Origin of the sequence: Marinobacter sp. (assembly GCF_041690615.1) — a bacterium.
GTDB lineage: Bacteria > Pseudomonadota > Gammaproteobacteria > Pseudomonadales > Oleiphilaceae > Marinobacter.
In genome coordinates, this window is the sequence record NZ_JAWLGY010000004.1 from 57672 (window position 1) to 115342 (window position 57671).

Below are 57671 nucleotides of genomic sequence, written 5' to 3' on the forward strand. Positions count from 1 at the left end.
TGGGAACCACCTTTTCCAGAAACAGGTCCCGGATCTGCGCGGCCGAGAAGGCCTCGGTTTCAGCGTGGTGCCCCTTGTCCAGCAGCCCCTGGCGGTAAAAGTCCTCGGTGGTTTCGGGATTGTGGTCATCCACAAACGTCTGGCCGTCAATGCGGGCCGTCAGTGGCAGAATAAACAGACCGTGCTCGCGGATAAATTCGTGGGGAAGATCGCAGGCGGAATCTACGATAAGGCCGACTTTCATGGTTGCCTCCAGTTACGGGCCCCGTGCGAGTTTTCTGCGCATCTTCAGGGCCCGCTTTTGTTGTTATTGAGGGTGACTCATGCGGGACCATAGCGCACTCTGGCAGAAAATCGAACGGTCGATTGAAAAACTGCAGCAGCATCCCCGGGATTTAACAATGTATTACGCGGATTCGTCATCCGTCCGCCCAGGCGCCCGACCAGCGGTACAGGACAAGTGACAGCACTGCCGTTATACTGCCGCCCCTGCACCAACCGAGGTCAACATGACAAAAAACTTCGATGTGGTCATTGTCGGCGCAGGTGCCGCTGGCCTGATGTGCGCTGCTACTGCGGGTTATCGAGGCCGACGGGTCCTGGTCATCGACCGTGCCGCCATACCGGCCCGCAAGATTCTTATGTCCGGGGGTGGCCGCTGTAACTTCACCAACCTGAACAGTACACCAGCTAACTTCCTGTCCGATAACCCGCATTTCTGCATTTCCGCGCTCAAGCGCTATACACCGCAGGATTTCCTGGAACTGGTGGAGCGCCACGGAATCGAGCATGAAGAGAAGGCGGCTGGTCAGCTGTTCTGCCGGGACAGTGCCAGGGATATCCTCGACATGTTGCTCACGGAATGTGAGTGGGCCGGCACCAAACTGTGGCTGAAAACCACCGTAGACAGGGTGACCCGGACCGGAACAACCTATCGTCTTGGCACCAGCGGGGGCGAGGTGGAGTGCGAATCACTGGTTATTGCCACCGGCGGCCTCTCGATTCCCACCATGGGTGCCACCGGTTTTGGTTACGACATCGCCCGCCAGTTCGGACTGGCGATCCGCCCGACCCGCGCCGGACTGGTTCCGTTTACCCTGACTCCCGAACTGAAGCAGCAGCTGTCCCCCCTGGCTGGCATCAGCTGTCCGGTCGATGTTACCTGTAACGGTGAGCACTTCCGGGAGCCCATGCTGGTAACCCATCGTGGACTGAGTGGTCCGGCCATGTTGCAGATTTCCAGCTTCTGGCATCCCGGTGACCCAATCACCATTGACCTGCTACCGGGCCAGGCCCCCCTGCAGGCCCTGAACCAGCTCAAGTCGGAACGCCCGACCCTGACACTGGACCACTACCTTGCCCGCTCCCTGCCAAAACGCTTTGCCCGGGCCTTTGCGGAGCTGCAGGGCTGGACCGGGCCATTGCAGGGTTATCGCAACAGCGACCTCGAAGCAGTAGCCAATACCCTGTCAGACTGGACCCTGTACCCAGCAGGTACCGAAGGGTACCGGACTGCGGAAGTGACCCTCGGCGGCGTGGACACCCGTCAGCTGTCCTCGAAAACCATGGCAGCAACGGATGTGCCGGGGTTATTCTTCATTGGCGAGGTGGTGGATGTCACCGGCCATCTGGGTGGCCATAATTTCCAGTGGGCCTGGGCCTCCGGTGTTGCAGCCGGGAACATTGCCTGACGATTACCTCTGCCCCTGAAGGCGACGACAGTCACGCATCAGCAACCCCACCATCACTAAATGACCAAAATATGCACATGCGGCTATGTTCGCCCGTGCCAGCTCCCTCCTAGTATCGACTGCAGGCTGAATTTTCAGGCAGCCCACGCCCTGTGCCCTGCCTGTTTCAGCCCCTGTAAAGCGAATAACATGACAACAAGCCCTCACGCTCGCCCAACCGGGGAACAACCATGAAACTCGCAACACGCAAACTGATATTACCGATTAAAGCAGCCACCGCCCTCAGCCTGCTCCTGATTTCGGGCGCCACCCTGGCGGTTGGCAGCGGCGGAGACACCGGCAGCGACCCGACCTCCGGTTACGCCGCCTCCGGCAGCCTGTCAACCACCTCCTCAACCGAAGGCAACTGCACCGTTTATCGCCCCGGCAGTGTAACGGAGGGAACACCGCTGATCCTCTGGGGCAATGGCACCGGTGGCAGTCCTTCCACCTATGCCGAAGGTCTTGAACACTGGGCCTCCTGGGGGTTCGTGGTTGCGGCTGCGAACACCGCCAACGCCGGTTCCGGCGAGGAGATGCTCGACTGTATCGATACGGTACGCCAGTCCAGCTTCGGCAATAAGGTCGATTTCGACTCCATTGGCGCAGCAGGCCACTCCCAGGGAGGCGGCGGCACCATCATGTCTGCCCGGGACCGAAGGATTACCGCGACGGCGCCTTTCCAGCCCTACATCCTCGGCCTCGGTCATGACAGCAGCTCCCAGGACGAGCAACACGCACCCATGCTGCTGTTGTCCGGCAGCTCCGACACCCTGGCGGGCCCTCAACGCAACCAGCAACCGGTATTCGACCGGGTCAATGTTCCGGTTTTCTGGGCCACCCGCGACGGGGCCGGGCACTTCGAACCGGTCGGCAATTTCGGCGACTACCGGGGCATGAGTACCGCTTGGTGGCTGTTTCAGCTCAAAGGGGACAGCGATGCCGGCGAGCTGTTTAGCGGGCCCTGCACGGCCTGTGACCTGAACGGCTGGGAAGTCCAGATCAAGGGACTGTAACACCATCTTTCGGCACCCCCGGGGCGCCAGTCCGTTAACGGGCCGGCGCCTTTGCTGTTTCCGGAACGCGAATGATTTTTTGTTAAGGGGTTCCTGTTACCCGGGTGCGAATAACGGCACACTATCAACAACGGTTACAACAGCAGTACAAAAAGGCCATTGACAATCGCCACCAACAATAAAAGGGGCTCTTCACCATGGACTTCAACGCCAGAGTGATCCCGCTTCACCTCCATCCGCTGGGTTTTATCGAAGTGTTCACCCGTCACGGCGCAAGTCTCAACGACCTGCTCAGGGGCACGGGGATTTCGCCAGCCATGTTCGATATGCAGGATATCCGCATCAGTTATCTGCAGCAGCAGGCACTGGTACGCAACGGGATCCAGCACTGCCGAAAACCCGGCCTGGGCCTTATTACCGGCATGGAACTGGACTGGAGTTTCTGGGGCACCCTGGGATACACCATTCACTCCAGCCCCAGCCTCAAGGAGGCCGGCGAGGCATTCCGGCGCTACCTGGTCATCGCCCAACCCTATTACGCGCTGATGGTCTCACGCCCCACCACCTACATTGACTGCAACCGGCGGGTGGTCGACCCCCTTGAATACTCCGCCGACGAAGCCTACGACGAGGACGTCCGCCAGTTCACCCTTGAATTCCGGGTGGCCATGACGGCGCGCGTCTGGACCCTGTGCGGAAACCCCGAAGCCAGGGATACGGACGTGCATGTCACGCTGGATTATCCGGAGCCAGCCCACGTGGACCTATACAGTGAACTGCCCTGCAAGTCAGTCACCTTTGGCGCCGACAAGACCGCGATATCAGCCGACTACAGCTATGTTATCAAGCCTTTCCGGCCATACCGGCGCCGGGCCTGGCGCAAGCTTATCCAACAGTGCGAGCAGGAGCTGAACCAGGCGCCGGTGGATATTACCTTTACGGACCGGGTGCGTTGGCATATCCGCGCGCACTTCAATCCGAACATCGACCTGGAACAGGTGGCGCAGGGTATGCAAATGCCGCCCCGCTCCCTGACCCGGCGCCTGGCGGCGGAGAAAACCTCGTTCCGCAAGCTGCTGCACTCGGTACGCATGGAAATTGCCACCCACCAGTTGCGGTCATCGGCACTGAGCGTGGATGAAGTGGCAGAAATCGTCGGGTTCTCCTGTGCCTCCAGCCTGCGCCGGGCCATGAAAAAGTGGTCAGGCAACACCATATCCCACATTCGCGAACGTCATGGCGTTGAGGGACTGATGCCGTGAGCACGAAGATCCGGAAGCCCCGCCAGCCCGCCCCCTCCCGGAAGAACAGCCGGGCGGCCATCGTCGGGGCCGGCGCCGGCATGCTGGGGGTTGTCGCGGTCGTGATCTGGGCGGGCGGCAAGGCCCTGATTCCGGACCCGGCCGAGGCGCCTTTGCCGGATGCGGAGCTATCGTATCAGCCCTCACCGCCAGAGCCGGACAGGACGCCCGCCGAGCCGGAAGACCGGATTTTCTCGGAGTCTGCGCTGAACATGGAGGAGCCGGACCAGCCCGCCGGGAAAGTCACCGACGCTGATGACGAGCCTGACCTGAACATACCTTTCCAGATTGAACAGGTCGCCCATGCCCTTAGCCGGGTTGAGGTGGATGATGATGGCAATGTGGTCATCAACGAAGCCGCCCAGACCGTTCTGGAACAGGCCTTCATGGATGCGCGGGTCACCATGGACGAGCAGCAGCTGGAAGAACTGAAAGCCATGATTCAGGCTGGCCTTGAAGGGCCTGCAGGGGCACAGGCTGTTGAGGTGGCCGAAAAGTTCTACCGGTACAGCAACGCCTTCCGGGAAATTTCCGACACCCTGGCCACCCGCTCTGATCCTGACTCACTGCGCGGAGACTACGAGCAGATACAACGGCTCCGGCGCACCCACCTGGGACCGGAGCTGGCAGAAGAACTCTATGGGCGCGAAGAGCAGCTGACCCGTTATACCCTGGAAGTGATGGAAATCCAGGCCGATCCGAACCTGACGCCGGAGCAGCGTCAAGAGAAACAGCGCGAAGTGGCATCGCGCTATCCGGAGGTTATGCCAGGCGGCGACAATGACGCTGACTCCGCCCGGGAGCAGGCCACCAACTGAACGACGGCTTCTCCCGTCAGACCGCCTCGCCAGTGTCAGGCTGCCCCTTACCCCTGCCTGGCGTCGACTTCGGCCCGATCACCAGGAGAACCGGCGTCAGCAGCAGGGTGAGGAACGTGGCGAACGCCAACCCACCGGCAATCGCACTGGACAGCTGAGTCCACCATTGGGTCGAGGGAGCGTTGATGCCCAGGGACGGAGTCAGTAGATCCACGTTCACCCCCAACACCATGGGCATCAGCCCGAGTATCGTGGTAATCGCCGTCAACAGTACCGGGCGCAGACGCAGGCACCCGGTTTCCAGTGCCGCCTCGACGGCCTCCAGTCCTTCAGAGCGGAGCTGATTGAACGTATCGATCAGGATGATGTTGTTGTTCACCACGATGCCCGCCAGGGCAATAATGCCCATGCCCACCATGACCACACCGAAGGACTGACCGTTCAGCAGCAACCCGAGCAGGACGCCGGCCGTCGACAATACGATAGCTGACAGTATCAGTAGCGTCTGGTACAAGGAATTGAACTGGGTGACGAGGATCAGAGTCATCAGCCCAATGGCCACCACGAAGGCCGACACCAGGAATGCCATCGCCCGGCGCTGCTCTTCGTCTTCACCCCCGAAGGTCACCGCCACCCGCTCCGGCGGTTCCGGCAACCGGTCCCGCAAGGCTTCGAGCTGGGCGTTGGCGTTGAACCCGGCCTGGACATCAGCTTTCACCGTGATGGCCCTCTCGCCATCCAGACGGGCTATGGTTCCGGTCTTCGGCGCTGGCTCCAGGGTTACAAACTGGGAGAGAGGCACCTGGCTCCTGGAGGTATTGAGGGTCTGCCGCTCGAACTGGTCCAGCTCCCGCCAGGAGCGGGGCACGCGTACTGCAATGTCCACTTCGTCCCGTACATCCGCCGGGCGATAGGTGGCCAGCACCAGGCCATTGGTGACCAGACGCACGGAGCTGCCAATGCTCGCCACATCGGTACCGAAGCGGGAGGCCGCCTCCCGGTCCACTTCCAGCCGCCACTCGATCCCCGGCAGGCTCCGGTTATCTTCCACATCCTCGAACCCCCCGACGTCGTCCATGGCCGAGCGCAGTCGGGTCACATAGCCGTCGAGCTTGTCGTAATCCTGGCTGGTCACCATAATTTCAACGGGCTTGCCGCCACCCGGGCCTTCCTCCTGCTGGCGGAACTCCAGCACAATACCGGGAATATCAGCGGTCAGCTCCCGGAAATCCGCAAGAATTTCTGACGCAGGCCGACGCTCGTTCCACTCTGTGAACCGGAACTGCAGGGTGCCGATCACATCCGGTGCCATCTGCTCTGCGGGACTGACCATCGACCTGGCATACAAAGACGACACCTCTGGTGACCCCGCCAGCCGACGTTCCACCTCCCGAACAATGGCATCGCGTTCATGAATGGACAGGTCTCCCCTGGCCCGCACATGGACCTGGGCGGATTCCGGCTCTACCTCCGGAAAAAACTCGACGCCATGGTTGAACGCGCTGTAGGCCCAGCCGATGGCACCCACGATCAGCAGCGCGCCAAACAGGGTAGTGCCGGGAAAGCGCAGCAAGGTAGCCAGTACCCGACGATAGCCCTGGACGAAGACACCCTCCCCGGAGGTATCCCGCTGACGACCGCCGCCGTTGACACCACCCATCACCGGCAGGAACACCAGGGCCATGGCCAGCGAGGCGGTCAGGCAGATAATGACGGTGATCGGGAGGTATTTCATGAACTCCCCCACCGTGTCAGGCCAGAACAGCAAGGGCACGAAAACCGCCAGGGTGGTCGCCGTTGAGGCGATGACCGGCCAGGCCATCCGGCTGGCCGCCTCTGCCCAGGCTTTGGGCGGAGGCATGCCCTCGGACAGGTTACGGTCCGCCAGTTCCGAGACCACGATGGCGCCGTCCACCAGCATGCCCGCCACCAGGATCAGGCTGAACAACACCACAATGTTCATGGTGTAACCCATGCCCCAGATCACCAGAATACCACTGAGAAACGCGCCGGGGATGGTAATGCCCACCAGGGCGGCCGAGCGGGGCCCCATGGCTGCAATGACTACGATCACAACCAGTACGATCGCGGTCAGTACGTTATTGAGCAGGTCTGAAAGAATCTCCCGGACGTCCTCGGACTGGTCCATGGTGTAGCGCACCTCCAGCCCCTCCGGCAGGCGGGGGGCCGCCGCATCCATCAGACCACGAACCCGGGCTACCGTCTCCAGAATATTGGCCCCGGCGCGCTTGGAAACCTCCAGCACGACAGCCGGCTCACCATTGATACGGGCAAATCCCGTGGGATCCTTGAAGGTACGCTGCAACAAGGCCACATCGCCAAAGGTCACTACCTGGTCGCCGCTGACCTTGACCGGCATGGCCATCACATCTTCCACGTTCTCGACCACACCCGGCACCTTGATGGCCATGCGCCCCTGGCCGTTATCCAGGCTCCCCGCGGCAACCAGCTGGTTGTTGCGTCGGACCAGGGTCGCCAGCTGGTCATAGTCCACCCCGTAACTCTCCAGTACCTGCGGGTTGACGACGATTTCCAGCAGGTCTTCCCGGTCACCGCCGATCTCCACCTCGAGCACTTCCGGGATCCCTTCGATGGCTTCCTGCAATTCCCGGGCAACGGTGATCAGCTCCCTCTCGGAAAGTGGCCCGGAAAGGCCTATGGAGAGAATAGGGAACAGGGAAACATTGATCTCATGGACCGACGGCTCATCCGCTTCGGTCGGCAACTCAGACTGGGCAGCGTCCACTTTCTCACGCACATCCTGCAGCGCCTGGTCCGGGTTGAAACCGGCATCAAACTCCAGTACAACGGCGGCATAGCCTTCGGCCGCGGTGCTGCGCATTTCCTTGATGCCCTCCAGCGAGCGCAGCTCCTGCTCCAGGGGCCGCACCAGGAGGCGTTCCGCATCCTCCGGACTGACGCCTTCAAGGGTCACCGAAACATACATGGTGGGGATAGTAATGTCCGGATTGGATTCCTTGGGAATCCCGTTGAATGCTGCGATGCCCCCCATGATCAGGAAACTCAGCAACAGCAGGGTGGTGCGGCTCCGGTCCATGGCCGCATGGATCAGTGTACGCATGGATCAGTCCTCCGACCCGGCGGTAACCGGCCGGACTTCCTGGCCCTGGGCGACAAAACCACCACCACGGGTGATCAGGTTTACCGGAAACTCGACCCCACTGACCCAGGCGCCCTCGGTACTCACGCTCAGCAGGTTGACCGGGCTGAAGGCGACCCGGTTATCGTCCGTCACGTGGAGAACACCGGGGCGCCCGTCCGGGGACAAACTGAGCAACGCCGGGGACAGGAACAGGGCCTGCGTGGCGGGCTGGCGGATCTCCAGGCTGGCGCTGCCGCCGGCGATGCGCAGCTGTCCGGGATTCTGCACCCGCGCCTCGATGCGGAAGCTTCGGGTCTCCTGGTCCGCTGCACTGGCCACGAAGGTCAGCTCCCCTTCCAGCTCGCGGCCGTCCAGCAGGGTTACGGTCACTGGTTGTCCGGGTGCCAGCTGTCCCGCCTGTTGCTGGGGCACGAAGCCCGACACTTTCAAGGGATCCACCTGGACAAGCTCGACCAGTGGCTCACCCGCCTGCACCAGGGTGCCAGTCTCGACGTACCGGGCATTCACGATGCCATCGAATGGCGCTTTGGGCTCCAGATAGGTCAGCGCCAGGCTGGCCTGGCGTAACTCCGCGCGAGCCGCTGCCAGTTCCGCCTCAAGTCTCAGCTTTTCGGACTCGGAAACCAGCCGGTCGGAGCGCAGGCGATCGGCGGCGGCCAGCTCTGCCTCCAGTTGGCGAACCCGGGCCCGGGCGCCGGCCACCGCGGCCGGCCGATCGTCCTCTGAAAGCACCAGCAGACGGTCGCCCTGTTTCACTGAATCACCGAGTTCCACACTCAGGTCCTCAACCTCTCCACCGAGGCGGGCATTGACCTGAAGCCGCCGCCACGCTTCCAGCTGTCCCTGAAGCCGGACCGCTGGAGCGAAAGTGGTCGCATGGCGGCGGTCCACCTCCACGGAAGGTAAATCCGCCGGGCTCTCCTGTCGGGATTCCGGTACCTCATCCTCGGCGGAACGAATGTCCCCTGTGGCCAGCCACACCACCAGTGCTACCAGCACCAGAACGGACAGACCGGCGGAACTCCATCTGATTTTCGACATACCCGCATCACTCCCTGAGATGGGAAGAGCCGCAAGAACGGCTTTTCTCCGAAAATTCAGGCATTTTTACAGAAACACAGGCGCCACTCAAACGAACGTTTGTTTACCACCACTGCTGCCGGGTTTCACAGCACTGGCCCGCAACTTGCTGCGCGCTTGCTAGATATGGGCGGGGCTGGTGTGTTCGCAGTCCCGCTGACCATGGCCAATATCCAGGGAGGTACAAGCAGACCATGGCACCTGCAATGCCCAATTCCGTCTCTCCTGCGCGGCCTCGTGCCGGGGATTACCTGATCGCCTCCAAACGCTGTGAGCTCCACAACCTGGAGCGCTTCCTGCAGATGGGAAAGCTGGTTCTGACCACCGGCAACCTGGTCCACAGACTTCAGCGGGAAAGAGGCGCCACCAACGTATTTCTTGGCTCGGGGGGAACACGGTTTTCCAGCGAACTGAGCTCCATGGTCCGTGACAGTGACCAGCAGCAAAGGGCTTTTGAGCAGGAACTGATGGAAATCCATGGCACACTGACCGGTCAGCCCACCAGTACCAGCCTGCTCAACTCCATTGCCGCCGCGCTTCACGGACTGGCATCCCTGCCAGATCTGCGGCGGGAGGTGCGCAGCCATTCCCTGCCTGCAGAAGCAGCGATTCATGCCTACGTCGAACGGATCGGGCACCTGCTCACCCTGGTGTTCGATGCGGCGGAGACGGTGGTGGATCCGGCAATCGCCAGCATGATGGTCGCCATGGTGAACCTGATGCAGGGCAAGGAAATGGCCGGGCAGGAACGTGCCTGGGGCTCGCTCGGATTCTCCCGGGGTCGGTTCAGTCACGCACTTTCCCGGCGCATGACGCACCTCATCGATGCACAGGAGCAGTCATTCACTGTGTTCACCCGGTTTGCCGACACCGACCTGTTGACGTTGTGGCGAAGCCACAACGGCGAACCTTGGTGGCAGGAAATCCGCCGGTTGCGGGGACTGGCCTGTTCGGTGAACCGGGACCGGTCACTGGATACCGGGCTGGCAGACAGCTGGTTTGCCCTCATGACCCGGCGGATCGACCAGCTCAAGGAACTTGAAGACCTGGTGGAAGATCACTTCCATCGCCGCTGTATCGAACGCTATACCGAGGCTCGCAATGCCCTCGCCCATGAGGAAAAACTCATGGAAAGCCTCGACGAGTCAGGCCGTGCACCGGACCCGGTACTGGTGGTCTGTACGGCGGGCGAAGCTGATAGCGAGAACGTTCTGCCGTCATCAGAAACCGGGCGCAGACTGGGCCGGTCCATCATGGACCTGGTGCAGCAGCAGGCCCGGCGCCTTGACCAGGTAAACCAGGAGCTGAACCAGGCCCGCGAGGCCCTCGAGGACCGCCGGGCCATTGAAAAGGCAGCCGCGATACTGATGCAGCACCAGCAGGTCTGCGAGAGCGAAGCCCACAAACAATTGCGCAGGCTGGCCATGGACCAGGGCCGCAAGCTGCCCGAGGTCGCCCGCTCCGTGCTGTCGATGACCGGGCTGTTGCGCTAGACCCTCTTTGGTAAATTCGCGGCCCGGCGCAGCCCTCACTAGGCAGCCGGCCCGGAGTTGAGTACCCCCTCAAGGTCAGACACGTCCACCAGGGGGTCATCCAGGTCCAGCAGCACTTCCGAGCGGGCCAGTGTCCAGGCACGGCCCGTGATATCGGTATTCACCGCCCTGTAATGGCTCACCGTGGTGTCTCCCAGCATCCTGCCAACGAAGGCGCTGCCCTTGGGCGACACCGTCTCCAGGGTTTCCCCGACGCGCAGCTGACCGTTCTCGTACATCAGCGCCATCCGCGCAGTGGTGCCGGTTCCGGTAGGGCTTCGGCAAATAACACCCGGATGGACATAGGTGGCAGAGCGGGAGCGATAGCCCCCGTCCACCGGTTCCAGCGGTCCCATGAAGTGGGCAAAGGGCAGCGGCCCCACATCACCCAGTTCCGGGTGCTGATCGGTGACCACCGGCCGGGCCGCCTCCACCAGCGCCAGTCCGAACTCGGCCATCCGCCCGGTTTCACCGGGCATCATGGCAAAGCCCAGGGATTCCGCGTCCACCAGAGCGAAATAGGCACCACTCCAGACCAGATCAAAACGGACCTCACCCCAGCCGGGAACATCCACTTTCATATTCTGCTCACAGACGAAGGCCGGTTCACTGCGGGTGGTCACCGACTGTACCCTGCCATCCCTGTTATGAGCAGTGACCCAGGCCAGGCCGGCGGGGGATTCCAGCACCAGTGTCTGCTCACCTTCTTCCAGGGGCACCACCCCGTTCTCGAGAATGGCGGCCGCCGTGCAGATGGTATTGGACCCCGAGTACAGCGGATAACCCATGGCTTCCATGATGATGTAGCCTGCCTGCGCCTGGGGATGGTCCGCAGGCACGATCAGGTCCACAGACATGTAGGGATCGCCATAGGGCTCATTCAGCAACCACCGGCGGAAGCCGTCGCCATGGCGTTGCAGGTAACGCATCTGTTCAAGCACCGAACCGCCGGGCAAGTGCCCGACGCCGCGGGTGATGATCCGCGACACATCCCCGCCCGACTGCATATCCACCAGTTCAATGGCACGGGTACGGTCATGGGGGGTGCGGCGGAAATCAGTCACCGGCATAGGCGGCTCCTTTTTCTTCCCAGAGACTGTCGGGCACCACGACCAACTTGCCAATATACTTCTTGGCCATGAACTCGGTCTGGGCCCGGTGAAAGTCGGAAAGCCGGAAAGTACGGTCCAGCAACGGCCGGACCTTCTTTTGTTCAATGTAGCCCAGCAGCCGCTGGAAATCTTTCCGGGTTCCCTGGGACGAGCCGTTGAGCTGTTGCTGTTTGAGATACATGGTGCGCAGGTCCAGCTGCACCACCGGGCCACCAATAGCGCCGGCCGTGGTGTAGCGTCCTTCCATTTTGAGGATGCGAAGCAGGTCATTGAACATGGGACCGGCCACCAGGTCGGCGACAACATCAACGGGCGCGCCACCGGTCACCGCCTCAGCCGCTTCTACCAGGTCGCCCTCGCCCCGGAAAATCACGTCCTCGGCACCGATATCTTTCAGCGCCCCGGCCTTTTCCGGCGTGGTAACGGCATAGGGAATGGCACCCCGGGCTCTGGCCAACTGGATGATGGCGGAGCCGACGCCGCCGGAAGCACCGGTCACCAGTACTCGTTCGCCAGCCTTGAGCGCCGCCCGCTCAAGCATATGCTCACCGGTCAGGTAGGCACAGCAGAAGGTTGCCAGCTCGGCATCGCTGAGGTCGGTGTCAATGGTATAGGCATTATCGGAAGGAACAGCCGTATATTCCGCATAACCACCATCCCGGCCGTGACCGATGTAGTCAATATCAGCGAGGCTGTCGTCGCCCGGGGGCCGGTTGTAGATGGAGAAGTCGACGATTACCCGCTGGCCAATCCGGTCGTCGGCAACGCCGGGGCCGACCGCGACGATCTCGCCAACGGTATCGGTGCCCTGAATCCGGGGAAAGCTGAGGGTCGACCTGCCCCGCCGCCAGGTAGAGACCGTCTCCGGGTCCGTGTCGGAGCCGTAGGCACCCTCCCGTACCCAGACGTCGGTGTTGTTCATGCCACAGGCACTGACGCGGATCAGAACCTCGCCCTCCGCGGGTTTCGGCACCGGGACCTCATCCCGGTAGACCAGTTTGTCCAGCCCGCCGTGCCCGGTGAGCTGTACCGCCTTCATGGTATCTGGAATGGTCATCCGCTCCTCCTCGTCATTGGATGAGTGACTAGGGAATCAGGATAGCCCGCCAGAGCCTGGCTGAAATTACCGGGCGATTACCCGGTAGACGGGCCGTAACGGAGGGATCTGCTTGAGCACCACCTGGATGACCGTCATCAACGGTACCGCCAGCAGCACACCGACCGGGCCCCATAACCAGCCCCAGAAAAAAATGGCTACGAAAATGATAACGGGATTGATCGCCATTCGAAAACCATGAATCCACGGTTCAATGAAGAAACCCACCAGTGACGTAAGTACGAGATAACCGAGGGGAGCCACGGTCATCAGCCACACCTCTTCCAGACTGGTTGCCGAGACCACAGCCAGGAGCGTGATGGTCAGGATGACGCCCAGGTAAGGAACGAACCGGGCAAGCCCGGCCACCAACCCCCACACGGCCGGGTCCGGCAGGCCAATCGCCCAGCACATCAGCCCGGTCGTTGTACCGATGACAAGATTACTGACACCGATAACGCCCAGGTACTGGGCAATCTGACTCTGGGAGTCCTGGACGATCACCAGTGCCCGCCGCCGCTGACCGGTGGGCAACTGCCGGATAAAGTTGTGGATAAGCCGGTCGCCACTGACCAGTAAAAAGTAGGTCAGGGCCAGGCTGAGGGCGAGTCCGACGATGCCCTTACGGGCCTTGGTCATCAACTGACTGCGCCAGGACTCGGTCTGCAGCACCACCGTAGTGGGCTGCTCCTGTGCCTCGTCCTCGGCCAGGTCCTCCACGGACTCCTCCACCTTGCGGGCGGACTCGGAGACCTTCTCCAGCTGGGTACGGAACGTACTCTGTCCTACGAGCAACCGGGAGACGCCCTCCGGCGCCTCCTCCGCCCATTCAAGTGCAGGGGTAACAACGGCCCAGCCCAGCCCGAGAATGCCGGCCAGCAGCGTTATCACCAGTACCAGCGAACTGACAAACCGGGGTATGCCGAAGCGCAGGGCACGGCTGACCATGGGTGCCAGCAGCAGGCTCGCGAGAATGGCCAGAATGATGGGGAGTACAATCTGGTGCGCGAGATACAGCGTGTAGAGCACGCCGAGGCCGAACAGACCATAAAGGGGGGTTGCCAGATCTCCCAGGGCTTTCCAGCGGGATTCGGGTAAGTCATTACCGGGCCGGGGCGAGGAACCGGGTTCATCCTTGTTCATGGGTACTCCCTGGATATGAGTGGGCAGGCGCGACTTTTTCTGAGCTCGCTAACCGGTTAGTCTAGACTGTCAAACAATAACAATGACAGGCCCTTGCCTATGCCGAAATTTCGCGCCGAACTCACGGAACATCTGCCGTTCCCGCGGGAACAGGTATTCCGCTTGCTGTCAGACCATAACCGGCTGGGGGACCTGATTGGTCTGCCGGTCAAACGCATCCGTGACAGCGACCAGGCTGACCCTAACGGAACCGGTTCAATCCGCTGGATCGGCATCGGCCCCGTGGGCATCGAAGAAACCATCATGACCTTTGAGCCCGATCACCTGATCGAGTATACCGTGACCAGCTTCAGCGCGTTTCGCAACCACCTGGGTCGCATCCGTCTCTCTGAAACCCCCGATGCCTTCACCCGGATGCATTACACGGTGGACTTTGATGAGGTCATCCCCTACTCCGGCCCGACGCTGCAGGCCGCCATGCAACGTGTGCTCAACCGCGGTGTGCGTCGACTGAGGGAAGTGCTCGCTGACACGGAATCTTGATTAATGTCAGTGGGGTTGACCTGACGCAATGCGAAGGACGAACTACCCCCGTAACCTCCCGGCCCATGTTTCGCTTCAGCCGAGGAGTATGAGATGGCAGCCGAGCCCATCGTCCTGTTTGATAACGGTCATCACAAGTGCCTGATGTTCGATTCACTGGTGACCGGGGAAGGCGTTCAGTCCAACCAGTTCCTGCTCGTGGACGGGACGCACGAAGCCCTGATCGACCCGGGCGGCGACCTGACCTACACCCCGCTGTCCGTGGCCGCATCACGATACATGAATATCCGCGAGATGGACTACGTGTTCGCGTCCCACCAGGACCCGGACATCATTGGTGCCATCGACCGCTGGATTGTCCATACCCGTGCGCAGATCGTCACCTCGAAGCTATGGGCCCGGTTCCTGCCCCACCTGGCATCCGGTTATGTGACCAACCAACTGGGCAGTAACGTGTTTGACCGGATTATCCCGATTCCGGACCGGGGTGCCCGGGTGAAATTCGGTGACAGCCATATTGAGTGCCTGCCGGCCCACTTCATGCATTCAGTGGGTAACCTGCAGTTCTATGACCCCGTATCGAAGATTCTCTTTTCCGGAGACCTGGGTGCCTCCATGGGCGCCACCGAGGACCACAAGCCGGTGACCGACTTCGATGCCCATATTCCCTTCATGAAGGGTTTCCACCGCCGCTACATCGGCTCCCGCAAGGTGTGTGAACTCTGGGCCAACATGGTGCGGGGCATGGACGTGTCCATGATCGTACCCCAGCACGGCAAGCGCTTCGAAGGGCCTGAGATGGTCAGCCGTTTCCTGAACTGGGTCTCGTCGGTGGACTGCGGCATAGACCTGATGACCCAGGAACACTATCGCCCACCCAGGGAGTTCGTTTAAACGGCCCCGTGACACAGGTCAGTGGTCCGGCGACGGGAGTGCGTGTACTATTCGCCTTTTCTGACGATCACAGGATTCCGAACCATGGGCAGAGCCTACCAGAACCGAAAAGACTCCATGGCCAAGACGGCCGCTGCGAAGACCCGCGTCTACAGCAAATACGGCCGTGAAATCTATGTCACCGCCAAGTCCGGTGGCCCCGACCCGGACGCCAACCTGGCGCTGCGCGGACTGATTGACCGGGCCAAAAAGGACCAGGTGCCTACCCACGTTATCGAAAAAGCGCTGGACAAGGCCCGCGGTGGTGCCGGTGAGGATTTCTCCGCTGCCCGTTACGAAGGCTTCGGCCCCGGCAACTGCATGGTGATCGTGGACTGCCTGACCGACAACCCCAACCGCACCTTCGGTGATGTACGGGTCTGCTTCACCAAGACCAAGTCCAAGATTGGCACCCCCGGCAGCGTCAGCCACATGTTCGACCACTGCGCCATTCTCGCGTTCAAGGGCGATGATGAAGAAGCGGCCCTGGAAGCCCTGATGGAAGCAGACGTGGATGTCACTGACATCGAGCAGGAAGACGGCCTGATCACGGTGTTTGCCCCCCACACCGAATACGCCAAGGCCAAGCAGGCCCTGACCGGTGCCTTCGAGGGACTGGAGCTCGAGGTGGACGACATTCAGTTCCTGCCCCAGACAACAACGCCGGTTCAGGGTGAGGATGTGGAGATGTTTGAAAAATTCCTGGACATGCTCAACGACCTGGATGACGTTCAGAACGTTTACCACAACGCCGAGCTTTCATAACTGCGGTTCTCACAGGTAGGCGTTTCCAGGGCTCACCGCCAGCACAGGTGTGCAGGCGGTGAAGTCAGGATGCGTCAGTCAGCAATATGAACCAGTTGCTTACCAAAGTTCTTCCCTTTCAGCATACCCTTGAACGCCTCAACGGCATTATCCAGGCCTTCCGCAACGGTCTCGCGGTACTTCAGCTCCCCTGAAGCCACCCGGTCCGCCAGGATTCCAGTGATCTCCTGGTGCTGGTCCTGCCACTCGGTAACCAGGAAGAAGCGGTGCTCGGGAACCGGATCCAGTGCCTTGAGCACGTGGAACGGGGTTTCCACCTTGGAGGGATCTTCGGCATTATAGGCAGAAACATAGCCGCAAATGGGCACCCGGGCGCCTTCGTTCAGTAATGGCGCCACAGCGCGGGTTACAGCGCCACCCACGTTTTCGAAGTAGATGTCGATGCCATCCGGGCAAGCAGCCTTGAGGTCCTCTTCCAGGTTGCCGGCCTTGTAGTCCACGCAGGCATCAAAACCCAGCTCCTCCACCACATAGCGGCACTTTTCAGGACCACCGGCAACACCCACTGCGCGGCAGCCTTCCTTCTTCGCGGTCTGACCGACCACCGTACCCACCGGGCCGGACGCGGCGGAAACCACCACCGTCTCACCGGCTTTCGGCTTGCCCACATACATCAGGCCGCAGTATCCGGTGCGCCCGGGCATGCCAGCCACGCCCAGGTAGGCCTGCAGCGGCACGCCCGGCTTCTCCTGGATCTTGTAGACCATATCTGCGGTGTCCGGGAACACGGAGTATTCCTGCCAGCCGGCATAACAGGTCACCAGGTCGCCCTCTTTGTACTTGTCAGACCGGGACTCGACGATGCGGGCCACGACCTCGCCCACAATGACTTCACCGATGCCAATGGGGTCCATATAACCCTTGGAGTCATTCATGCGCGGGCGCATGTACGGATCCAGTGAAAGCCACAGGGTCCTGGCCAGCACCTCGCCGTCTTTCAGGTCACGGACCGGCTTTTCGATCAGCGTCAGGTCGCCGTCCTGAATTTCCCCCTGGGGGCGCTGGTTCAGCACAATGGCGCGGTTGGTGTATTCACTCACTGTTGTGTTCTCCCTTTCCGGTTGCGTTATGAAACCGGATCAGGATGCAGCCAAAACCACTTCCGGTCAAATATCGTGTTTTTGATCGCTGAAGAGGGTGATAACCTCATCCACTCGCCGGGTGCATTCCGGTTAGTTCCGATGTGCCCTGCCCCATACTGAAAACCCGGGAATGCTGTCCGGGCGCCATACAGACAAAGGATACTGTCATGAGAAACCGGACATTACTTTCCTGGGCAGGTTACCGACACTGGCGGTTGCTGCTGCCAGCTCTGATCATTGCGTTCACCCTGACCGCCTGTGACTGGTCCGTCGCGTTCGGGGATGACCCCGACGAGGATGACAACGATGAGAACCTGTCCCCGGTAACCAGCCAGGTGACGGGCTTTGAACTGGGTGTCAGTGACCTGGATATGTCGTTGCCGGTCTACAGGGATGGGCTGGGCATGGAGGTGGTGGAGGAAGCCGAGACCGATACCAGTGTCCGGGTAACCCTCGCGTCACCGGTCAGTCCGTTCGACGCCACCCTGACACTGATCGAGTTCACCGATGGCCTTGGGCGAAACCTGCAGGATAACCCGGGCAAGATTGTGTTCTTTACCTCCGACGCCACCGCCCTGGCCAACCGGTTCGCCAATGCCGGAGGGGTGGTCACCCTGCCCCCCGAAAACCAGGGGGAGTTCGGCGTGGTGGGGTTCGGCCGGGACCCCGACCGGAATCTCATCGAAATTGCCGAGGCGTCGCCCACCGGAGCCACCTATCTCGCCGCAGTCGGCGTCGGCGCCAGTGATCTTGACGCAGCCCGGGAATTCTACGAAGAACGGGTCGGCCTGACCGAGCGCCGGTTCCTGAGTACAGAGCGGTATGACGAGTACATCATGGGTACGCCGGAAGATCGCCCCTCCCTGTCACTGGTGCTGATGCACTGGACCGACGATTCTGAACCACGCTATCGCTATAATGAAACCCGCGTGCAGCTGATTTCGGAAGACCCGGAGGAAGTCGTCGAACGCACGTGGTCAGAGGAAGACGGGCGAACCCAGGATCCGGATGGCAACCGGCTGATTATCGATGAGGAGCCCGGCGACCTTGCCGGCACCTCCGCGGCAAATGATGACTCCGGGGGCGCCAGCCTATGAAAGGGCGAGCGCCAGAGCCAGTACCAGCCCCAGCAGTGCAATCACCATATTGACCATCAGTCCCCAGGTGACCCGGTAACCGGAGGGAAATTCCGCCGCCGAGAGTGTGCGGAGTACCGCCAGGTACTGCCGTGAGGAATACACCGCGCAGAACGCTCCCAGCACAATAAACGCGATGCCCAGCCAGAAAGTCACAGACTCCCGGAACGGGTCCGACTGCTCCGGCGCCAGCACCTGCAGCAGAATGTGGGCCCGCTCCACCATAAAGCCGAATGCGATCAGCACCAGGCTGGTCCGGTTCCAGGCCAGCATGGTTCGCTCTGCGGCAAACAGGACGCGGGGGTCTTTCAGGTCAGACATCGCGTTGATTCCGTCAGATCAGCCGAAGTGGAAGAAGGCAACCTTGTTGCCATCCGCGTCACGGATGTAGGCACCGTAAAAACGGTCCGGAATCCGTTGCCCGGGCTCGCCGTCACAGGTGGCACCCAACTCGATCGCCTTGTGGTAGAGCTTGTCGACCAGCTCCTTGGAACCGGGATTGATCGCCACCATGTTGCCATTGCCCGGATGGTTGGGCTGCTGGTCATACGGCGTGCACACTGCCAGCATGGGCGCCCCCATACTCTTGCCAATAAACGCAATGCGTTCCATGTCCATGAGGATTTTCGCGCCCAGATCAGCCAGCAGGTCGGCATAGAACTGTTTGGCCCGGTTCATATCACTGACGCCGATTGTCACGTAACCTATCATATAGATCTGCCTTTTTAGTTGGTCTGTTTATAATGAGACGTCTATAAGTCCATGCAGGGATGCACATGATCTCGTTTCGAATGATTGCCGCCATTGTCGTCCTGATCCTGTTGGCAACAGGTCTTTATAACACGTTAAAACCACTTCCGGCAGGGCTGTCCCGATCCGCACCGGCAAGGGCACTGTACGACGCGCGACTGATTGCGGATGTCACCTGGCGCTCGGCCACGGGCGAACGTGAACAAAACCACGGTATTTTTGACGAGGTCTTCCGCCTGATCGGCCAGGCCCGGAAGCTGGTTGTACTGGACATGTTCCTGTTCAACGACAGCACCGGGGATGACGCCTTCGAACCCCTGGCTGACAAGCTCACTTCAGCGCTGGTACAACGCAAGCAGAAGATCCCCGACCTGATGGTGGTGGTTATCACAGACCCCCTGAATACGGTCTACGGCGGCCTGGAACAACCGCACTTCAAACGCCTGCGGGATGCCGGTATCACCCTGGTGGAAACTGACCTTCGTCCCCTGCGGGATTCCAACCCGGCCTGGTCCGCCCTCTGGCGCTGGTGCTGCCAGTGGTTTGGCAACAACCCGGAAGGCGGCTGGCTGCCCAATGCCTTCGGCGAGGGCAAGGTCACCCTGCGCAGCTACCTGGCGCTGCCCAACTTCAAGGCCAACCACCGCAAGACGCTGGTGATCGATGAAGGTGAGCGGCTTCGGGGCCTGATCACATCCGCCAATCCCCACGACGGCAGCAGCCTGCACTGGAACACCGCCATCACCTTTACCGGCCCGGCCGCACGGGACCTTCTGGCCACAGAAGAGGCGGTCATGAAACTGTCCGGGGTGCCGGTTCCTGCCTGGCCATTGCCAAAAGGCGACAGGCAGGAAGCGCCCGCTGAGCTGAGTGGCCAGATTCTCACCGAGTCAGCTATCCGTGACGCCGCCCTCGATGTGATAGGACAGGCCGGCCCCGGCGACCGCCTGGACATTGCCATGTTCTATCTGTCACACCGGGGTGCGGTAAAGGCATTGAAGGCGGCCCACCAGCGTGGCGCCCAGCTGCGGATTCTGCTGGACCGGAACCTTGATGCCTTCGGGCACGCCAAGAACGGCATTCCCAATCGTCAGGTGGCGTTTGAACTGAAACAGGCCGGTATCGATGTGCGCTGGTGCAACACCAGCGGAGAGCAGTGCCATAACAAGCTTCTGATGTTACGCCCCGACAACGGCGAAAAAACCCGTATGTTACTGGGCTCCGCCAACCTGACCCGCCGCAATATCGATGACTACAACCTGGAGACATCAATACTGGTTATTGGCCCGCAGCGGGCGGACGCCCTCTCGGCTACGGCCGAACTATTCGAGCGCCTCTGGCGGAACGGGCCCGGATCAACGCCCGTATTCAGCCTGCCCTACCCCGACAATGCGGACGAATCGCGACTGCAATACTGGCGTTACCGGTTTATGGAAGCCACCGGGCTCTCTACCTTCTGAACACCGGCCACTGCGCCCCGATGTTCAGCGATTGACCCAGCCCCCGCAGACCGGGAATACCTGGCCGACGAAACAGCTGGCGGCGTCGCTGCACAGGTAGGCGGCGAACTGGGCGTCTTCCCGGGCGCCCACAAGGCGCCCCAGGGGCACCTCCCGCTTCAGGCGCTCCTGGAAGCGGGGATTGGCCTGAACGTCCTTGGGAAAATAGGTGGGATTGTCCACGAAGTTCTGGGCAATCAGGTTAACCTGGATGTTCTCGGGCGCCAGCTCCACGCCTGCCGCCTGCACGTAGGACAACTGCGCGCCGCGCGCCGCACTGTAGGTGGACGTCCGCTTCATGCCCCGTAGTGCGGAGGCACTGCCCATAACCAGTATCCGGCCATGGCCCTGTTGCCGCATACCGGGCAGAACCGCCTGCACCAGGCGCGGCAACGGGTCGACCATAGCCGCAAAGGTATCACGCCATTCTCCGGCGGAAACATCACTGACCCGGCTGGACGGCGCCGGCACCGCAAGGTTGGCCAACACCACATCGATGGTGCCGGCCTCGGCGACAATCCGGGCGGGTGCTTCGGGGTCGCTGATGTCATCGTGGCTGGCAATAACCGTGGCACCTTGCTCTTCCAGCACCTCACACAGCACCGGTCCCATGAAATCACCGGCCTGGGTGACCAGGATTCGCTTGCCTTCCAGAGTGGTTTCAGACATGAACAGAACTCTCCTGACGTCATTGAATGAGGAATTACGTCAGGATAGTCGAGAACAGGCCGGGTAGTAAGAGCCCGGCCTGATCAGAAGGGCTGGCGGGCTGACATGCGTGAGAGCCCCCTCAGGAACCACTGCCCCTGACGGTTTCACCGCCGGGACCGCCGGCGACAGTCCGGCTGCCACAGTTGAGCAGGCCGGACTGCGCCAGCCACTCCTTGTCAGGATAATACTTGAACACCAGCTGGCCACCCTTGAGATTGTCCACCACCTGGTGAGTGATCTCCTGCCGGACCGCGGGACACCCCAGACTGCGACCGATACGGCCGTAGCTCTCAACCCAGGAAGGGTCCACGTAATCGGCACCATGGATCACAATGGCGCGTTGACGGGCCAGGTCGTTAAAGCCCGGCTCAAGACCATCCAGGCGCAGGGAATAACCGTGCTTGCCGCGATAACTTTCCGCCGCACGGAACAGCCCGATACTGGACTGGTAGCTGCCCTCGATATTGGAAAACTGCGTGGACTCGAGGTTACCGGAATTGCGACCGTGCGCCACAAGGTCCCGCATCAGCAGAGACTGCTTCTCCAGATCAAAGATCCACAGGCGTTGCTCGCTGGACGGCAGGGAGAAGTCGATAACCGCCAGGCGTTGCGGCGCAGTCACGCCGTTACGGATAGCACACTCGGTCGCATCGAGGGCATAACGAAGTACCTGCGGGTCCAGATTGGGGGCAGAACGGGCAAGGCCCGCAAACAGGTTTTCCGCCGGGGCCGCTGCTACACTGCCTGCAGGGGGCAACATAAAGGTGAAAAGACAAGCTGACATCAGCAGAGCGCGTTTAAGGCCTCTGGCTACCATTCACAATTCCTCGTATGTACATGGGGTTCGCGGGAACCACTTGCCGGGGCAGACCGGAAAACTCAACTGTACCGCCCGTTCTTACCCGGTATTGTGCGATAAAAACCCGCAAAAGTATGGGAAGCGGGTCGAATTGTACATATTTCATACAAAGAGCAACACCGTTTACATTAGGCAACGCGGCATCGTGTCCCCCGCTGAAGCATCGGCCATGCCCCAGGGCCGCTATGCCCGGGGCGGGCGCAATACCAGCATGTTGTGCCGATGGTCCCTGTTTGCGTTGTTGCTACTGGCAGCCCCGGCAACGGCCCAACCCCACCTAACAGAATGCCCGGACTGGCCACAGCCGCCGGAATTTGTCGCCAGAGTGGTCACGGAGCTGGACCAGCTGCAACCCCACGAACAACGCTGGCAAAGTCCCGTGCACTGGCAACAACTGCTTCGCGAGCTGGCCCGGTTTCGTGAAGACGGACTGAACCCCGGCTACTATCACCTACCGGAAATCGCCCTGATCGGTGGCAGGCAATCCGAAGACCGGCTTCCCGACCGGTGTCACGCCGGACTGGCTTCCCTGATGCTGGCCTGGGCTGTGAAGGACCTGAGCTTCGGGCGCCTGGACCCCGAAGCGCTGGGCCTGGTGTGGCATCGGCAGCATCGCCGACCAGAAGCCCACACCTTCGCCCGGCGCCTTCACCGGGCCTTTCAGTCTCAGGACGGGTTGAGGAAGGCCTTCAACGAGGCGCGCCCCTCCACCAGAGCCTACCGGAATCTTCGAAAAGCCTACGGCAAACGGCTCGCAACCCTCGCTGTGCAGTGGCCAACCATATCAGCTGGCGGGACCCTGCGCCCCGGAGATCGCAACGAACGGGTTAACGAGCTGAGCCGGCGCCTGATAGCCCAGGGTTATCTCCCGGGTAATGCCCCCTGGCCCGGAGGGCCGGGGGCTGATACGACCACCGCAGGGCACTTCCACGAGGCGATGGCCGCGGCAGTGGCCGACTTCCAGCGGGACCACGGCCTCACCCCGGACGGTCTGGTTGGCAAGAACACCCGGGCTGCCCTGAACCTGCCTCCAGCTGCCTGGACTGCCCGCGTCCGGGCTAACCTGGAACGGATACGCTGGTTTACGCCCTACCAACAGCCAGATCAGTTAGTGGTGGATATTGCCGGCGCGCGGGTTAGCCTGTTCCGCGCGGCTGAGGTGGTGTGGAACGGCCGCGCCCAGGTGGGGCGAGCAGAACGTAAAACTCCTGCGCTGACGTCCACAATCAGTCACGTGACAGTCAATCCCACGTGGACGATTCCGCCAACGATCTTTTACGAGGACACCCTGCCCGCCATTCAGGCCGACCCGGACTATCTGTATCGTAACCGGTTGACGGTGCTGGATCGCACCGGCACCCCCCTGGACCCGGAACAGGTGGACTGGAGCCGGCCGGGCAACCTGCTGTTGCGCCAGGCTGCCGGCGCCGGCAATGCCCTTGGGGAAGTAGTCATACGTTTTCCCAACCCCTTTGCGGTATACCTCCATGACACCCCCTCCCAACGGCTTTTCGGAACGCCGGAACGCTTTTACAGCTCCGGCTGTGTTCGCGTGGAGAATGCCATCAGCCTGACAGACGAACTGTTTCACCAGGGATCGGACGGCCTGCTCTGGCAACTGGAGCAGGCCCGTCGCTCCGGCGACACACGTAACGTTTCCCTACCCCGGGGCATCCCCCTGATCATGGCGTACTGGACGGCGGAGGCGGATGAATCCGGGCGCATTCGGTTCCGCCAGGACACCTACGAAGAAGACGAACAGGTTATCGATCTGCTGGAGGCCGAGGACCAGGTGATACCCTGAGTCATCAGCAGACGATTACCCGCCGACCACCGACGCCAGCTTGCGCCCCCACCAGGTGTCGGGGTCGGAACGCCAGGCAGCATGGTGCAGCCAGGCCAGGGTGTCACTGTCGCGGCACAGGTGGCTGAGCTCAGAGCGGCTGAGCACCCCAGGCCCTTCCGCCAGACAACGTTTCGCCACCCCACGGAGAGTCTCCTGCCGCAGTCGGCCCGGGTGGCTGCGGGCAAGGCTGCAATGCATGGCATTCACCTCCGGCAAGAGCACCGCCTCTTCAAACCGCGTTAGCTGGCCAAGCCGTGGCAAAAGGGCCTGCTCGTCGGCGGTGTCGGTCAAGACCGACGGAGGGCTGGTTTCCTCCGGAGTTCGCAAGATGCCCAGCCTCCGAAGCCCCAGCCCGGCCCAGACCCGGCTCAGCCAGACTGCGGTGGGCGCGGCCAGTATCAATGGAACGGCCACCGGCAGTGACCAGATAAAGAACAATGGATCCAGGTACCAGGCGAACGCGGACCAGCCCAGACCAGTCACCATACCCGGTGCCTGGGTGATGAGGGCATCCCGCCAGCGGGTCTCCTCGGTCCGGTTCTGCCCTGCCCAGCTCAGGGAGAGGTTCAGGAGCGCGCCCAGAACATAGGCAGAATGGGACAGCATCTTGATCGGTGCCAGCATAACCGAGATCAGCGTTTCCAGGATGACGCTCAACAGACTCCGCACAGTGCCGCCAAAATCCGTTAGCCGCCGGTGCACCAGCGCATCCAGCCAGGCAAGGAGCTTGGGTGCGAACAGCATGGCCACGGTGGTCAGTGCCAGGGTGATCGCCAGACCAGGGCGCCATTCCGGCCACAGGGGATAGAGCCCGGAGTGGTCTTCCGGAAAATAGTCAATGGGGAACAACGCCAGTTGCGCCGCCTCAACGGTTGTGAACACAAGGAACAACAACCACAGGGGAGAGGCAATATAGCCCATGATGCCGTTGAAAAACGCCATCCGGTGGGCAAACCGAAGCCCCGGCACGGTGAGCATGACCCACAGGTGCTGCAGATTGCCCTTGGCCCAGCGCCGGTCCCGGGAGAGTTCATCGGCAAGGCTGGGAGGCGACTCCTCATAGCTCACTGCCAGTGACGGCTCAAGCCAGACCTCGTAGCCTGCACGTCCCATCCATGCAGCTTCCACGAAGTCGTGACTGAGAATCGGCCCGCGAAACAGTCCGGCTCCGGGTAGCTTGCGCAGTCCGCAATGTTCCATGAACGCTTCGGTACGAATGATGGCGTTATGCCCCCAGAAGGCGGCGTCGCCCATCTGCACAGCCGCCAGCCCGGTGGCAAACAGGGGGGAGTAAAGGCGATTGGCGAACTGCTGGATACGGGCGAACAGCGAACAGCCTCTCACCACGCCCGGGTTGGTCTGAAGGATACCTACCCGCGGTTCCAGCTCCATCAGCCGGACCATGCGCACCAGGGTGTCACCGCCCATCAGGCTGTCTGCATCCAGCACGATGGTGTAACGACTGCGTCGGCCCCAGCGCCGGAAGAAATCAGCCACGTTGCCGCTTTTATAGTTCAGGTTCACTGTCCGGCGACGGTAGAACAGCCTGCCACTGGCGCCCAGTTCGTCGCACAGACTTTGCCAGGCCGCCTGCTCTTCAAGCCAGACCTCCGGATCGCGGCTGTCCGACAGGATATGGAACTCGAAGTGTTCCAGGTGACCGGTACGTTCCAGATCCCGGTAGATCGCCCGCAGGCCTCGCAGGGTGCGTTGCACCGGCTCATGGTAGATGGGCATCACAATAGCAGTGGACGCCAGCGGTGTGGCAGCCATTTCCGCCGGCGGGTGCCGCCGGGCCAGGGACCAGCGGTCGCCCCCTGTCAGTCGAACCATGAAACCCCAGACCGCCGTCCAGAAACCTACGGCGATCCAGGCGTACAGGATGGCGAAGAGAGACGCGAGCACAACCTCGACCCAGGTTCCGCCGTGGTAGGGCAGCACCCGCAGCATGAATACGGTGGCAATGAAGGTCTGCCCCAACACCAGTATGGCAAGCAGGATGCGGCGGGTGTTGGCCATCCAGCGCCAGCGTACTCCCGGCCTGACACTCACGGACCCGGCCTTGACGGCCGAAGGCTCACAGGGCTGGCCCATATCCGATACTCCCTCGCTGAATGGGCGGCCGCTGGAGGGGGACCTTCAGTTCGGGCAAATCAAAGTAGTCAGGCAGACGGTCAAACACCCGTGCAAGAATCCCGACGGGCAGAGGCTGGTCCTGGCAGTCCGGCGGCAGCTCTTGCCTCGTCTGTTCTTCCAGCACCTCAGCCAGGCAGGTGTCGATCAAGGCCAGGGCCCTCCGGCAGACTGCCGGAGAAGATGGAACCCCATAGTTCTGCAGGTAAAGAATAACCCGGTCGAGGGCATGCTGGCAGATAGCCTTCTCCATGATAGGTCTCCTGACGGGCATCGACGCCGGGTCGTTTAGTTTGCACGGATATCCAGCCCCGGCGGCAGTTCGTAGGTCCAGGTTTCTGTCAGCGGCTCCCCCTCCAGGGAAAGAAACCCCCGCAGGGCCATGGTCTCGCCCCCGGAAGGACGTGCGAGAATCGACAGGCGCCATTGCTGCTGAGGCTCGGAATACTCGACAAAATGCTCCAGCACTTCGGTATCTTCATTGGCGCTGACCTGACTGACCACATCAGCCCCGGAATCCACGTCATCCAGGGGGCCGCCCTCAAAATCCACCAGCACCCGGTAGGCCCCCTCCCGGTCCCCACCACCAATTCGATTGCCATCACCGAGAAAAGTGTTCACAGCATAGCCAAAGGGATGGCCACTGAGCCCGGCCGGGCCGAACTTCAGCTTATAGTCCAGGTCAACGGAGCTGCCCGCCTCTGGCGACTCCTCGGGCGACCAGAAGGCCACGATATTGTCATTGACCTCGGAGCGGGTGGGGATCTCCACCAGCACCACGTTGCCCGCCCCCCAGTCACCACGGGGCTCCACCCAGGCACTGGGACGGCGTTCGTAGCGAGCCTCAAGGTCCTGGAAATCGCGGAAATCCCGGTCCCGCTGTATCAACCCGAAGCCACGGGGGTTGTTGGCTCGCAGGTAGCTGATCTTCAGGGAGGCCGGGTTAATCAGCGGACGCCACAGCCATTCACCGCTATCGCCATCGGTAACCAGCAGTCCATCGGAGTCATGGATCTGGGGCCGCCATTCACCGGTCGGGCGCAGGGTGTTCTCACCGTAGTAGAACATGCTGGTGAGGGGGGCATAGCCCGGAAGGTCCACTTGCTCGCGGAAGAACAGACGGGCACGAACCTCCATCTCAAGCACATCACCGGGGGAAACCGTAAACTCATAGGCGCCGGTCAGGCTGGGTCCGTCGAGCAGCCCGTAAACCACTACTTCCTCATCCCCGGCTGCGGGTTCCTGCAGCCAGAACTCAATAAACGATGGAAATTCCTCGCCCCCGGGCTTACCGGTATCGATGGCGATCCCGCGGGCCGAGAGGCCAAAGCCGTCATCACGCCCCACGCCCCGGAAATAACTGCCGCCTGCGAAGGCCAGAAACTGGTTATTGATATCCGGCCCCTGGAGTGGATAAGTCAGGCGGAACCCGGCGAAGCCCAGGTCCGCCGGTATACGTTTGGCAAACTCCTCGCTCGGATAGGTGAACAGGTCCCGCGCGAACTGGACAGGTTCCACCTCACCGTTCCGGATCTCGTTGAGGGCTACCGGGTGGGTGAAGTACTTGCCGGCCGGCGTCAGCATTACCTGGAACCGGGAATCAGATTCACGCCAGAGGTTCTGGTCATCACGGAAACGGATTTCCTGGTAGCGGGAATATTCAATTTCCTTCAGGAAGTCGGGGATCTGGGGCGGAGCCTGCCAGGCTTCAGCTGCAAGCTGACGGGCTTTCCCGGCAACGTCATCAAAACCGAAGGCGTCAGCATCGGTGGCATGGGCCGAGGTGGCAGCAAGGACGGACGAAACAATCACTCCGGCAAAAAGACGCAGCATAGACAAGATCCCTGAAATACAAATCCCTTGGATGGCCTGCAGGCCCGTTCCTAGATTTGTAGTCCCCGTGGGCCCTTGCGGCAAGTGACGACTTTGTAAGCCACCTTTGTTTCGCAGCGGCTTGTCACGTCAGCGAGTGGCTCAGGGAGGGCTCAGAGTGTCCAGGTGATATCCAGCGAGATATCAGGCACATCGGTTGATGCCAGCCCGGGACCGACCACCTCCAGCAGGGTGCCGGCCCTCAGGCCGCCGGACAGGTGATCACTGCTCACCTGCCATAGCACTTCGCCTACCGTGGCGCGGCTGGTGAGCTCTTCCCCGGGAGCTTCGGTCCACCCTCTGAGCAGGGAAAAGTGCAAGCTGGTACGAACCTTCGTCGGCAGCCAGAGAAGCTGACTCGGGGTGGAACTGTCCAGCCGCACCCAGCCGCCCTGGCTACCCCGGAGTACCTGACCGCCGAAGCCATGCATCATTCCCGGGCCAACTTCCAGATAACGCCAGCCGGGCAGCTCGTCTGGCGTGAACTGATAAGCCCCGTGCAGATTCCAGTCCATTTGCAGCCAGTCCCGCTCCAGCCCGGCCGCCAGGTTATATCGCTGAAACGCACCGAGTCGCTCACCACAGGCCTCCTGCTCGGCACCATCCAGCAGGGCTGTACAGCCTTCAACAGAAAGGTTGAGGTCGCCCCGGGCATCAAGCCAGGGCAACTGCCCACCCAGGTGCCCATCCAGACGCAGCAGTGAATAGCTGCGCCGGGCCTCGCCGGTGAGATCGTCGTTTTCGAACCACTGAGTGCTGATATCCCGGGTTATGACCCGTGCGTCCAGGCCCGCCAGGCGGCCCTGATACAGGTTGCGGGAAAAGTCCAGCTCAAGGGTTTGCCGGTTGCCCCCTACCTGGCGAACATCATCGCCGGCAATGACCTCATCCTGGTATTCGTGATGGCGGCCGCTGAACGAGAGCCGATTACGCCCCAGGGGCACCTGCCAGTCAAGGCCGATATCCATGGTGGTATCCGCGGGCTGCTGTGATACGGACCAGTTGCCCTCAACGGTCAGGTCGCTGCCCAGCCAGGGCACCCGGCTTTCTTCGAAACCCACTCTCACACGGTCGGTCTGGTCGGCTGAATGGTCTTCACCTCGCAGGAAAAAGCGCTGCCCCGCCCAGTTCTCCCGGGCGGGTGCGGAGGAAAGGGGGATGGCCGCCGTTGCCATACCAGGGACCGTGACTCCGTCCCCCTGGGCGATACCAGACCGGGGCCCGGCCAGCTCAGGAGCTGGCCTGCCATGCTGCTCACGAATCCAGTGAAGGCTTTGCTGCAACAGACTGAGTGTACGCGCCGCCTGATTCCCGCTGCCTGTACCGGCCCAGGTGCCGGTTGCAGGTGCGAGGAGCAGTGTGGCCACGATCAGCGCCCGGAGCCGGCGCTTGCCGTATCTGTATGTCAGGCTCGCCATGAGGTGAATACGGGATGGTTGCAATAAGTGAAGGCATGCTACCTCCCGATTCGTCCCCGGATCCATGGTTTTGGTCGCAATTTTTCGCGTCGTTACAATTTTAATATTTCTTGTTTAACAGGGACTTCTGCAACTGTCTGAAACATCGACGTGAGGTTTGGGACCTGTCCTTTTGCTCGACAGGCAAAAGTTACATTCTGACACACAGCGTCAGGCGGACTTCTGCAACAGCACAACGTCCTTGCGGGGAACGGTCAACGACCATCCGAAATACCGGGCCAGCCAGGCAAAGGTCTCTTCCCGGTAGAAAACAATGTGGGTGGGGTCTCTCCGGTAATGCCAGTTGGCAAAACGGCTGTCGTCTGTCTGGAAGCAGGTCATGATGCCAAGCCAGCCTCCGGGGCGCAGCATCCGGTCGAGCTGGCGGAACACAGCCATGGGATGACGCAGGTGCTCCACCACTTCGGTACACGTCAGGAAATCCCATTGCCTGCCCAGCAGGGCCGCATCCGGATAGAACGCGGGGTCGTACAGGGCGACCCGGTGCCCCGACTCCTCCAACATGGAAGCCAGCGCCGGGCCGGGACCACAACCGAAGTCCAGACCTTGCTGGACCGGTGGCAGGCGCTCCAGCAATGGCCCGGCGAGCTTGTCGAGGAACCTCCGGTAGCCCGGATCGTCCAGCTGGTTGTCGTGCAGGGCATATACTGCACGCTCTTCCGGTTCCGTCAGCCAGCCTGCCGGGTCCATCAGGGTGGCCCCGCAATTGGGACACCGCCGATAATGCCGGTGGCCGACCACCACAAAATCCCTCAGCCCCTCACTATCACAGACACTGCAATGACTTCTGGCTAGCAGCTCGGTGTCATTCATAGGGAACCTCCGGTATCCGGCCCGATCAACTGTCAATCGGGCCGGATACCGTTCAACGTCGCTTGTTGGCCTCAAGCATGGCAGCCATCATCTCGTGCAGCTTGTTGATCGCCTTCAGCGGGCGGACCATAACCTTGAAGTCCCGGATACGACCGTTTTCATCCCACTCGATCATGTCGACACCGTTGATGACGATACCGTCAAGCTCGGTGCGGAACTCCAGAACCGCCGTGTTGCCGTCCACAATTTCCCGCAGGTACTCGAAGTGATCGTTGTTCAGTACGCCGAACGCAGCTGCCAGATAGGCCCTGGTAATGGCTTTTCCTTCCTGGGGGGTGTGCACCACCGGGGAATGGAACACGGCGTTGTCCGCCAGCAAATCATCCAGCCCCTCAGCGTTGCCACTCTGGGCCAGCTCATGCCAGGTCTTGAGGGTATCGATCATGAATATCTACTCCTTGTTGTGGTGAGTCACCGGGTTAGTATGCAGGGTCCGTCGCACCAGCCAGGGTCCGATGGCCTCGAAAAAAACGGTAGAGCCCACCACCACCGCCATCAGCGTGGCACTGAACTCGGGAAAACGTTCACCCGCCAGCAGCGCCATCCCCATGGCCACACCTGCCTGTGGCGTCAGCGCCATACCGACCCCGCGGGGCAGGCCTCCCTGCCGACTGGCAATCGCCCGGGCCCCCAGCCAGCCGCCCAGGTAGCGACCCAGCAACCGCAGCACAATATAGGCGGCGGTGATGCCCAGGGCGGTGCCGAGCATATTCAGGTCAAGGCTGGCGCCGGCCAGTACAAAGAAAAAGACCAGGAAGGGCCATTTCAGGTAATCAATTTCGTTGAAGGAACGCGTATGGTGATAAGCCAGATTTGCCACTATGGCACCCGCAATCATCGCTGCCAGCAGCTCCGAAACGTTCAGTAACGCGGCCCCGCCGGCCAGCAACAGGATCAGCGCCAGCGCTTCCACCAGCGTCGGCTCACCGGCTTCCAGGCGTCCGGTGAGCCAGGCCGCCGGTATCCCCACTATGACGCCAAGGGCAACCGCGCCCCCGAGTTCCCAAAGCGCCTCAAGCATGGCGTTCATGCCATCGCCGCTGGCATGCCAGCCCAGAAACGCCATGGCCAGCCCGAAAACAATTATGCCCCAGCCATCGTCCACGGCGACAGTGCTGAGCAGCAGCCGGCCGGCCCGGGTATGGCCGGCACGGAGCTCATGGATGGTTTCGCTGACCGCCGCCGGATCCGTCGCGACAGAAATAGCCGCCAGCGCCACTGCCAGGATCAGCGGAAACCCGAGCAGCCAGAGGCCCAGCCCCACCGTCACCCCGCTGGCAAGTACCACCGCCAGCGAAAATATCCCCACCACTGGTCCCAGGGTGCGCAGTCGGTCCCAGGTAAACTCGCCTCCCAGCAAAAACGCCACCATGACCAGGGCCAGCTGGATGAGTGGTTCCGCCAATGTGGTCAAGGGTCCCGCCGGCTGGCCCAGCCCCCATTGCTGTATGGCCGCGACAGCAACGCCGACAAGCACCAGCAGGGAAATACGCGGGACAGCGGTCCGGGCGGCTATGACATCCGCCAGTATGCTGACCGACAGGAGCCCGCCCAGTATTACCAGAACCAGTCCATAGTGGGCGGGGTCCAGCGCCAGTTCCATCCCGTGCCTCAGCCGCCCTGCGCCGGAGCAACCGGGGCGTCACTTTCGGTCTTCCGGTCCCTGGGGGCCCTGGGTGGAACCAGGCTGATCAGCTGCCAGTCGTTCTCCGGTTCCAGTTCCTCCCCCGCCATGACCGGATGGATCTTGTCCTTCTCGTTGATCACGAACAGGACCCTCGCCTCGCCATCGTGACGGGCCAGGAAATCATTGTATGTGAAGCTCTCGCTCAGTTGGGTGGTCTTGACGCTATACCCCCGGCTTACAAGGCTCGCCAGCTTGGGATAGGACAGCCCCCCGAACAGCCCCCGGGTCTGCTGGATTTTCTCGGCCGCCTGGTGACTGGCCTTCTGGTCCTGTTCACCTTCCGAGAGACTGTACACACTGTTGGGGCCGAACCAGTCCAGGAAGTGATAGGTGGCCAGGGAGTTGAGCTGCTTGTAGGGCGATATCACCAACAGCTTGCCCACGCCGGTCAGGTCCAGATGGGTGGAGGCATGCTCCGAAGTGGGATTGCCAAAGTACACCTTGAGACCGTCCATCCGGGCCTGGCGAACATTCTCCCAGTTGGTGTCGGTCAGGGTGACCGGTATCTCGTTCTTCTGCAGGGCCTTGGCGATGGCACGGGCCCCGCTGTTGGCCCCCAGAATAAGGAAGCCGAAGGCCGCGGGCTCCGCCACGCCCAGGGCCCGGGCAATGGGCCGGGCCGTCAGGCTCTGCAGGGTGACGGTGGCGATGATCAGCATGAACACCAGCGGCACCAGGGTGCCGGCATCTTCATACCCCTGGTTCTCCAGCTGAAACGCGAACAGGGCAGAAACCGCTGCTGCCACGATGCCACGGGGAGCAATCCAGCTGAGGAAAGCCTTCTCGCGCCAGTTCAGCGAAGTGCCGATGGCCGACAACAGGATACTGACCGGGCGGGCCACCAACATCAGGATCGCCAGCACCACGACCAGCCCCCAGCCCAGTTCAGCAATGGCGCCAAAGTCCACCCGTGCGGCCAGGATGATAAACAGGGCGGAAATAAGCAGAACGCTGAGGGACTCCTTGAACTCCAGGATGTCGTCGATGGGCACCATCTTCATGTTGGCCATCCAGATACCCATAACCGTCACTGTCAGCAGACCGGATTCGTGGGCGATCTCGTTGGACAGGGCATAGACCCCCAGCATGAAGGTCAGGGTACCGGCGTTGTGCAGATACTGGGGCAGCAGGTGTTTGCGCAGGGCCACGCCGTTGACCCAGCCGGCAACCGCGCCGAACACCAGGCCGACGGCCACGGTCTTGCCGAAGATATACACTGAGTGCCAGAACACATTGCCCTGGCCCCAGGAAATGATGGCCTCAAACACCAGTACCGCCAACAACGCGCCAACGGGGTCGATAATGATGCCTTCCCAGCGCAGGATATTGGCGAGGTTCTGTTTCGGGCGCACCGACCGCAGCAGAGGCGCTATGACCGTTGGCCCGGTCACGATGGAAATGGCACCGAACAGCAATGCCACCTCCCAGGACACATCCAGTATCCAGCGGGCCGCCAGGGTGCCAATCAGCGCCGTCACCACCGACCCGACCGGGATCAGGTTGCGCACCATCTTGCCGTGGCCCCTGATCTCTTCATATTTGAGGGTAAGGCTGCCCTCAAACAGGATCACCGCCACCGCCAGCGAGATCATGGGGAACAGCAGGTCACCGAACAGAGGCTCCGGCTGGAGCCAACCCAGCACCGGCCCGGCGGCAATGCCTCCGGCCAGCAGAAAAAGAATTGCCGGCATTCGTACCCGCCAGGCCAGCCACTGACAGAAAAGTGAGGCAATGCCAATACTGGCCAGAACGAGAACGATGCTTACGCTCATAGACACCCGGTTTCAATGCGGTCGAGGAAAGTCGGATTATGTCAGATCCGCCCGTACCGACGGCAGCCGGTACGCCCACAGGATACGTCAGAGGGGAAAAGCTGTACACGGCAAACCGACTTGCAGGTGCCGGAGCACACTCGGTTTTTCGTGACAGGAAGTGCGGACCGGGCAGTTGGGGGCTGGCGGACACCATCACAAAAAAGGCCGGCAAATGCCGGCCCGATGCGTCACGTCTGCCCTGGCTGACAGGTCAGGGCCCGCGACCTTTCATGGCATTGGCCACCAGTGAGATCACCAGAAGAATCAGGAAAATGAAGAACAGTACCTTTGCAATGCCCGCGGCTGTGCCGGCAATACCACCAAAGCCCAGAACACCTGCAATGATGGCGATGATCAGACAAACGACAGCCCAATAAAGCATCGTTCCCTCCTTAGGGTCGGCTTCCTTCACAAGGTGCCAACGCGATGTGAATTTGGATACTGCCCCTTAACCATTGACCTCAGTCCGGAAAAACTCAAGAAATCAGGCTCTTCCTGACCAACATTTAATAGTAATCATTTCCCTGCTCGCCTGCAGGGCCAGCATGGCGGCAATTCTGAGTCAATCCGGCGACGCGGTCACAGGAAGCACCTGGGTATTCTTGATCTCCCGCAGGGCAAAGTTGGAGTTCACCTGGGCGATACCCTGCAGAGTGAATATTTTTTCATTCAGGAAACGGTCATAGCTGGCCATATCCGGTACCACCACCCGCAGCACGAAATCCGCATTACCGGTCACTGCAAAGCACTGCAGCACCTCGGGATAGCTGCTGACCTCCCGCTCGATCTCAGCCGTGCTGTCGATGGTGTGACGCTGCAGGGACAGGTTCACCAGTACGCACAGACCCTGCCCCATGGATTCCGGGTTCAGGCGGGCGCTATATCCGGTAATCACGCCCCCTTCCTCCAGGGCGCGTACCCGGCGCCAGCAAGCCGCTGGTGACAGGCCAACCTGCTCGGCCAGCTGCTGGTTGCTGATACGTCCGTCCTGTTGCAGCTCGGTGAGGATACGGCGGTCAAGTTTATCCAGATCCACCTGTTTCATTTGGTAACACCTGATTTTTATCAAAGGATATTTCTCATTATTGTCATTGATCAAAGATCCTTGCGCAATCCACCATCGCCACTGCCTAAAAAGCAAGCACATTTAACGCCTTCCCCTCTAGAATTTTGTTCATAAAATCAACAAAAGGAGGGCGCCATGTCCGCCGATATCCGTCAGTCCGATATTCCGCAACTGGACGACTACAAACTCGAAGACCGCTACCTGCGGGAATCCGGTCGCGTATTTCTCACCGGCACCCAGGCCCTGGTACGCATTCCCCTGATGCAGGCCGCAATGGACCGCAAGCAGGGCCTGAACACCGCCGGCATGGTCAGCGGGTACCGGGGCTCGCCCCTGGGCGCCTACGACCAGGCCCTGTGGCAGGCGAACGACCTGCTGGAACAGAACCGGATCGATTTCGTACCCGCCATCAACGAAGACCTGGCCGCCACTATCATGCTGGGTACCCAGCAGGTGGAAACCGACGATGACCGCCAGGTGGATGGCGTGTTTGGCCTCTGGTACGGCAAGGGCCCGGGCGTTGACCGGGCCGGTGACGCCCTCAAGCACGGCACCACCTACGGCAGCTCGCCCCATGGCGGTGTGCTGGTGGTGGCCGGCGATGACCACGGTTGCGTGTCCTCCTCGATGCCGCACCAGTCGGACGTGGCGTTCATGAGCTTCTTCATGCCCACCATCAACCCGGCCAACATTGCCGAATATCTGGAGTTCGGCCTCTGGGGCTATGCCCTGTCCCGCTATAGCGGATGCTGGGTGGGGTTCAAGGCCATCTCCGAAACCGTGGAAAGCGCCGCCTCGGTGGAACTGCCACCCATGCCCGAGTACGTCACCCCGGATGACTTCACACCACCGGCGGACGGCCTGCACTACCGCTGGCCGGACCTGCCCGGGCCGCAGCTGGAAACCCGTATCGAGCATAAACTGGCTGCGGTACAGGCCTTTGCCCGGGCCAACCCCATCGATCGCTGTCTCTATAACAACCGGGAAGCCCGCTTCGGCATCGTTACCACTGGCAAGGGCCACCTGGACCTGCTGGAGGCCCTCGACCTGCTGGGCATCGACGAAGACAAGGCCTATGACATGGGCCTGGATATCTACAAGATCGGCATGGTCTGGCCCCTTGAGCGCAGGGGCGTGCTGGACTTCGTCCACGGTAAGCAGGAAGTACTGGTCATCGAGGAAAAACGCGGCATCATCGAAAGCCAGATCAAGGAATACATGTCCGAGCCGGACCGCCCCGGCGAGGTGCTGATCACCGGCAAGCAGGACGAACTGGGCCGGCCGCTGATTCCCTACGTGGGGGAACTGAGCCCGAAACTCGTAGCCGGCTTCCTGGCTGCCCGTCTGGGCCGGTTCTTCAGTGTTGATTTCAGCGAGAAACTGGCGCAAATCAACACCATGACCACCGCCCAGGACCCGGGTGGCGTCAAGCGATTGCCCTATTTCTGCTCCGGCTGCCCCCACAACACCTCCACCAAAGTGCCGGAAGGCAGCAAGGCCCTGGCCGGTATCGGCTGCCACTTTATGGCCTCCTGGATGGGTCGCAACACCGAATCCCTCATCCAGATGGGGGGTGAGGGCGTCAACTGGATCGGCAAGAGTCGTTACACCGGCAACCCCCACGTGTTCCAGAATCTGGGGGAAGGCACCTACTTCCACTCCGGCTCCATGGCCATTCGCCAGGCAGTGGCCGCCGGCATCAATATCACCTACAAGATCCTGTTCAACGACGCCGTGGCAATGACCGGCGGCCAGCCGGTGGACGGTCAGATCACCGTGGATGCCATTGCCCAGCAGGTCACTGCCGAGGGCGCCAGACGCGTTGTTGTACTCAGCGACGAGCCCGAAAAATACAACGACCACAAGGACCGTTTCCCGAAGGACGTCACCTTCCACGACCGTAGTGAACTGGACCAGGTACAACGGGAATTACGGGAAATCCCCGGCTGTACCGTACTGATCTACGACCAGACCTGCGCCGCCGAGAAGCGCCGTCGCCGCAAGCGCAAGCAGTTCCCGGACCCGGCAAAGCGGGCATTCATCAACCACCACGTGTGTGAAGGCTGCGGTGACTGTTCCGTGCAGTCCAACTGCCTCTCCGTCGTCCCCCGCCAGACCGAGCTGGGTCGCAAGCGCAAGATCGACCAGTCCTCCTGCAACAAGGACTACTCCTGTGTGAACGGTTTCTGCCCCAGCTTTGTCACCATCGAGGGTGGCCAGCTACGCAAGAGCCGCGGCATGGACACCGGCTCGGTGCTGACCCGCAAGCTGGCCGATATCCCGGCGCCAGAGCTGCCCGCCATGAACGGCTCCTATGACCTTCTGGTGGGCGGTGTCGGCGGCACCGGCGTGGTTACCGTGGGCCAGCTCATCACGATGGCCGCCCACCTGGAATCAAAGGGCGCCTCGGTGCTGGACTTCATGGGCTTCGCTCAGAAAGGCGGCACGGTACTGAGCTATGTACGCATGGCGCCGTCCCCGGACCGGCTGCACCAGGTGCGCATCAGCAACGGCCAGGCCGACGCGGTGATCGCCTGCGATCTGGTGGTGGCCAGCTCCCAGAAGGCACTGACGGTGCTGAGACCGAACCATACCCGCATTGTCGCCAACGAGGCGGAACTGCCCACCGCCGACTACGTGCTCTACCGGGACGCGGACATGCAGGCAGACAAGCGCCTGGATATCCTGCGTAACGCGGTGGGCGACGACCACTTCGCCCGCCTGGATGCCAACGGCATTGCTGACAAACTGATGGGCGACACCGTATTTTCCAACGTCATGATGCTGGGCTTTGCCTGGCAGAATGGGCTCCTGCCCCTGTCCGAAGCAGCCCTGATGAAAGCCATCGAACTCAACGGCGTGGCCATTGACCGCAACAAGGAAGCCTTTGCCTGGGGTCGCCTGGCAGCAGTCAACCCTCAGGCGATCACCGACCTGCTGACAGAGAGCCAGCCGCAAGCGGTGGAAGTGAAAGCGGAACCCACCCTCGACCAGCTGATCGACACCCGCTACAACCACCTGGTGGCCTATCAGAACCGCCGCTGGGCCGATCAGTACCGGACGGCGCTTGCAGGGGTCCGCAAGGCCGAGGAAGCCCTTGGCCAAAACAATGGCCTGCTCACCCGGGCGGTGGCCCAGCAGCTCTATCGCTTCATGGCCTACAAGGACGAATACGAAGTGGCCCGGCTGTTTGCCGAAACCGATTTCATGAAAGAAGTGAATGACACCTTCGAAGGCGACTTCCAGGTCCACTTCCACCTGGCTCCTCCCATCATGAACCGGGGCACCGACGCCCAGGGCCGCCCGAGGAAACGCAAGTTCGGCCCCTGGATGTTCCGCGCCTTCAAGGTGCTGGCCAAACTCCGCAGTCTGCGCGGCACCCCCATCGACCCGTTCCGCTACTCCGCGGACCGGAAGCTGGACCGGGCTCTGCTGAAGGAATACCAGGCACTCGTTAGCCGCATTCAGAAAGAGCTCAACGCGAACAACTACGACACCTTCCTGCAACTGGCGGAACTGCCCGCCCACGTGCGTGGCTACGGCCCGGTGCGTGAACAGGCCGCCGAGGCGATCCGGGAGAAACAGGAACAGCTCTACAAGGCCCTGGACACTGGCCGCCCCACCCTGATCCGCACCCAGCAGGCCGCAGAGAAGGAGGCAGGCCATGTTTGAGACCCTCAAGCCCCTGCCCCAGGACCCGATCCTGCAACTGATGCAGACTTTCCGGGACGACCCGCGCCCGGACAAGGTGGACCTGGGCATCGGCGTCTACAAGGACGACGCTGGCAACACCCCGATCATGGCCGCCGTACAGGAAGCCGAACGGCGCCTGCTGGCCGGTGAAACCACCAAAAGCTACGTTGGGCCTGCCGGCTCCGCGAGCTATAACGACGCCATGGCCCGCCTGATCCTTGGGGCGAATAATACCCTGATCCGGGATGGCCGCACATCGGTTGTCCAGACCCCCGGTGGCTGTGGCGCCCTGCGCATGGCGGCGGAATTCCTGCGCCTGTGCAACCCGGCCACCACCGTCTGGGTCAGCACCCCCACCTGGGCCAACCACCTGCCCCTGCTGGGCGGCGCCGGTCTGACCATCCGCGAATATCCCTACCTGAATCGCGATACGTTACAGGTAGACTTCGCCGCCATGCTGGAAAGCCTGGAAGGGGCAGGGACCGGCGACGTGTTACTGCTCCACGGCTGCTGCCACAACCCCTCCGGCGCCGACCTGGACCTTGAGCAATGGAAGGAGGTTACCAACCTTATCCAACGCAAGGGCCTGCTGCCCTTTGTGGACATGGCCTACCAGGGCCTCGGCGAAGGCCTGGACCAGGACGCTGCCGGACTCCGTCACCTGGCAAGCCAGGTACCGGAAATGCTGGTAGCGGCCTCCTGCTCGAAGAATTTCGGCCTGTACCGGGAACGCACCGGCGCCCTGATGCTGATCTCCGAAACTGCGAGCATAAACCAGGCCGCCACCAGCCAGTTGCTGAGCGTCATACGCTCCCACTACTCGATGCCCCCGGCCCACGGCGCCGCCATCGTGGAAACCATACTGGAAGACGCGAACCTGAACCGGCAATGGCAGGACGAACTGAACAGCATGTGCGAACGCATCCTCCACCTGCGCCAGGCCTTCGCCGAATCCCTGACCCCGGCGGGTGACTTCAGCTTCATCGCCCACCAGCGCGGCATGTTCTCGTTCCTCGGGATAACACCTGAAAAGGTCCGGGCACTACGGGAAGACCACGGCATCTACATGCTGGACTCCAGCCGGGTGAACGTGGCGGGGCTTAACGACAAGGTGCTGCCGCGAGTGGCGGAAGCTATCAGGAGTGTTCTGTAGCACTTTGGGGCAACGATAAGCACTACGGAGATCAACTGCGAAGTTCGCAGCGGCAAGGTGGGATGGTTTTCCGGGACCTTCAAAAACATGGACGTTTTTGAAGAGCCTCCATGGATGGATTCACGGCGTGTCCCGGAAAGCCATGCCGGCTTGACGCCTCCCGCACAATCCAGAAACTCGTGGGCCGAAGCCGGACGGAACCCGCAACTGGCTCTGCGAAGAAATATAACGATCCGACAAAAACAAGTAAGCGGAGAACCCAATGACCCAAAACACCCAACCACACCAGCAGGCCAACAACCTCTGGTCCTCCAGAATGGCCTTCATCCTCGCCGCGGCAGGCTCCGCCGTCGGCCTGGGTAACATCTGGAAATTCCCCTACATCACCGGCGAAAACGGCGGCGGCGCCTTCGTACTCATCTACCTGGCGTGCATCTTCCTCATTGGCGTACCCGTCCTCATCGCCGAAACCATGATCGGCCGCCGTGGCGGCCAGAGCCCCATTGCTACCATGCGCACCCTCACCCAGACCGAGGGCACCGCCAGGGGCTGGCGGGCCATCGGCTGGAACGGCGTTATTGCCTCCTTCCTGGTGCTCTCCTTCTACGCCGTCATCGGCGGCTGGGCCCTGGTCTATATCGGCAAGGCTGCCGCCGGCCTGTTCACCGGCGCTGACGCCGAAGCCATCGGCGGCCAGTTCGGCACCCTGTTATCCAATCCCTGGGAACTGCTACTGTGGCACTCCCTGTTCATGGCCATCGTCGTCTTCATCGTCGGGCGCGGCATCCGTTCCGGCCTGGAAAAAGCCGTCAACATGCTCATGCCGCTGCTGTTCATACTGCTGGTCGTCATGGTCCTCTACGCCATGACTAGTGGCAGTTTCGGCCAGGCCGTCAGCTTCATGTTCGCTCCGGATTTCAGCAAACTCACCACCGCCGGCGTACTGACCGCCCTGGGCCACGCAGCCTTCACTCTCAGTATCGGCATCGGCGTACTCATGGCCTATGGTTCCTACCTGCCGAAGCACGTCAACATCACCCGCACCGCCATCACCATTGGCGTGCTGGATACCAGCGTCGCCCTGCTCGCTGGCCTGGCCATCTTCCCGCTGGTATTCGCCAACGGCCTCGAGCCCGGCGCCGGGCCCGGCCTGATCTTCGTCACCCTGCCACTGGCCTTCGGGCAGATGAGTGGCGGCGCCATCTTCGGCACCGTCTTCTTCGCCTTGCTGCTGGTGGCCGCCATCACCTCCGCCATATCCATGCTGGAACCGGTGGTGGAATGGCTGGAAGAACACAAGGGCATCAGCCGCGCCAGAAGCGCACTGGGCGGTGGCATTGCGATCTGGTTTATAGGAATCGGAACAGTGCTTTCGTTCAACGTCTGGGAAGGTGTCCACCCGCTGGGCTTTATCGCCTTCTTTGAAGGCAAGACCGTCTTTGACCTGCTGGACTTCCTGGTATCGAACCTGATGATGCCCCTGGGCGGGCTGGCCATTGCCCTGTTCGCAGGCTGGGCCATGAAGCGGGAAGGACTGGCCGAGGATATTGGCCTGCAGGGAACCACCTACAAGGCCTTTATGTTCATACTGCGTTTTCTGACCCCGGCCGGTATTGCGATCGTATTCCTTTACAACCTCATCTGACCCGATGAGTGACGCTTGAGGCTACTCCCGGTGGCCTTTTGCCGGCCCCGCCGATTCCAGGTTTGCGGTGGGGCCGGCCTTTTACCATCCTGGGATCCGGTCAGTTACTCGCCATCGGACAGACTAAAGCGACCACCCTGCTCGTTCAGGCTGATCATCCGTGTCTTGCTGATGCGGTGACGGTAGATCTCCCGCAGGTACTTGATCGCTTTCTTGACGTTCTCCCGGCTCAGGCGGATGTCATTGATAGACACAAAGTTATTCTGGTCATGGCACATCTCCCGGTATTTCTTCTCGTACATGGGCTTGATGGCATACCAGTTGGTGTCCAGGATCTTGGCGGGATTTTCAAACTCGTTGAGCATGCTGTCCACCAGTTCCTCGTCCAGCTCCGGTGAGCGGATGAAGTCCAGCATGGCCTCATCCAGGCTGTCGTGGTAGCGAGTCTGGTCGTTGGCAAAGCAGCGCTTGATGTACGCGACAATCAGCGTGAGGAAGTCATCACTCAGACACGGGCTCTTCACCACCAGGGTGGTAAGGGACAGGTTGGCGGAAGCGCCAATCACCAACGCATAACGTTTTAGCGTGGTGTTCGGGAAGAGCGCGTTCAGATGCGTCTTCAGCCTGTTCAGGTCCATGTAGGACAGCTTGTAGTCCTTGGGCAATGAAACGATGGACACGATGGACGAGCAGTTCTTGAAGAAATGCAGGTCCTTCAGGTGTGTCGCATCGTAGCCGGACTCCTTGTACTTCTTCAGGGCGTCCCGATAGCGGGCCGCCTCGATGGGCAGCAGACTCACCCCCTCAATGGCCTCGGTCACCTTGTTGAAATGCGGCAGGTCGATGGACCGGAAGAACAGGTCATCGATATCCAGACGGGAGTCCTCGTTGATGCTGCGGAACTCGGTGGCGTGGGCATCGGTAGGCACCACCGACTCGGCGTAGGCTACCGCAACCGGACCGGCCAGGCTCATGAACAGGTCGTTCGCGTCCAGGCGAATGGTCTCACCAATGTCCACACCGGCACGACGGAAATAGTCCTCATCGTAGTCGGTCGTTACCGCCTGGGCAGTAAGGATGTTGAAAATCTGCTGGGAAATGTACTGGTTGGCGTACTTCTCCATCGCATTCACATCCACGTCCCGGATCTTGCCTTCATCCTGCTGCTCTGCGTAACGCATGATGTCGTTGGAGATGAGCATCATGGCGTTCCACGGCCGGATGCGATGCATCATGTCGGCGTCGCGGGTCTCATCGGCGTCGAAATTGTAGGAGAAGTCCCACTCCTCCGCCAGGTACTTGCACAGCAGGCGGCCAGCGTTGATATGCAGTGCCTCGGACATTTCCACCCGGTTATCCTGGATGTTGGGCAGGATGCATATGCCACTGGTAAAAATGGGCTCAAACACAAACGAGTGGTCGCGGTTCTCCAGCTCCCGGTCCTCCAGTTTCGGATCGAACGTCTTGCGCATGTAGGAATACTGCTGGGCAAGGCCGAACTCCGACGCCATGCCAGAACCGGTACCACCGCCGGCACTGAAGATGTAGAAGTACAACCGGGACTGGTTGGCCTTGATACCGCAGGAATCGATCAGATAGGAGTGGATGAACTTCCAGTCTTCGTTAGAGAAATGATCGGTGTCCTTGTTGAGGATAATACGCGCCAGGTACTGCCCCAGAATCGGCGCGTTACCCGCACCACCGGCATGGACCTCGGACAGGTCCATGATCTTCATCTTGTTGTAGTCTTCCAGGAAGGTACTCTCGTCCGCCCGCCGTGAGAAGCGAATACGACCCTCGATATCCTTGTCCAGGTCACCCAGCATCACCATTGGCTCTATCAGGAAAACGGGTTTGACGCTGTTGGAGGCAGGCAGGTTCAGGCTCTGGCGGATCCAGCGCAGCGGGCCGATCTCTTTTTCCCGGCTGCGGCGCTCTTCATTGTCCAGTTCCTGCAGGTAATAGGAACGGGCACTGTGAACCAGTTCAGCCACATCCAGCGCGATATTGGAGCCGCAACGCCCAAGTCCGATCAAACAGACCGAAGGGAAAAACTGCTGCTTACGCTCTTCTTTCTGGTTGTCCGAGAAGACTCTTGGGAACACCGACTCCCTGAGATGGTCCAGGTTGGACAGAATCTGGTCCAGATCCCGCTCCGTGAAATACATATAGGATTCAGGCGCTTCCTGTTCAGGCGCCCTGGCAGCTGCGGGTTTTCGGGCGGACTTCCCGGCGGTCGATGCTTTCCCTCCGGATCGGCTCCTCGACCTGCTGTTGCTCGCCGTCGCCGCTTTGCGGATGACTCTGGGTTCTGACGCTACGGCGTTGGCTTCCTGGTCGTCGTTCTTTTCAGGGGTATCGATGCTCTGATCTGCATCCGAGGGGCGATGACTGCTCATGACTGTTCGTCCGTCCAGACTTGCAAAGGTTATCCGAAATTTAATGTACAAGATAACAACGGTTCACAGAATAGCCAGAGCAAATATGCGTTTAACCCCCGATAGTTACAATTTTAAACAGTTCGGTCAGCCCGGCCCGGTTTATTCAAGGCGGCTCGTGGCCCTACCGGGGAACTGCACTCGCCGCCCTTCTCGCCTGCAGGGTTTTGACCCAGGGTACCTCGAACAAGGGTGCAAACAGTGATGTTTTCGCCAGTAACCAGCCGGTCAGCACACTCAGTACTACCACGACAAGGGCCGACGACAGGTAGAACCCGATGTACCACATCCCCGCCTCGGGTGAAGGCTGCAACCCCAGCCGGGCGAGCACCGCCAGAAGATAGAACTGAACGATTCGGTGCAGCACGTAAACCTGCAGCGAGTGTCGACCAACAAAGGCCCAGCCGCGACCTGCAACCCCCTGTCTGGTTGCCAGCCACCCCGCCATCATCAGTACCGAGCTGATGCCCCAGACACTGAGCAGAAAGGTGACCGGCCCGACAGCCGCGAACCCGGAGTGATAGACACCCCAGCTGATGACGACAAAACCGGTCAGCATCAGGGGCCAGAAGCGGGTCACCCGCAACAGGGTGCCCTCGATAAATTCGAGACTGAATACGCCCATCACGATAAAGGGAAACAGTAACAATACCCGTTCCGGAAACGGCAGGCTTCGCCAGTTTCCATCAGCCGAAAGCAGGCTGTATATCACCACGCTGACCGCAAGGATGACCCCCAGCGGAACCCGACGAAGCACCATCAGCAGGGTGACCGCGATCAGGAGCGCATAGATGAACCAGAGCGTCTGGGGCGGTTCGATGAATATCCGCACCAGGGGCGCCAGGCTGACCGACTCGCCATTGAGCAACGCCTGGGGAACCGTCGTGGTAAAAAAGACCAGGGCGGACCAGAGCACGAACAGGTAGACGAAATTGGCGAACTTGAAGACAAACCTCTCCCCGGATGGCTGACGAAAGACCCCTCTCAGAAACAGTCCGGCCAGAAAGAAAAACAGCGGCATGCGCAGGAAGATCAGTGCCTCATTGATTGGAACGAGGGGGCCAACCACGTGCCAGAACACCACCAGGCTGATACTGACTCCCTTGGCGATATCGATCCAGTCTGCCCTGCCCTGCCTGCGCGGTAGCGCCGGTAAATCTCCCGGCGAACATCGGCACTGGTCAACCAGACTTGCTGACATGGTCACGCCTCCCCTGTCCTTTTCCATTGATAAGCTCCGTGATCCGCTAACCTTCGCCTGGCGCCTGAAAGGAATCGTTATTCAGCTTTATATGAATAAACAACAATCACTGACGCAATTACCTACATATCTATCAGAACAACACAAGAACATTTAACAGACAATCAAACAAGGCCATAACCGGGCCAGATAACCAGATCGATAATAATTTAAACCGACCAGAAAGCACATACATTAAAATACCATGAAATTTTCCTGTACAACTTGTTTATGTTTCCTGAATTTTTCATTAAAAACAGTTTGTTAAATAATATTAATACCGTTAAATTATGCACCGTAAAGCATGCCCACATGCTGTGCAACGTTGAAATATATGCCTAATTCCGGTGCACCAGATAACACCCCCAACAATTATACCTACATCATATACATGTCTTTTCTTCGGTAAAGTCTTTTAGAATCCGCAAACCACACCTGATCGGATTCCGGGCCGTCGTTATGGCGTATTTAATGCTTGATCGCTGAAGCCTCGCCAGCGATGTGTACCACCCGGTTTCTGACTGGCCATCCAGGGAATTTCACGGAGGGATTTATGGGACGTCACCAGAAGGAGCAAAAGGCTGCTGTACTGCCGCCTTCGTCCGGAACCACAGCATCAATACGCCTTCATCGCTCCAACATTCTCGCCTTCTTCCGGGCCTTCGACAGTCTGCTGGTCATCTGCGTGCTCTGGGGGGTACTGCAGTTCTGGGCCACACCCTGGAGTCACACCTACACGTGGCTAGGGGTGCTCGCGATCATTGCCTTTGTTTTCTTCGCTGAAAGCAATGAGGTCTACCACCTCTGGCAAGGTTTCTCCACACCGGCGCTGGCCCATCGGCTGACGCTGGCCTGGATAGGCACCGCGATGGTCCTGGGTACCTTCGCCGTCGCAATGGAATTGCTGGCCAGCATCAATATACGGGCGGTGGCTCTGTGGCTTACGCTGACACCCATCACTATTATTTCCTGCCATGCCTTACGCCGGCTCTTGCTGGCCCGTTTACGCAAGCAGTCGGCCCAGCGTCGCGTCGGTATTGTCGGCGCAACCTCCCTGAGTCAACGGCTGACAGCCGCTATTCAGAACCTGCCCTGGATGGGCTACCAGATTGCCGGCTACTACGACGACCGCATTCTTACCGACGACCGAAGCCGCCGCCTGGGCGATGACCAGGTCAGGGTCGATGGCAACCTTGAGCAGCTCAAGCAGGCAGCCCGTAATGGTGAAATCGACATGGTATTCATTACTCTGCCGATGGCGGCCGAGCGCCGGGTCCGGGAACTGGTCCAGGATCTGGCAGACACAACCGTTTCCGCCTACCTGATTCCGGATGTGTTCAGCTTCGACCTGTTGCACTCACGCCTTACCGGCATTCAGGGGATTCCGGCGGTAAGTATCTATGACTCTCCGCTGGCGGACCAGGCCTGGACCAAGCGGGCTTTCGACCTGTTGGCCAGCCTTGCCATACTCGCCATCGTTGCCATCCCCATGATTGCCATCGCAATCGGTGTGAAAATGGATTCCAGGGGTCCGGTGTTTTTCAAACAAACCCGTTACGGTGTCCGCGGCGAGAAGATCAAGGTGTGGAAATTCCGCTCGATGAAAGTCTGCGAAGACGGTGAAAAAGTACCGCAGGCGACCCGGGATGACCCCCGGATCACCCCCTTCGGTGCCATGCTCCGCCGTACCTCACTGGACGAGCTGCCACAGCTGTTCAACGTACTGGGTGGCAACATGTCACTCATCGGCCCCAGGCCCCACGCCGTGGCTCACAACGAGTTCTACCGCAACCATATCCAGGGCTATATGCTTCGCCACAAGGTAAAACCGGGAATCACCGGGCTGGCGCAGGTAAATGGCTTCAGGGGAGAGACGGAAACCATGGACAAGATGGTGGGGCGCATCGCCTACGACCTGGAATACATTCGCAACTGGTCACTGTGGCTGGACATCAAGATTCTCTGGTGGACCGCTTTCCGCGGGTTTGTCGGGCAACAAGCCTATTGATCTTCCACACCTGACAATTACCCACCATGGCACTGTACGTATTGACGACACAGCGCGGCTGAGCACTGCTGGGCGTAAAACTTCATGAGTCCGCCCTACCCATCCCATCGACCTGCCCGGAAGCCCTGGAATTACCTACGGGCTTCCGACCATCTGGCTTTCTGAACCAACCTCAGCAGCTTCCTCCACAGATCTCCCGCACCCAGCAGGATTCCGGGAGTCAGTGTCGCTGCCGCGAGCAGTAGTCGAGCCGGCAGGTAACCGTTCTCATCCCTGGCTCGCCGGAAGCAGGTCCGGGCGGCCTCCAGGTTACCGTCCGCCGCGTAGCGACTGCCAATGACACACATGTCCTTTGCCAGGTCCCGGCTGGGGGGACGGAACAGCGCACCCTGCTCCCCGAACTGCTCCAGCGGATCCGGCCGCCCCGCCAGCCGCTCCCGGTGGCAATAGAGCGCGAAATCCGAGAGGTGACGTTGCAACATCAGGCGGCCCGGGTCAGCGGCCACCGAACCGGGCACCTTGGCGAATTTCCGGTAGAGCACATCTTCCAGTACCAGGAAGTGACAGTGGTGACTCATCCGACACCAGAGATCCCGGTCCTGGGCGCAGACGAAAAACGGACGGTACCCACCAACCTGGTCGAACACTGTTTTGCGGAACATCACTTCACCGTGATGAAACGGGTTCCAGTCAATAATGGTTTCACGGGCATCGCCGTCAAAGGCCTGTTTTACCAGGTGGGGAGGCCTTGTGCTTTGCAGGGTTACCACCTCCGATCGACAGCCGACCACCCCCACCTCCGGGCGTTGATCCAGTATTTCTGCCTGCCGCGCCAGACGCTGTGGAAGAGACAAGTCACCACTGCCGTGAATGGCAATGTAGGCCCCCCGGGCTTCGGCGATAGCTTTATTCAGCGCGCCAACCAGCCCGCGGTTGGGGCCGGCGATTACCCGCGTTGCAGCATCTTCGTGGGCCCTCAAGCGCTCCAGGGTGTTGTCGGTGGAACCATCATCCACGAGCAGGATCTCGTAGTCGTCCAGGCTCTGCTGCTTAAGGCTGGCAACGGATTCGTCCACCATCCCGGCCCGGTTATAGAACACCGACACCACTGACACCCTGACCATAACTGCCTCCTTATCCTATTGGCCCATTCCAGATGCCGGCTCCGGGGTAACCCCGGGGATGCTGTCATCCACGGAAGGCAAACGCAGTGCCTCGGCCCTGATATGAGCTGGAACAATCTCCCCCGCCGGCGACACGTAGCAGACTTCTGCCGCCATGGTGTACCCGGTTCGCTCGCGCACAATACGACGTGCCAACCCTATGAGACTGAGAATGTCGGTCGCCCGGGCGGCCTCATGATTGACGATGAAGTTGGCATGCAGCGGCGAAATCATGGCCCCGCCCACACGCATGCCTTTCAGGCCGCACTGTTCGATTACAGCGCCTGGCGGCCCGTACTGGGCATACATGGCCGGGTTACTGACGAACACTGAACCGCAATTGGGCATCTTGCGAGGAAACTTGCGTCGCCGCTGCCCCAGAATGGCCAGCATTTCCCTGCGGACCAGGACGGGTGAATCAGCGGCCGAAAAGCGAAAGCGCGCACCCACGATGATCTCCCCCAGTCCCTGGAAGACTGACTGGCGGTAACGGAATCCACATTCCTCCCGGGTTCGGACCCGCCTTTCACCGCCAGCCGTTACCGACGTCACATCAATCACATGATCACCAATGCCCTTGCGCTGGCTGCCTCCGTTCATGCAGACGAGTCCACCAAGCGTACCGGGTATACCACAGGTATGTTCCGCACCGGACAGTCCGGCACGGGCCAGACGCCGGGCGAAGGCGGGAACCCAGATGCCCGCCTCGCTCCAGACCCGGGCACCCTCGATCCGGAAGCCACCAAGACGGGCACCGATATGAATCGCAAGCACTTCCAGCCCCTCATCGGCGAACAGCAGGTTAGTGGATGACCCCAGCACCACATAGGGAAGCCCATGGCGGGACACATAGGTCATCACCCGCTGCAACTCCGACACAGAGCCCGGCGCCACCACCAGAGGCGCCGTCCCTCCGACCCGCCAGCGGCTGACCCGGGCGAGGGAGATGTTCCGGTGGACGCCACCGGGCACCAGGGAGTTCAGATCCTGCTCCAGACCAGGCGTTAGCCATGGCAAGGATCCCCTGTTGCCAGTATTCTCTGGCGTGTTACCCCGACCCCTTTCAGCAATTCCTTCCATTGATGACGACACCTCCAGTTGTGGCCGATATAAGTAAGGCAGGCATGGACAAACCGGATCAGACCGGCAAAAAGGCCCGGCCTTCAACTGAATCCAACTATACCTGCACTACCCTCTTTGATCGGACTCACCCGCATGACGATTAATTAACCGACTAGGCGCCAAACGGTAATTCCCGGCGGGTGGTCATGGCTTTCAAAATTCGCTGCCATCCGGTACCGTTTGCCCAAGTGAAATCAGTATCCTGGCGGTCGCGCAACACGCATGCGCGGAGGCTTGCCAGGAGCTCCGGCAAACCTGCAAGCAGCATGAATCGTGCAATGCCGCAAGCGCCTGACGAGCTTTCCGAAGAGCCTCGCAGGATGTAAAGGACTCTCACAAAGGGCACACGGATGCATTATTCTTTCCCCTTCCCTGCTTCTCCTGTTCATGCCGTTACCGGCCCCAGGCGTCCGGTCACCCTGGCGTTGGCTATGGGCCTGATAGCAGCCTCAGGAACCGCACTGGCACAGGACACCGAACAACCCGACCGCTTCCGTTTCAATGCCGGCGTTGGTCATACCTGGGACAGCAACTATGACCGGGTGCCCGAGGATGATCCGGAACAGATCACGACGGCCAGCGCAGGCGTTCGCATCAACCAGGAACTCAGCCGGCAGCGCTTCAAGTTCAGTGCCGGCGCCACCCGCCACGAGCACGATGAGCGGGACAACTTCGACACCACCACCTGGGGTGGCGGCGCCGCCTGGAAGGGAGCGATTGGCAACGCCTTCAAACCACACCTGTCATGGGCCCGCCGCGAGCGCCTGGTTGACCGGGCCGAGTTCGAAGACAAGGACGTGGTCACCGAGGAGGAAACCACTGGCGGCCTTGTCATCGCTCCCGGCAACAACTGGTCGTTCCCCCTGACTGCGCGAAGGCTGGACCAGGAGCACTCCAATGACAGCCAGGAAGCGCTGGATTATACCGACGAAGAAGTCTCGGCAGGCACCCGCTATACCAGCGCCCGGGGCTCGAGCATTGGCCTGAAAGTGATCAGTGGCCAGAGGGAATACCCCAACCAGAACCTGGCCCGACCGGAGGATATCCCTGAACAGGGAGACCTGGATTTCGACTACACCACCGTGGAATTCGAAACCAACTGGGTGGTCAGCCCCGAAACCCAGCTTGAGGCCCGCCTGGGTATGTTCGACCGGGACGGCGAAGCCAACGACGGCACCGGTGGCTATGCCCTGCTCGAGGGCCGCTGGGCCGCCACATCGAAGACCGATGTAGCCACCGGCTTTGAGTACACTGAACCGGCCATCGGTGAAACCTCCGACAGCGCCTCCGAGATTCAGCGGTTCTACCTGGACCTGGAGTGGCAGGCTACGCCCAAGATTCTGCTGGGCACCGGCTATGCCTGGCTGCACTACGAATTCGACGCTAATCCGCAGTGGGACGCCCGCAGTGAGCGCATTCACAAGTTCACACCGCTGACCGCCCGCTACCAGGCAACCGACGTCCTGGAGGTCAGCCTCCGCACGGTCTGGCTGGATCGCAGTTCCCCCCTTGACGAGCGGGAGTTCGACGCTGGCATCGTTTCACTGGGCCTGGACCTGACCCTCTGAGCCGTATTCAGGGGTGGCGATTTCCCGGCCACCCCCGCCTTCCCCATGCCGATGGGGCCCCGGCGTCCCGCCTACACACCGGCGGTCGATCGCTCACGGACACAACGAACGAGAAAACGACCGATATCAACGGTATACCGCCTCGCGAGTCTTCTTGGCTCCAGGCTCAGCCGGTACAGCCACTCGAGTCTCAGGGTCCGAACCATCTCCGGTGCCCGGGGCTTTTCCCCCGCCAGGAAGTCCAGCAGTGCCCCCACGCCTATAAACAGCCGGGCTTGCAGCTCAGGCGCGTTCTCGAGAATCCATGTTTCCTGGCGCGGATTGCCGGTGGCAACCAGTACAATATCCGCGCCACTGGCGTTGATGGTGGAGACGACCCGACGATTGTCAGCCGATTCCCCATAGCCATCCAGAACACCGGCCACCGGAACGCCACGTTCCGACAGTACCTGACCGGCCCGCTCAGCCACGCCTGGGCCGGCACCCAGAAGGAACACGGCCGGTATCTGACGCTCGCGACCGGTTTGCTGGTGGTGTTCAACCAGGGCTTCAAGCAGCGCCGGCACAAAGTCAGTGCCATTGAGATTGTCAGGATAACGGCGCCGGTGGATCAGGAAACTGGCGATATCCATCCCCACGCCGTCATTGACCAGTACCACGTCCGGCTCCCGGAGCCGAGTGCGGAGGTGGCCGCAGTGATTGACAAAGTTGGTGTTCACAAAGAACAGCATGCGCTGCCGACCCGCTTCCAGGTCCCGGATGAGGGCCGCCTTTAACTGCTCCGTTCTCAACGCGGCCACGGGATAACCCGCCAGCGGCAGGGTCGACCAGATGGATGCCTCAGAGGAAGTCATTTCGGAACCTCCGTGTCGGGAAAGGCTGACGGTTCCAGTATCCGGTCCGTCACCTCCCCCCAGCTCAGGTGACGTCGGGAGGGTTCCCGGGGGGCGTTCAGCGCCCGGGTTATGGCCTGCTCAACAGAAACTCCATCTCCCGGTGTGTACCCGAACCGACTGGCATAGTCGCCTGTCACTGCGTGAGGACACACAGCCGGCACCCCAAAGAAGTCATACTGGATCAGTTTCATGGAGGTATCGGCCAGGTAGCCCGGTACCGACTCTGAACGGTAGGGTGCTATGCCGATGTCCGCATGACGGATGTACCGCACGGTTTCGTCATGGGGCATTTCATCGTACACCGTCACGTTGGGACCGTAGGAGGGGTGATGGGGTTGCCCGCATCCGATGATATGGAAATGCACGTTCGGAAAACGGTGGGAAGCTTCGGCAAAGAAACCGGGATCAAACAGCATGGAACCCACCGAGACCGCGTTCAGGGCATCCCGATAAGGAGAACCGGCCGACGGTTTTGCCAGGTTGTGGTCGATACCATGGGGTACAAGTACCACATTGTCCCGCGAAGGTATCTCTGGCAGCAGGGCCCGGGAGGGTACGCGGATGGTTGTCATAGCAGGCGCCGCACGCCGGAATGCCGCCTTGACATAATCGGCTACCTCAATCGTGTCGAGATCGTCCGAGGCTATATAGATAGTCTTCACCCGGGGGTTGAGACGCCGTGCGAGCTCAAAGAACACCGGCGCGACACCACTTTCGAACACCACCACGTCAGCCTGCGCCAGCCAGTCCCTGAGCACCTTGCTTGCCAGCGCAATGTAGCCCCGGTACATGAGGTTCTCCAGGGGCCTCAGTGCAGGCCGGCGGGTATTGAATGGATGAACCGGGGTTTTCCAGAGATAACATTCCACGCCATCCCGGGTTTCGATCCGGTTGGCATGACGGTCCAGGGACAGCCTTGGGTCACCTGTCCGACGGGACAGCAGGCTGTAGCGAAGGGAGAAGAACCGGGTCGGTCCCCGTTTCGCCAGTTCCCGTGCGATAAAGTGAATGTTCGCCTTGCGTGGAGAACGATAGTCGTGGGCTGAAAGCACCAGGTACCGCAGACCGTTTCCGATCCGGCCCTGACCTGTGATCCGGCTGTCTGTCGCACAATCCGCCGGAGTATCGCTGTCTCCCCGACGCAAAACCTGTCCCATTGCTGATTCCATAGCGTTCCGTTCCTTCCTTATTCCACCGCCAGGTCTTCCGGCGGCTCCGGGCACCGGCCATTCTTCACGTCAGCGCAGGACCAGTCCGTGAAGAAGGGTTCCAGCACGGACATTTGTGGACGATCCTGGCCATCGTCCGGATGAACCGTAAGAAAATAGTCGCCCCACCAGGCTCCGGCCGCCCAGTAAGCCCAGCCCCGCCAGGTCGCAGGATCATTGCTGAGCTGTAGAATCCGCTCCAGGGATGCCAGGCACTCTTCCTTCGGTGGCGAACCGAATTCGCCCAACAAAAGCTGCTGGCCGTTTTCATCAGCCCAGCGGGAAATCTTTTTGAACATGCCGTCGAAATGTTCTGGCTGGAGGCAGTCCTGACGGGTACCGGAATAACCCTCGTTGAGGTACTGATGAACCTCCAGCGCGCTTCGGTCCAGGGGATCCTCCAGCCCGGCAAAGGCCTCAGCATTGGTCGTACCTGTACGCACCTTGAACCATTCGTGGACACCACTCCAGCGCCCTCCGGATACCACAATCAGGTGCTCAGAGCCTTGCTCCCGAAGCGCTGACAGCGTCTCCTGTGCCGTTTTCGCCCAGTCGGCGATGTCCATGCGGAAGGGCTCATTCATCAACCCCAGGGCTACGTGGTCCGGATCGTCCAGCTCCCGGGCAAGGCGCTGCCAGACATTAGTCAGGTCGCCGGTGGAGACACGCCCTTCCCCCAGCACCTCTCCGTGCCATGCCGCGTAGTTATGCAGGTCGACCAGCAGACACTGGCCATTATTGCGGGCGCGGCTGACCGCCTTTCGGATCTGGGCCAGTTCCGGGCCATCCAGCTCGCCTCGCAGCTCCCGCTGGATCCGCTCCCAGCGGATCGGCAAACGAATCAGATTCGCGCCCTTTGCAGCGAAATACTCGAAGTCGCCGGGTGACGGATAGGTGTAATGGCGAAACATCTCACCGGGCAACTGCCGACTGTTGAATTCGGCGCCGGAAAGGTTAACGCCCCGCAGGGGCGCTTCACCCAGGCACACGGCCGACGCGCCGGAAGCCATGACAAGGCCGGCAACACCGACCATCACTACGCGCCATAATGTTCGTCCGTAGCGGATCTTGCGGGCCGGGGCCAGGGAGCCGGATTGAGTCATGAAGGTTCTCCCAGAGAGTCATAGAGCTGAATGTAGCGATCGGCAATCCGTGGCCAGTTGTAATGACGGGCGAAGGTTATGGCCCATGACCGCCTGTCCTCGTAGGCCGTCTGGCCCTCGTCGTGTAACCGCTGCAGCCGGTCAGCGAGCGCCCGCGGATCACCTGCCCCGCCGGAGACCCCCACCTCAGCGGCATCGGTCAGCTTGCGAAAGGGAGGAATATCGCTGAGTATCGGGGTCAACCCCGCGCTCATGGCCTCGATCGCCGCCAGTCCGAACCCTTCGTGTCGTGACAGGCAAAGAAACCAGGCCGCCTGCCCCATCAGTTCCGCCAGCCGCTCATCGGACGGGCTGGCTTCTATCGTCACGGCCCCGTCGGTCAGCTGGCGCCGGAGGGTTTCCTGATTCAGGGATTCAATACTGAAGTCGTACTCGCGCCCGGCAATAATCAGTCGCCAGCGGGCATCCCTGCCCCGGAGAACCTTCAGCAGGTCCAGGGCTTCCAGCAAGCCCTTGTTGGACGACCAGCGTCCGAAATAGATCAGGGTCCGATTCAGCTCCCGGCTTGCCTGATCAGCATACTTGTCGGTATTCACACCATTTTCGATCACTTCCAGGCGACTGTCGGGAATGATCTCGCGGAACCGGCGTCCGTCGTTCTCACTGGTGGCAACCACCTTGTCATAGGCCCGCGACGACATCCGGGTAATCGTGTTAAACCAGATTTCCTTGAGTCGGCTGGCGAATTCGGTATGGAAGAAACCTCCATGGGTCGACACCACCAGCGGGCGACGATGGGCCAGCCGGGTCAGTGCCAGGTAATCGAAGAAAAAATCCACTCCGTGCACGTGGATCACATCCGCTTCAAGGATTGCCGTAAACACTGACGGACACAACGGGTAGCGACTGGAGCCCCGGTAGGGCAGGCGCAGAACCGGCACGTCGCCTATTACATCCTTACGCGGCAAACGTTCATCGGAATTGCGGAACAGCCGGTCCAGGGTTACCACAGACGCGGACTGTCCGCTGGCAAGCTGGCAGGAAGCAATATTCCTGACCACGTCCTCCATACCGCCAACAGATGGATAGTATTGCCGAATGACATGAACCACATTGACGCTCATGCGTCAGCCTCCCTGCGATGAATGGTCATACGATCACCCCAGCCGGACCATCCCGCCCGCAGGTGTCTGGGGACGGGCAACCGGGCCGGGTCCGCCAGGACGGTTCCGAACAGGAACCAGAGCAACGCGGACGTCTTCATGGCAAACAGGGACGTGCCGCTGATGGTCAGAATCAGTGAGATGTACACCGCAATGAAGCACCGGAACCGGGCTGCCCGCTCATCCGGCACCGACATCAGCCAGATCACCAGCCAGAAGCCCAGCGCCAGCACAATGCCAAAGGTCGACAGCACATAGGCATAACCCTGATCCGGGAACCAGGCACCGCTGTCTGCCCCCAATAGCATGCGGGCGTCAAAACTCAATAACCCCCAGGCGCTACTGACCAGTCGGCCCACGAAGGTGTCGCTGTAACCAATGGAACCAAGCAGCCCGAGAGCCACCAGTCCGCCGATAATGACGAACGGCATAATCGCCGGCACGTAAAGCAGCCACCCCCTGAACAACAGGCGGAGCACCACCAGAAGGCCCACAGACAGCAAGGCAAACCGTGAATCCGCCAGCACCATCATCACCACACCGGCACTGCAGAACAGCCACATCAGGGATTTTTCCGACCTATCCTTGCTCAGGCCCCAGGCCACCACCAGAGTCGCGAAATTACCCAGTGACACGGGTTCAAGAAAAACCGAGGAAACCCGGTGATTGTCGAGCAACCAGGGTAGCAGAGTGCGCCCCATATCCTGCGGCCGGATACCGTTCATCTGCAGGCGGCTTTCCCGTTCATACTCGGTAATGGGCTGAAGGTTACCGATATTGACGTAGTAGCCAAAGATATCCAGGAAGCTGGTAAAGCTGTCGATGGCGAACAGCTCGTAGAGCCCGACAGCTATGACCACCCCGACAGCAATCTTGACGATACGATCCGCCAGGCGGACGTCACCGACGTTCCGGCCCAGCCAGAAGAACCACATGGGAATAAGCACATCCCGGAAACCCTTCATGTCCAGGCCTCCCTTGAACAGGGCCAGCAGACACAGGGTGGCACCGGTGAGGGACACCAGGATCACCACCCCGGGCAGTAGCCTCGGCAGCAACAGCGGCAGACAGGCCAGCATCAGCATGGCCTCTGCCAGTCCCACCATGGCGCGGGTGGCCGGAAAAAAATGCGTATTGATAAGGCACAGCACCACCTGATAAAGCACCGCCCCCACCACAATCGCTATGGTCAGGGGTCTCAGAACCAGGTGCTGGGCCGGGGTTTCTGCTGGCATGGTCCTTCCCGCCTCGGGCACCTGACCGGTGCCCCGTTAACAACCCCGGTACCTTCCAGACGACCGGGCCGGACTTGTCAATGAGAGAGGGCCACACCAGTGACCGCCACTCCCAGGTCTCTCAGCCGGTGGCTGGCCTTGTCGAGGCTTCTCAGGGAGGTGTGATTCTCCCGGGCCACCATCAGCGCCGCGCCGGAACGGGCAGCAACCAGCTGGGCGTCCAGGTTGTCACCCAGAACCGGGGTATTGATAATCACCGCGTCAAACTTGGCCACCAGCTGGGTAATCAGGTTCTGGTAGCGCTTGTGAGCGAGCAACTCCTGGGGGTTGGGGGCCACGGTGCCACCATTGAGCAGCCAAAGGGTGTCCAGCGGCGGGCAATGCCGGGGTATCGCCGAGGAGCGCCCCGCCAGGGCATCAGACAAACCCCTCAGGTTGGGCAGCCCAAACCATTCGTGCAGGCTGGGGTCCCTCAGGTTGCCATCGATCAGCAACGTCCGGGCGCCGGTCTGGGCGATTACCACGGCCAGGTTCGTAGCCAGGTCCCGGATACCGGCCTCACTGTCCACTCCGACAACTGCCAGCACCTTGTTTTGTGTCTGGTTGAAGTACCGGAGCATAAGTTCGCTGCGCAGACTCCGTAGCGCTTCCACCCGCGGATGCGATGGCTGATAGGCCGCGATCAGCCTGGAGTGCAGGCTGACCTCGCTCGCGGGCCTCGCCACCACCGGATAGGCGAACTGCTCCGCAAGAACCGCCTTTACGTCTTCTGCGGTAACCAGCCCCAGCGACTGCGCTGCCTCACCGAAGCGGATGCCTTTCTGCTTCTGCAGAATCAGGATCCGGTCCAGGTCATCACTGTGAATCAGCCCCTTCTGGACCATCAGCCGCCCCATCAGGTCGGTCTGGTCCGGAATGTGGGTGTTATCCCTGAACAGGGGGAGCGCTACTTCACT

At 60.8% G+C, this 57671-nt stretch carries 48 protein-coding genes (3 of these 48 running past the window's edge); 16 read left to right on the forward strand and 32 right to left on the reverse strand.

Features of this window, described 5'->3' with window-relative positions; all coding sequences use genetic code 11:
• Nucleotides 1-244: the beginning of a DegV family protein gene (locus ACESMZ_RS04265; protein WP_372957375.1), read on the reverse strand. It extends 701 nt beyond the left edge of the window; 244 of the gene's 945 nt are visible here — the first part of the coding sequence; the start codon lies at nucleotides 242-244; the stop codon falls past the left edge of the window.
• Nucleotides 245-509: 265 nt separating this feature from the next.
• On the opposite strand from ACESMZ_RS04265, the gene ACESMZ_RS04270 reads away from it, so the two are divergent.
• From ACESMZ_RS04270 to ACESMZ_RS04285, 4 genes are all read left to right on the forward strand, one after another.
• A complete protein-coding gene (locus tag ACESMZ_RS04270) occupies nucleotides 510-1691 on the forward strand; it encodes an NAD(P)/FAD-dependent oxidoreductase (RefSeq protein ID WP_372957374.1) in 1182 nt (393 codons plus the stop codon).
• 230 nt (nucleotides 1692-1921) lie between these two features.
• Nucleotides 1922-2746, forward strand: coding sequence for an alpha/beta hydrolase (locus tag ACESMZ_RS04275; protein ID WP_372957373.1), 825 nt, complete (start codon nucleotides 1922-1924; stop codon nucleotides 2744-2746).
• Between the two features lie 197 nt (nucleotides 2747-2943).
• Complete coding sequence (locus ACESMZ_RS04280) at nucleotides 2944-4008, forward strand: AraC family transcriptional regulator (protein ID WP_372957372.1); 1065 nt, start codon at nucleotides 2944-2946, stop codon at nucleotides 4006-4008.
• The gene (locus tag ACESMZ_RS04285; RefSeq protein ID WP_372957371.1) at nucleotides 4005-4865 is read left to right on the forward strand and encodes a lipase secretion chaperone; all 861 of its coding nucleotides are present in this window, start codon (nucleotides 4005-4007) and stop codon (nucleotides 4863-4865) included. The genes ACESMZ_RS04280 and ACESMZ_RS04285 overlap by 4 nt, the downstream gene beginning before the upstream one ends.
• A gap of 16 nt (nucleotides 4866-4881) precedes the next feature.
• Here the strand turns inward: ACESMZ_RS04285 and ACESMZ_RS04290 are convergent, their stop codons facing one another.
• Nucleotides 4882-7968 (reverse strand): efflux RND transporter permease subunit, encoded by a 3087-nt coding sequence (locus ACESMZ_RS04290; RefSeq protein ID WP_372972251.1) that lies wholly within the window; start codon nucleotides 7966-7968, stop codon nucleotides 4882-4884.
• 3 nt (nucleotides 7969-7971) lie between these two features.
• Complete coding sequence (locus ACESMZ_RS04295; protein WP_372957369.1) at nucleotides 7972-9051, reverse strand: efflux RND transporter periplasmic adaptor subunit; 1080 nt, start codon at nucleotides 9049-9051, stop codon at nucleotides 7972-7974.
• A gap of 233 nt (nucleotides 9052-9284) precedes the next feature.
• On the opposite strand from ACESMZ_RS04295, the gene ACESMZ_RS04300 reads away from it, so the two are divergent.
• A complete protein-coding gene (locus ACESMZ_RS04300) occupies nucleotides 9285-10583 on the forward strand; it encodes a nitrate- and nitrite sensing domain-containing protein (protein WP_372957368.1) in 1299 nt (432 codons plus the stop codon).
• Nucleotides 10584-10621: 38 nt separating this feature from the next.
• On the opposite strand, the gene ACESMZ_RS04305 is transcribed toward ACESMZ_RS04300, so the two are convergent.
• The 3 genes from ACESMZ_RS04305 to ACESMZ_RS04315 all read right to left on the reverse strand — a co-directional run bounded on the left by ACESMZ_RS04305 (nucleotide 10622) and on the right by ACESMZ_RS04315 (nucleotide 13973).
• Nucleotides 10622-11692, reverse strand: coding sequence for a proline racemase family protein (locus ACESMZ_RS04305; RefSeq protein WP_372957367.1), 1071 nt, complete (start codon nucleotides 11690-11692; stop codon nucleotides 10622-10624).
• Entirely contained in the window at nucleotides 11679-12791 is a 1113-nt protein-coding gene (locus tag ACESMZ_RS04310) for an alcohol dehydrogenase family protein (RefSeq protein ID WP_372972252.1), read from the reverse strand. The genes ACESMZ_RS04305 and ACESMZ_RS04310 overlap by 14 nt, the downstream gene beginning before the upstream one ends.
• 66 nt (nucleotides 12792-12857) lie before the next feature.
• The gene (locus ACESMZ_RS04315) at nucleotides 12858-13973 is read right to left on the reverse strand and encodes an AI-2E family transporter (protein WP_372957365.1); all 1116 of its coding nucleotides are present in this window, start codon (nucleotides 13971-13973) and stop codon (nucleotides 12858-12860) included.
• A 99-nt stretch (nucleotides 13974-14072) separates the two neighbouring features.
• Here ACESMZ_RS04315 and ACESMZ_RS04320 point away from each other — a divergent pair, with 99 nt between their 5' ends.
• The 3 genes from ACESMZ_RS04320 to ACESMZ_RS04330 all read left to right on the forward strand — a co-directional run bounded on the left by ACESMZ_RS04320 (nucleotide 14073) and on the right by ACESMZ_RS04330 (nucleotide 16214).
• On the forward strand, nucleotides 14073-14516 hold the full coding sequence (locus ACESMZ_RS04320) for an SRPBCC family protein (protein WP_372957364.1): 444 nt from the start codon (nucleotides 14073-14075) through the stop codon (nucleotides 14514-14516).
• A gap of 93 nt (nucleotides 14517-14609) precedes the next feature.
• A complete protein-coding gene (locus ACESMZ_RS04325; protein WP_372957363.1) occupies nucleotides 14610-15410 on the forward strand; it encodes an MBL fold metallo-hydrolase in 801 nt (266 codons plus the stop codon).
• A gap of 84 nt (nucleotides 15411-15494) precedes the next feature.
• Nucleotides 15495-16214 carry a YebC/PmpR family DNA-binding transcriptional regulator gene (locus ACESMZ_RS04330; RefSeq protein WP_372957362.1) on the forward strand — a complete coding sequence of 240 codons (720 nt, stop codon included), beginning with the start codon at nucleotides 15495-15497 and terminating at the stop codon, nucleotides 16212-16214.
• A gap of 74 nt (nucleotides 16215-16288) precedes the next feature.
• On the opposite strand, the gene ACESMZ_RS04335 is transcribed toward ACESMZ_RS04330, so the two are convergent.
• Complete coding sequence (locus ACESMZ_RS04335; protein WP_372957361.1) at nucleotides 16289-17314, reverse strand: NADP-dependent oxidoreductase; 1026 nt, start codon at nucleotides 17312-17314, stop codon at nucleotides 16289-16291.
• A 209-nt stretch (nucleotides 17315-17523) separates the two neighbouring features.
• Between ACESMZ_RS04335 and ACESMZ_RS04340 the strand changes: the two genes are divergently transcribed.
• On the forward strand, nucleotides 17524-18453 hold the full coding sequence (locus ACESMZ_RS04340; protein WP_372957360.1) for a VOC family protein: 930 nt from the start codon (nucleotides 17524-17526) through the stop codon (nucleotides 18451-18453).
• On the opposite strand, the gene ACESMZ_RS04345 is transcribed toward ACESMZ_RS04340, so the two are convergent.
• Together ACESMZ_RS04345 and ACESMZ_RS04350 are read right to left on the reverse strand one after the other, a co-directional pair.
• Nucleotides 18448-18813 carry a YidH family protein gene (locus tag ACESMZ_RS04345; protein WP_248236733.1) on the reverse strand — a complete coding sequence of 122 codons (366 nt, stop codon included), beginning with the start codon at nucleotides 18811-18813 and terminating at the stop codon, nucleotides 18448-18450. The two genes, ACESMZ_RS04340 and ACESMZ_RS04345, sit on opposite strands and share 6 nt — an antisense overlap.
• Nucleotides 18814-18831: 18 nt before the next feature.
• A complete protein-coding gene (locus tag ACESMZ_RS04350; RefSeq protein WP_372957359.1) occupies nucleotides 18832-19203 on the reverse strand; it encodes a VOC family protein in 372 nt (123 codons plus the stop codon).
• Nucleotides 19204-19268: 65 nt separating this feature from the next.
• On the opposite strand from ACESMZ_RS04350, the gene ACESMZ_RS04355 reads away from it, so the two are divergent.
• Nucleotides 19269-20702 (forward strand): phospholipase D-like domain-containing protein, encoded by a 1434-nt coding sequence (locus tag ACESMZ_RS04355; protein ID WP_372957358.1) that lies wholly within the window; start codon nucleotides 19269-19271, stop codon nucleotides 20700-20702.
• A 24-nt stretch (nucleotides 20703-20726) separates the two neighbouring features.
• Here ACESMZ_RS04355 and ACESMZ_RS04360 read toward each other — a convergent pair whose 3' ends face one another.
• The gene (locus ACESMZ_RS04360; protein WP_372957357.1) at nucleotides 20727-21410 is read right to left on the reverse strand and encodes an SDR family oxidoreductase; all 684 of its coding nucleotides are present in this window, start codon (nucleotides 21408-21410) and stop codon (nucleotides 20727-20729) included.
• Between the two features lie 121 nt (nucleotides 21411-21531).
• Nucleotides 21532-22269 (reverse strand): murein L,D-transpeptidase catalytic domain family protein, encoded by a 738-nt coding sequence (locus tag ACESMZ_RS04365; RefSeq protein ID WP_372957356.1) that lies wholly within the window; start codon nucleotides 22267-22269, stop codon nucleotides 21532-21534.
• A 187-nt stretch (nucleotides 22270-22456) separates the two neighbouring features.
• Between ACESMZ_RS04365 and ACESMZ_RS04370 the strand changes: the two genes are divergently transcribed.
• Nucleotides 22457-24115 (forward strand): murein L,D-transpeptidase, encoded by a 1659-nt coding sequence (locus tag ACESMZ_RS04370; RefSeq protein WP_372957355.1) that lies wholly within the window; start codon nucleotides 22457-22459, stop codon nucleotides 24113-24115.
• Nucleotides 24116-24130: 15 nt separating this feature from the next.
• Here the strand turns inward: ACESMZ_RS04370 and mdoH are convergent, their stop codons facing one another.
• The 10 genes from mdoH to ACESMZ_RS04420 all read right to left on the reverse strand — a co-directional run bounded on the left by mdoH (nucleotide 24131) and on the right by ACESMZ_RS04420 (nucleotide 35059).
• The gene (gene mdoH / locus ACESMZ_RS04375) at nucleotides 24131-26251 is read right to left on the reverse strand and encodes a glucans biosynthesis glucosyltransferase MdoH (protein WP_372972253.1); all 2121 of its coding nucleotides are present in this window, start codon (nucleotides 26249-26251) and stop codon (nucleotides 24131-24133) included.
• Nucleotides 26235-26543 (reverse strand): hypothetical protein, encoded by a 309-nt coding sequence (locus ACESMZ_RS04380; RefSeq protein ID WP_372957353.1) that lies wholly within the window; start codon nucleotides 26541-26543, stop codon nucleotides 26235-26237. The genes mdoH and ACESMZ_RS04380 overlap by 17 nt, the downstream gene beginning before the upstream one ends.
• A gap of 35 nt (nucleotides 26544-26578) precedes the next feature.
• Complete coding sequence (locus tag ACESMZ_RS04385; RefSeq protein WP_372957352.1) at nucleotides 26579-28123, reverse strand: glucan biosynthesis protein; 1545 nt, start codon at nucleotides 28121-28123, stop codon at nucleotides 26579-26581.
• Nucleotides 28124-28275: 152 nt separating this feature from the next.
• Nucleotides 28276-29580, reverse strand: a complete 1305-nt coding sequence (locus tag ACESMZ_RS04390) for a ShlB/FhaC/HecB family hemolysin secretion/activation protein (RefSeq protein ID WP_372957351.1) — start codon at nucleotides 29578-29580, stop codon at nucleotides 28276-28278.
• A gap of 210 nt (nucleotides 29581-29790) precedes the next feature.
• The gene (locus ACESMZ_RS04395) at nucleotides 29791-30453 is read right to left on the reverse strand and encodes a class I SAM-dependent methyltransferase (RefSeq protein ID WP_372957350.1); all 663 of its coding nucleotides are present in this window, start codon (nucleotides 30451-30453) and stop codon (nucleotides 29791-29793) included.
• A gap of 52 nt (nucleotides 30454-30505) precedes the next feature.
• Nucleotides 30506-30898: a nuclear transport factor 2 family protein gene (locus tag ACESMZ_RS04400; RefSeq protein WP_372957349.1), complete on the reverse strand. Its 393-nt coding sequence runs from the start codon at nucleotides 30896-30898 to the stop codon at nucleotides 30506-30508.
• 6 nt (nucleotides 30899-30904) lie between these two features.
• Nucleotides 30905-32116: a cation:proton antiporter gene (locus tag ACESMZ_RS04405; protein ID WP_372957348.1), complete on the reverse strand. Its 1212-nt coding sequence runs from the start codon at nucleotides 32114-32116 to the stop codon at nucleotides 30905-30907.
• An 8-nt stretch (nucleotides 32117-32124) separates the two neighbouring features.
• The gene (locus ACESMZ_RS04410; protein WP_372957347.1) at nucleotides 32125-33972 is read right to left on the reverse strand and encodes a cation:proton antiporter; all 1848 of its coding nucleotides are present in this window, start codon (nucleotides 33970-33972) and stop codon (nucleotides 32125-32127) included.
• A gap of 253 nt (nucleotides 33973-34225) precedes the next feature.
• Nucleotides 34226-34396, reverse strand: coding sequence for a DUF1328 domain-containing protein (locus ACESMZ_RS04415; protein ID WP_372957346.1), 171 nt, complete (start codon nucleotides 34394-34396; stop codon nucleotides 34226-34228).
• Nucleotides 34397-34576: 180 nt separating this feature from the next.
• On the reverse strand, nucleotides 34577-35059 hold the full coding sequence (locus tag ACESMZ_RS04420; protein ID WP_372972254.1) for an Lrp/AsnC family transcriptional regulator: 483 nt from the start codon (nucleotides 35057-35059) through the stop codon (nucleotides 34577-34579).
• A 156-nt stretch (nucleotides 35060-35215) separates the two neighbouring features.
• Here ACESMZ_RS04420 and ACESMZ_RS04425 point away from each other — a divergent pair, with 156 nt between their 5' ends.
• The 3 genes from ACESMZ_RS04425 to ACESMZ_RS04435 all read left to right on the forward strand — a co-directional run bounded on the left by ACESMZ_RS04425 (nucleotide 35216) and on the right by ACESMZ_RS04435 (nucleotide 41571).
• Nucleotides 35216-38752, forward strand: coding sequence for an indolepyruvate ferredoxin oxidoreductase family protein (locus ACESMZ_RS04425; RefSeq protein WP_372957344.1), 3537 nt, complete (start codon nucleotides 35216-35218; stop codon nucleotides 38750-38752).
• Nucleotides 38745-39926, forward strand: coding sequence for an aromatic amino acid transaminase (locus ACESMZ_RS04430; RefSeq protein WP_372957343.1), 1182 nt, complete (start codon nucleotides 38745-38747; stop codon nucleotides 39924-39926). The genes ACESMZ_RS04425 and ACESMZ_RS04430 overlap by 8 nt, the downstream gene beginning before the upstream one ends.
• Nucleotides 39927-40188: 262 nt before the next feature.
• Nucleotides 40189-41571: a sodium-dependent transporter gene (locus ACESMZ_RS04435; RefSeq protein WP_372972255.1), complete on the forward strand. Its 1383-nt coding sequence runs from the start codon at nucleotides 40189-40191 to the stop codon at nucleotides 41569-41571.
• A gap of 104 nt (nucleotides 41572-41675) precedes the next feature.
• On the opposite strand, the gene ACESMZ_RS04440 is transcribed toward ACESMZ_RS04435, so the two are convergent.
• The gene (locus ACESMZ_RS04440) at nucleotides 41676-43739 is read right to left on the reverse strand and encodes a hypothetical protein (RefSeq protein WP_372972311.1); all 2064 of its coding nucleotides are present in this window, start codon (nucleotides 43737-43739) and stop codon (nucleotides 41676-41678) included.
• Nucleotides 43740-44133: 394 nt separating this feature from the next.
• The gene (locus ACESMZ_RS04445; RefSeq protein ID WP_372972256.1) at nucleotides 44134-45210 is read right to left on the reverse strand and encodes an acyltransferase family protein; all 1077 of its coding nucleotides are present in this window, start codon (nucleotides 45208-45210) and stop codon (nucleotides 44134-44136) included.
• 592 nt (nucleotides 45211-45802) lie between these two features.
• Here ACESMZ_RS04445 and ACESMZ_RS04450 point away from each other — a divergent pair.
• Complete coding sequence (locus ACESMZ_RS04450; RefSeq protein ID WP_372972257.1) at nucleotides 45803-47257, forward strand: undecaprenyl-phosphate glucose phosphotransferase; 1455 nt, start codon at nucleotides 45803-45805, stop codon at nucleotides 47255-47257.
• 131 nt (nucleotides 47258-47388) lie between these two features.
• Here the strand turns inward: ACESMZ_RS04450 and ACESMZ_RS04455 are convergent, their stop codons facing one another.
• Entirely contained in the window at nucleotides 47389-48381 is a 993-nt protein-coding gene (locus ACESMZ_RS04455; protein WP_372972258.1) for a glycosyltransferase, read from the reverse strand.
• 15 nt (nucleotides 48382-48396) lie between these two features.
• Nucleotides 48397-49437 carry a UDP-N-acetylmuramate dehydrogenase gene (gene murB / locus ACESMZ_RS04460; RefSeq protein ID WP_372972259.1) on the reverse strand — a complete coding sequence of 347 codons (1041 nt, stop codon included), beginning with the start codon at nucleotides 49435-49437 and terminating at the stop codon, nucleotides 48397-48399.
• A gap of 455 nt (nucleotides 49438-49892) precedes the next feature.
• On the opposite strand from murB, the gene ACESMZ_RS04465 reads away from it, so the two are divergent.
• On the forward strand, nucleotides 49893-51110 hold the full coding sequence (locus ACESMZ_RS04465) for a hypothetical protein (RefSeq protein WP_372972260.1): 1218 nt from the start codon (nucleotides 49893-49895) through the stop codon (nucleotides 51108-51110).
• 71 nt (nucleotides 51111-51181) lie between these two features.
• Here the strand turns inward: ACESMZ_RS04465 and ACESMZ_RS04470 are convergent, their stop codons facing one another.
• Entirely contained in the window at nucleotides 51182-51964 is a 783-nt protein-coding gene (locus ACESMZ_RS04470) for a WecB/TagA/CpsF family glycosyltransferase (protein ID WP_372972261.1), read from the reverse strand.
• Nucleotides 51961-53175 (reverse strand): glycosyltransferase family 1 protein, encoded by a 1215-nt coding sequence (locus ACESMZ_RS04475; RefSeq protein WP_372972262.1) that lies wholly within the window; start codon nucleotides 53173-53175, stop codon nucleotides 51961-51963. The genes ACESMZ_RS04470 and ACESMZ_RS04475 overlap by 4 nt, the downstream gene beginning before the upstream one ends.
• Before the next feature lie 17 nt (nucleotides 53176-53192).
• On the reverse strand, nucleotides 53193-54317 hold the full coding sequence (locus ACESMZ_RS04480; protein ID WP_372972263.1) for a glycoside hydrolase family 5 protein: 1125 nt from the start codon (nucleotides 54315-54317) through the stop codon (nucleotides 53193-53195).
• Complete coding sequence (locus ACESMZ_RS04485; protein ID WP_372972264.1) at nucleotides 54314-55441, reverse strand: glycosyltransferase family 4 protein; 1128 nt, start codon at nucleotides 55439-55441, stop codon at nucleotides 54314-54316. The genes ACESMZ_RS04480 and ACESMZ_RS04485 overlap by 4 nt, the downstream gene beginning before the upstream one ends.
• Entirely contained in the window at nucleotides 55438-56715 is a 1278-nt protein-coding gene (locus tag ACESMZ_RS04490; protein WP_372972265.1) for a polysaccharide biosynthesis protein GumE, read from the reverse strand. Before ACESMZ_RS04490 ends, ACESMZ_RS04485 begins: the two co-directional genes overlap by 4 nt.
• 77 nt (nucleotides 56716-56792) lie before the next feature.
• Nucleotides 56793-57671, reverse strand: the 3' portion of a protein-coding gene (locus ACESMZ_RS04495) for a CpsD/CapB family tyrosine-protein kinase (RefSeq protein WP_372972266.1). Its footprint extends 3 nt past the window's final position; 879 of the gene's 882 nt are visible here — the last part of the coding sequence; the start codon falls outside the window, past its right edge; the stop codon is at nucleotides 56793-56795.
• Nucleotide 57671, reverse strand: partial view of a GNVR domain-containing protein gene (locus tag ACESMZ_RS04500; protein WP_372972267.1) — a 1-nt sliver only. 1367 nt of this gene lie beyond the right edge of the window; a 1-nt sliver of its 1368-nt coding sequence is all that appears in the window; its start codon lies beyond the right edge, outside the window; the stop codon is cut by the window's right edge — 1 of its three bases falls inside, at nucleotide 57671. Before ACESMZ_RS04500 ends, ACESMZ_RS04495 begins: the two co-directional genes overlap by 4 nt.

Coding starts and splice junctions, on each gene's coding strand:
- ACESMZ_RS04270 (WP_372957374.1), top strand. CDS start 510: ATGACAAAAAACTTCGATGTGGTCATTGTCGGCGCAGGTGCCGCTGGC.
- ACESMZ_RS04275 (WP_372957373.1), top strand. CDS start 1,922: ATGAAACTCGCAACACGCAAACTGATATTACCGATTAAAGCAGCCACC.
- ACESMZ_RS04280 (WP_372957372.1), top strand. CDS start 2,944: ATGGACTTCAACGCCAGAGTGATCCCGCTTCACCTCCATCCGCTGGGT.
- ACESMZ_RS04290 (WP_372972251.1), bottom strand. CDS start 7,968: ATGCGTACACTGATCCATGCGGCCATGGACCGGAGCCGCACCACCCTG.
- ACESMZ_RS04295 (WP_372957369.1), bottom strand. CDS start 9,051: ATGTCGAAAATCAGATGGAGTTCCGCCGGTCTGTCCGTTCTGGTGCTG.
- ACESMZ_RS04300 (WP_372957368.1), top strand. CDS start 9,285: ATGGCACCTGCAATGCCCAATTCCGTCTCTCCTGCGCGGCCTCGTGCC.
- ACESMZ_RS04305 (WP_372957367.1), bottom strand. CDS start 11,692: ATGCCGGTGACTGATTTCCGCCGCACCCCCCATGACCGTACCCGTGCC.
- ACESMZ_RS04310 (WP_372972252.1), bottom strand. CDS start 12,791: ATGACCATTCCAGATACCATGAAGGCGGTACAGCTCACCGGGCACGGC.
- ACESMZ_RS04315 (WP_372957365.1), bottom strand. CDS start 13,973: ATGAACAAGGATGAACCCGGTTCCTCGCCCCGGCCCGGTAATGACTTA.
- ACESMZ_RS04320 (WP_372957364.1), top strand. CDS start 14,073: ATGCCGAAATTTCGCGCCGAACTCACGGAACATCTGCCGTTCCCGCGG.
- ACESMZ_RS04325 (WP_372957363.1), top strand. CDS start 14,610: ATGGCAGCCGAGCCCATCGTCCTGTTTGATAACGGTCATCACAAGTGC.
- ACESMZ_RS04330 (WP_372957362.1), top strand. CDS start 15,495: ATGGGCAGAGCCTACCAGAACCGAAAAGACTCCATGGCCAAGACGGCC.
- ACESMZ_RS04340 (WP_372957360.1), top strand. CDS start 17,524: ATGAGAAACCGGACATTACTTTCCTGGGCAGGTTACCGACACTGGCGG.
- ACESMZ_RS04345 (WP_248236733.1), bottom strand. CDS start 18,813: ATGTCTGACCTGAAAGACCCCCGCGTCCTGTTTGCCGCAGAGCGAACC.
- ACESMZ_RS04350 (WP_372957359.1), bottom strand. CDS start 19,203: ATGATAGGTTACGTGACAATCGGCGTCAGTGATATGAACCGGGCCAAA.
- ACESMZ_RS04355 (WP_372957358.1), top strand. CDS start 19,269: ATGATCTCGTTTCGAATGATTGCCGCCATTGTCGTCCTGATCCTGTTG.
- ACESMZ_RS04360 (WP_372957357.1), bottom strand. CDS start 21,410: ATGTCTGAAACCACTCTGGAAGGCAAGCGAATCCTGGTCACCCAGGCC.
- ACESMZ_RS04365 (WP_372957356.1), bottom strand. CDS start 22,269: ATGGTAGCCAGAGGCCTTAAACGCGCTCTGCTGATGTCAGCTTGTCTT.
- mdoH (WP_372972253.1), bottom strand. CDS start 26,251: ATGGGCCAGCCCTGTGAGCCTTCGGCCGTCAAGGCCGGGTCCGTGAGT.
- ACESMZ_RS04380 (WP_372957353.1), bottom strand. CDS start 26,543: ATGGAGAAGGCTATCTGCCAGCATGCCCTCGACCGGGTTATTCTTTAC.
- ACESMZ_RS04385 (WP_372957352.1), bottom strand. CDS start 28,123: ATGCTGCGTCTTTTTGCCGGAGTGATTGTTTCGTCCGTCCTTGCTGCC.
- ACESMZ_RS04390 (WP_372957351.1), bottom strand. CDS start 29,580: ATGGCGAGCCTGACATACAGATACGGCAAGCGCCGGCTCCGGGCGCTG.
- ACESMZ_RS04395 (WP_372957350.1), bottom strand. CDS start 30,453: ATGAATGACACCGAGCTGCTAGCCAGAAGTCATTGCAGTGTCTGTGAT.
- ACESMZ_RS04400 (WP_372957349.1), bottom strand. CDS start 30,898: ATGATCGATACCCTCAAGACCTGGCATGAGCTGGCCCAGAGTGGCAAC.
- ACESMZ_RS04405 (WP_372957348.1), bottom strand. CDS start 32,116: ATGGAACTGGCGCTGGACCCCGCCCACTATGGACTGGTTCTGGTAATA.
- ACESMZ_RS04410 (WP_372957347.1), bottom strand. CDS start 33,972: ATGAGCGTAAGCATCGTTCTCGTTCTGGCCAGTATTGGCATTGCCTCA.
- ACESMZ_RS04415 (WP_372957346.1), bottom strand. CDS start 34,396: ATGCTTTATTGGGCTGTCGTTTGTCTGATCATCGCCATCATTGCAGGT.
- ACESMZ_RS04420 (WP_372972254.1), bottom strand. CDS start 35,059: ATGAAACAGGTGGATCTGGATAAACTTGACCGCCGTATCCTCACCGAG.
- ACESMZ_RS04425 (WP_372957344.1), top strand. CDS start 35,216: ATGTCCGCCGATATCCGTCAGTCCGATATTCCGCAACTGGACGACTAC.
- ACESMZ_RS04430 (WP_372957343.1), top strand. CDS start 38,745: ATGTTTGAGACCCTCAAGCCCCTGCCCCAGGACCCGATCCTGCAACTG.
- ACESMZ_RS04435 (WP_372972255.1), top strand. CDS start 40,189: ATGACCCAAAACACCCAACCACACCAGCAGGCCAACAACCTCTGGTCC.
- ACESMZ_RS04440 (WP_372972311.1), bottom strand. CDS start 43,739: ATGTATTTCACGGAGCGGGATCTGGACCAGATTCTGTCCAACCTGGAC.
- ACESMZ_RS04445 (WP_372972256.1), bottom strand. CDS start 45,210: ATGTCAGCAAGTCTGGTTGACCAGTGCCGATGTTCGCCGGGAGATTTA.
- ACESMZ_RS04450 (WP_372972257.1), top strand. CDS start 45,803: ATGGGACGTCACCAGAAGGAGCAAAAGGCTGCTGTACTGCCGCCTTCG.
- ACESMZ_RS04455 (WP_372972258.1), bottom strand. CDS start 48,381: ATGGTCAGGGTGTCAGTGGTGTCGGTGTTCTATAACCGGGCCGGGATG.
- ACESMZ_RS04465 (WP_372972260.1), top strand. CDS start 49,893: ATGCATTATTCTTTCCCCTTCCCTGCTTCTCCTGTTCATGCCGTTACC.
- ACESMZ_RS04470 (WP_372972261.1), bottom strand. CDS start 51,964: ATGACTTCCTCTGAGGCATCCATCTGGTCGACCCTGCCGCTGGCGGGT.
- ACESMZ_RS04475 (WP_372972262.1), bottom strand. CDS start 53,175: ATGGAATCAGCAATGGGACAGGTTTTGCGTCGGGGAGACAGCGATACT.
- ACESMZ_RS04480 (WP_372972263.1), bottom strand. CDS start 54,317: ATGACTCAATCCGGCTCCCTGGCCCCGGCCCGCAAGATCCGCTACGGA.
- ACESMZ_RS04485 (WP_372972264.1), bottom strand. CDS start 55,441: ATGAGCGTCAATGTGGTTCATGTCATTCGGCAATACTATCCATCTGTT.
- ACESMZ_RS04490 (WP_372972265.1), bottom strand. CDS start 56,715: ATGCCAGCAGAAACCCCGGCCCAGCACCTGGTTCTGAGACCCCTGACC.